Origin of the sequence: Streptomyces viridochromogenes, from assembly GCF_001270495.1 — a bacterium.
Lineage (GTDB): Bacteria > Actinomycetota > Actinomycetes > Streptomycetales > Streptomycetaceae > Streptomyces > Streptomyces viridochromogenes_A.
Genome location: NZ_LGUR01000219.1, coordinates 112,087 through 169,301 on the forward strand (window position 1 = coordinate 112,087; position 57,215 = coordinate 169,301).

The window sequence follows — 57,215 nt, forward strand, 5'->3', positions numbered from 1 at the left end:
CACGGCCTGCGCCTGCGTCCCTGGGACCCGGACTCCGAGGCCGACGCCGAGAGCTGGTTCCGGGGCCGCATCGACCCGGAGTTCCAGCGCTGGAACACCCCGCTGAGAATCACCACGGACCGCGACAGCGCCCTGCAGTCACTCCGCGACACCGCACGGAAGACCTGCGAGGGCGCCTCGGCGGCGTACTGCGTCACCGACGCGGCGACCGGCACACCCCTCGGACACATCGGCGTCAACGTCATCGACCGGGTCATGAGCTCCGCCCGCGTCGGCTACTGGGTGCTCCCCGAGGCCCGCGGCCGCCGCGTGGCCACGCGCGCGCTCGCCCTCGTCGCCCGCTGGGCCGTCGCCGAGCCCGGTCTGGGCCTGCACCGGCTCGAACTCGGCCATGCCGTCGGCCACGATTCCTCCTGCCGTGTCGCCGAGCGCTGCGGTTTCCGCCACGAGGGGACCCTGCGGGGCGCGATGTGGGAGGCGGGGCGGTACGACGCGTACCGGGACGTGCATCTGCACGCGCGGCTGGCGACGGACCCGGACGTCGAGGTGTAGGGCGACGGATGCGGACGTCAACCTGTGGACCCGCGCCGCCGTGAACCCGTATACCCCCAACCCCCGCCTGAGGATGGGTTCTTGTGTCGGCTTCGTGTCCGCGGCGGAAAAGGGTGCACAGCCGCACCCGGGGCGCGAGATCATGAGGTATGCGCCCGGACGACTGGTACTGCACCCAGGATCTCAGCGGCTTCCTCTCCCATGCCGGTGGCTTCCTGCGCTCACGCCCCGATCTGCACACCGTCGCCCTGACGGTGACCGAGACGCTGCGCACCGGCGGGTTGCGCGCGTACGGCGACGAGGCGCCGGTGTTCGGTGTGCTGGAGGTGGGCGGGCAGGTGCGCGCCGCCTACTTCCGCACCCCGCCCTTCCGTCTGAACGTCACGCCGCTCACCCCCGACGAGGCCGAGTCCCTCGCCGGCCACCTGGCCGCCCTCGGCCACTCGGTGCCCGGAGTCGTCGCGGCCCGTGAGACCGCCGAGGCCTTCGCCGCCGCCTGGCGCCGCCTCGCGGGCGGCCGGGCCACGGTAAGCCAGCGCCAACGCCTGTACCGGCTCGGCAACCTGACCATGCCGCAGCCCCTCCCGGCGGGCCGGGCGCGGGTCGCGGGCGAGGAGGACCGGGAGGAACTGGTCCGCTGGTACGACGAGTTCGTCGCGGCCGTCGGCGACCATGCCGCCCGTGACGCCGCCGCCTGGGCCGACTCGCGGATCTCCTACGGCGGCGTCACCTTCTGGGAGGGCGAGGACGGCACCCCGCTGTCCATGGCCGGCGTGACCCCGGTGGTCGCCGGACAGGTCCGGGTGGCCCCCGTCTACACCCCGGCCCAGCTGCGCGGACGCGGCTACGCGGGCGCGGTCACCGCCCAGGTCAGCCGGGCCGTGCTCGGCTCCGGGGTACGCGAGGTACTGCTCTTCACAAACCTCGCCAACCAGACCAGCAACGGCCTATACCAGCGCATCGGATATCGGGCGGTGGCCGACTTCACGGCGTACGACTTCCGGGGGACGCGGGGCTTCCCGGGCAGGGCTTAGGGCCTGTCGTCGAGCCCTGCGATCCGCTGCCGCGGCCGGGTGATCCGTACGCGCTATGGTGCATCTGCAATCTGTTCGAAGAGTGCTCGCGTGTACGGGGAAAAGTAGGTCTCAGGGTGTCCGATCTGGGGAGGCTCATAGCCAACCGGTACCGGCTGGTGGAGCGCGTGGGCCGTGGTGGCATGGGCACCGTGTGGCGGGCCGAGGACGAAGTGCTCAACCGGCACGTCGCCCTCAAGAAGCTGCACGTCCCGCCCCACCTGCACGAGGACGAGGTCCAGCGGCTTTACGAACGCACTCGCCGTGAGGCCCGCAGCGCGGCCAAGATCACCCACCCCCATGTGATCGTCGTGCACGACGTCGTCGACGACGAGGGCCTGCCGTGCATCGTCATGGAGTACGTCCCCTCGGTCACGCTCGGGGACGTACTGAAGCGCCAGGGCGCCCTGCCGCCGGGCGAGGCCGCTCGGATCGGCCGCGGTATGGCCGCCGCGCTGCGCGCCGCGCACGACGCGGGCGTGCTGCACCGGGACGTCAAGCCGGCCAACGTCCTGCTCGGGCACGACGGCCGTATCGTCCTCACCGACTTCGGGATCGCGGTGGAGTCCGGAACACCGTCCCTGACCCGGACCGGGGAACTGGTCGGCTCGATCCAGTACCTGGCGCCGGAACGCCTGCGCAGCGGGATCGCCGAGCCCGGTCCCGCCTGCGACCTGTGGTCGCTCGGGACGACGCTGTACGAGGCGGTCGAGGGGCGGCCGCCGTTCCGCCGGGACACGGCGATCGAGACGGCGTACGCCATCGCCGCCGACCCGCACGAGCCGCCGCGCCGCGCCGCGGACCTGGCCCCGGTGATCGAGGGCCTGCTGGTGAAGGAGCCTGGCCTGCGCATGGACGCCCGGGAGGCCGAGCACCTCCTGAGCCGGGTGGCCGGCGAGGCGACCGTCCCCCTCGATCCGCCCACGCGACCGGAGCGGGTGCACGCCACCTCCCCGGCCACCGCCACCGCGACTCCCACCCCCACCCCCACCGTTCCCGGCGTCGCCTCCGCCGCGCCGGGGCGTAAGCGCGGCCGCCGCACGGCCCTGTGGATCGCCTCGGCACTGGTGATCGCCGCCACGGCGACGGGCGCCGTACTGCTGCGGCCCGGGGGCGATGACACTCCGCCGGGCGACGGCGCCTCCTCCCCGACCTCCTCCCGGTCCGGGTCCGGAACCTCGGGCAGCTCCGACGGCTCCGGCACCTCTTCGGAGGCGGGCGCCTCTCCGTCGCCGCTTCCCGCCGGATACCACCTCGTGAAGGCCGGCCAGGGGTTCTCCGTTCCCGTGCCGGACGGCTGGAAGGCCCAGAAGGTGCCCAAAACCGGTGAGGTCGCCTACATCGACCCGACCGGGCTGGTGGGCCTGAGGGTCGAGGAGGTCGAGTTCGCGGGGACCGATCCGCTCCAGCACTGGCGTGACACCGAGGAGGCCCAGACGCGCCGCGACAACGCGGGCTACGAGCGCGTCAGGATGAGCCGCACGACGTTCCGCGGACGGACCGCCGGGTACTGGGAGTTCACCTTCCAGGGCAGGGTGCGGGGGTACCGGGGGGTCGAGCTGGCCATCAACGGTGCCGACAACACCCAGTACGCCATCTACCTCTCCGCACCGGCCGCGCAGTGGGACAAGTACCGCCCGGTCTTCGACACCGCCGTCAACGGTATCCATCTGCGTGACTAGGGGGCCTTTCAGGACCCCCCTAAGGCCAGAGCAGCTCCTGGACCCAACCCTCCTTGGTACGGCGGTAGTTGAGCCGGACGTGCCGTCGCGCGGCGTCCCCCTGGAAGAACTCCACCCGGTCGGGGCGCAGTTGGTACAGGGTCCAGGTCGGCACCGGGGCGTCGGGTTCGTGCCGGGCCCGCTCCCACGCCGACCCGGAGGCCCGCGCCAGTTCCTCCGCCGAGCCCAGGACCTGGCTCTGGCGCCCGGTCAGCGCGGCCGCCAGCGCGCCGGTCGAGCGGGCGTGCAGGTCTGCCTGGCCCTCCTGGGCCGGGGCCGCCGTCACCGGGCCCCGCACCCGCACCTGGCGGCCCTGGGCCGGCCAGTAGAAGCCGAGGGCCGCGTACGGGCGGGCCGTGAGCTGGCGGCCCTTGGCGCTGTCGACGTGCGTCGCGAAGGACCAGCCGGACGCGTCGGCGCCGTGCAGCATCACGGTCCGTACGTCCGGCAGCCCCTCCTCGTCGGCCGTGGCGAGGGACATGGCGTGTGGTTCCACCTGCCCCGCCGCCACCGCCTGCGCGAACCAGGCCGTGAACAGGGCGAGCGGGTCGGCGGGCGCGGTGGCCGGGTCGAAGTCCGGCAACGCGGTGACCGCCGGGTCCCACACCCGCAGCGACCTCAGCAGCTCATGCAGTTCATTTCCCATGCCGCGATTGTCACGTGCGGGCGCCGCCCCGGCTCACACCTGGCCGAGGTCCGACGACACCCACCGTTCGGGCCGCATGTGGATGACGACCTGCTCGCCGTGGTTCTTCCAGGCGAAGTCGACATAGCCGTCGACCTTCTCGGCCGGGAGGTAGCGGGCCGAGATCTCGCGGAGCTGTTCGAGGGTGGCCGGGGTCGTCTTGACGACCGGTCCCTCGACGGACACGTACCGGATGGTGGGTTCGAGCCGGTCGATCATCAGGGAGATGCGGCCGGCCGCCTGGATCAGCTGGTTCTTGCGGGTGTCCAGGCCGGTCATGACCCAGATGTCGCCGCCGGGCTCGTACTGGTACCAGATCGGCAGGGTCAGCGGAGCGCGCCCCGGGCCCGCGTCGACCGACAGCGCGGCGATATGGGGTTCGGCAAGGAACTGTTCACGCTCTTCCCGGGTCAGGGCCATGCCTGTTTCCTCTCGGTCGTCGTCAATCCCTGCCCAGTACCAACGTCCCGGACGAGCAGAACCATCCCCCGGTCGCCGACGCCACCCCCAGCCGGGGCAAACCCCCGTCGCGCCGCGCCCGAACCTGCCGCTCCCCGCCCTCGCCCCGCAGCTGCCGCACCGCCTCCACCAGCAGGAACAGCCCCCGCATCCCGGGGTGTTGGGCCGACAGCCCGCCCCCGTCCGTGTTGACCGGCAGTTCCCCGCCCCGCACCAGCAGCCGCCCCTTCTCCACGAACGCCCCGCCCTCGCCCTTCCCGCAGAAGCCGAGGTCCTCCAGCGTCACCAGGGTCATGTAGGTGAAGGCGTCGTAGATCTCGGCGAAGTCGATCTCCTGCGGCCGCACCCCGGCCCGTTCGAAGGCGAGCCGCCCGCTGACCGCCGCCGGGCCCACCGTGAAGTCGGGCCACTCGGACATCGCGGCGTGCGAGACGTGCTCCCCGGTGCCGAGCACCCACACCGGGGCCGTACGGCAGTTCCGTACGTACTCCTCGGCGGCCAGCAGCACCGCCGCGCCGCCGTCGGAGCGGATGCAGCAGTGCAGCTTGGTGAAGGGGTCGGCGATCATCGGCCCGTCGAGCACGTCGTCGACCGTGATCGGGTCGCGGAACATCGCCTCCGGGTTCAGGGCCGCGTTCGCCCGCGCCTGGACCGCGACCTCCGCCAACTGCTCGACCGTCGTGCCGTGTTCGATCATGTGACGCCGGGCGGCCATGGCGTACTTGGCGATGAGCGTGTGGCCGTACGGGACCTCGAACTGAAGGGGGCCCCGGGATCCGAAGGACAGGTTTCCGGTCCGCCGGCCCGCCTTGATGTCGGCGCGGGCGGTGGAGCCGTAGACGAGGAGTACGGCGTTCGCGTGCCCCCGCGCTATCGCGTCCGCCGCGTGGGCCGCCATCACCTCCCAGGTCGCGCCGCCGACGGAGGTGGAGTCGACCCAGGTGGGGCGCAGGCCCAGGTACTCGGCCACCTCGACGGGGGCGAGGGTGCCGAGTCCGGCGGAGGCGAAGCCGTCCACCACCTGCCGGCCCAGCCCGGCGTCGGCCAGCGCGCGGCGGGCCGCCTGGGCGTGCAGGGCGTACGGGGTGGCGTCGTCCACCCGGCCGCAGTCGGAGAGGGCAACGCCGACCACGGCGACTTTCCGGCTCGCGGACGTCATGAGAGGAGCCTCCAACCTCTGGGCATCTCGTTCCGGCCCTCCTAATATGACGCTCCGTCAGATCTGGAGGGAAGAGCCTCTGGAGGGGAAGAGCCGGAGGGAAGAGCTCATGGACGCCAGCTTCACCCCAGAGCAGGACGAGATCCGCCGCACCCTGAGCGAGCTGCTCCACAGCCGCTGCGGCCCCCACGAGCTGCGTGCGGCCGTCGACGCCCCGGCCGGGCACGACCCCGCCCTCTGGACCGCCCTCGCCGAACAGCTCGGCCTGCCCGGACTCGCCCTCCCCGAGGTGTACGGCGGCGTCGGCTGCTCGGCGACCGAACTCGCCCTCGCCTGTGAGGAGACGGGGCGCTTCCTGGCCCCCTCCCCGCTGCTCGCCACCGCCGTCCTCGCCGCCCCGCTGATCGCCGCCCTCGGCACCGAGGTCCAGCGCACCGCCCTGCTGCCCCGCCTCGCCTCCGGCACGCTCACCGCCACCCTCGCCGTCCCCGGCCCCGCCCTCGCCACCGCCCTCGCCCTGACCGGCGACAACGGCGGCGACTGGGCCGGCGGCGGCCGGGCCGGGGGCGTGCAGGCCCGGCGGGCGGAGGGCGGCTGGCGGCTCTACGGGCAGGTCGACCAGGTACTCGACGGGCACAGCGCGGGACTGCTGCTGGTCGCCGCGCACGCCGGGGGGTTCGCCCGGTCGCGGACGCTGTTGTTCCTGGTGGAGGGGGACGCGGCGGGCGTCGCACGCGTACGGCAGACCGCCCTGGACGCGACCCGGCCACAGGGGCGAGTTCAACTCCGGGACGTGGAAGCGGCATTGCTGGGGGAGGAGGGCGCGGACGTGCTGGACGCGCTGGCGGGTGTCGGGGCCCTCGCAGCCGCCGTACTGGCCTGCGAGGCCGTGGGTGCAGCCGACCGCGCACTGGACCGGACCGTGGAGTACGTCAAGCAGCGAGAGCAGTTCGGAAGACCGATCGGCTCTTTCCAGGCGGTGAAGCACCGGTTGGCAGACGTATACGTGCAGGTCCAGGCAGCAAGATCAGCGGCCTATTACGCAGCCTGGGCCGCAACACCCTCCAGGGGCGCGGGCGGTGTCGATGTGCGGCTCCGCCGCGTGGGCGCGACCAGCCACAACGAACCCGCAGCCGCCCACCGGCACAACCCGGCACCCCACGCGGAGCGCCTCGCGCTCGCGCAGTCCCTGGAAGCACTCCGAACCGCGTCCGCCGAAGGCATCCAGTTCCACGGCGGCATCGGTTTCACCTGGGAACACGAGGCTCACCTGTACTTCAAGCGGGCCGCCGGTGACGAGCTGCTGTTCGGGCCGGTGCACCACCTGCGGGCGCACGCCGCCGACGCCGCCCGGCTCTTCGACGCCCAGGAGGTGGCGGTGTGATCGGCGTACGGGTCGTGCAGAAGGTGTCCTCGACGCGGGGCTTCGCCAAAGTCGCCCCGCACGTCATCCCGGTGCTCGACCGTGCCGTGCACCGGCTCACCCGCGGAAAGGTGCTGCTCAGCGCCCAGATGCTGCCCGGCGTGATCCTGACCTCCACCGGGGCCCGCAGCGGCCAGGCCCGCCGTACGCCGCTCGCCTGTATGCCCGAGGACGACGGGCGCTCCTGGATCCTCGTCGGCTCGAACTTCGGCCGCACCGGTCACCCCGCCTGGACCCACAATCTCCTCGTCCACCCCGATGCCGAGGTCAGCTGGAAGGGCAGGGACATCCCGGTCACCGCCCGGTTGCTGGAGGGCGAGGAGCGGGCGGCCGTCTGGAAGACCGCGCTCGCGTTCTGGCCGCCGTACGCGACGTACCAGGCCCGGGTGGAGCGGGAGATCCGGCTCTTCAGGATCGTCCGCAGGTCCCAGGGGTCGTAGGTCAGAGCGTGGCCAGTCGCTGTACGAGCAGGAACGCGCCGATGCCCAGCATGGCCGCCCCGGACGTGCGCGCGACGGCGCGGGCCGCTGCCGGGCGGGCGCCGAGGACGGCGCGGGCCGCGAGGCCCACCGTGAGGTAGACGGCCGCGCAGCACGCCATGTGGAGCAGGCCGAGTACGGCGGTCTGGGCGGGGACCGGCAGGTGGTCGCCCTTCGTCAGCAGGAACTGCGGCAGCACGGACAGGTAGAGCAGCAGGCCCTTGGGGTTCAGCCCGCTGATCGTGGCCCCGCGCAGAAAGGCACGGCCCCGGCTCGTGGCCACGGCCTCCTCGGCCGCCCCCGGTGTGCCCGGCCGGCGTAGTACCCCCCACCCCAGCCACACCAGATACGCGGCGCCCGCGGCCGTCAGCGCGGTGAGCAGCGCCGGCTCGCTCGCCACCAGCACCGCCAGACCGGCCACCGCGAGGACCGTGTGCAGCGCGTACCCGGTGACCAGACCCGTCACCGCCATCAGCGGGGAGCGGTCGCGCAGCCCGGCGGAGATCGCGTACGCCCAGTCGGCGCCCGGCACGCAGACGAGGAGCAGGTCGATGGCGAGGAAGGAAATGAGCAGTCCGGAGTCCATGGTGGCGAGATTAGGTCGGAATGGCCCGAAAGTGTTGTCGAAGTTTGCCCATGATCGGCGGTTGTGAGGGAAGATCTTCCTCATGGACGACGTGGACAGAAAGATCCTTGCCGAGCTTCAGCAGGACGGGCGGCTGACCGTGACCGAGCTGGCCGCGCGGGTGCGGCTCAGCGTCTCGCCGTGCCACCGGCGGCTGCGGGAGCTGGAGCGGGGCGGCGCCATCAGCGGGTACCGGGCCGTCGTGGACCCGGCCGCGGTCGGGCTGAACTTCGAGGCGCTGGTCTTCGTCTCCATGCGCCAGGAGGACCGGGACACGGTCGCCGAGTTCGAAACCGCCCTGGCCGGCATCCCGCATGTGGTGGAGGCGCAGCGGCTGTTCGGGGAACCGGACTATCTCCTGCGGGTCGTCGCCGCCGACCTCACCGCCTACCAGCAGCTGTACGACGACCGCCTGGCCACGCTGCCGGGGGTGCAGCGGCTGACGTCGACGCTGGTGATGAAGCATGTCGTGCGGGACCGGCCGCTGCCCGCCTAGTCGTGCGGGACCGGCCTCTGCCTTCCCGGGTGAGCGGCGCATGCCGCGGTGTGCGGCCCAAGTGTCGTGTCCTGGCGCTTAGTTCACGCTATGAACCGCGAGTCGCTGTGGTACACCGGAAAGTGGATCGACGGATCGGCGGACGGGGGAGCGACATGACCGGCGAGTACATAGCGGTGGTGGTGGGCGGCACGGAGATCCTGGTGGAGGCTACGCCGGTGCGCGTGTCGGGCTCGGAGCCGACGGCCGCGGATCCCGGGCGTCTCGCCGGACGCGTACGAGACGCCTTCGAGGAGGCGCAGTCGACGATCGTGGGCATCGCGCAGTCCACGGTGACGGCGATGCAGGGGGCAGGCCGGGCGGTGCAACCGGACGCGATGGAGGTGGAGTTCGCGCTCAAGTTCTCCGCCAAGGGGGACGTCATCCTGGCCGGGGCCGCCGGTGAGGCGGCGCTCAAGGTGAAGCTCGTCTGGGACGGGAGGGACGCGAGGCAGCGGAACGGCGAGGAGCCCGACGGCGAGGCGCCGTGACGCCTGTGCCGGCCGGTCTGCCCCGTTATCTGGGCCGCATCCTGCACCCGTCCGCCGACATCTCCGCGGGGACCTGCTTCCAACTCGCCCCGGGTGTTCTCGCCACCGCCTTCCACGTACTCCAGGCGTACGGCCCCACCCCGGGCACCGTGGTGCGCTTCGCGCCGCTGGCGGGCGGGCCGCCGGCCACGGCCACGGTAGAGCGGGTCGATCAGCGGCACGACCTGGCCGTGCTGCGCACCGACAGCCCGCTTCCCGCATCCGTGCGGCGGGTGGTGCCGACGAAGACGGAACGGCCCGGCACGGAGGTGATCGTCGAGGGCTTCGGGGACGTCCCCGAGCCCGACGGGCGCAGCTACCGGCACATGCTCGCGATCGGGGAGTGGCAGGGCACCACCGAGCGGGACGACGGAGTCCGGCAGGGAGTCAGGTGCGGCCGGTTCAACTCCCGGGACGGGCTGCTCGGCATGAGCGGCGCCCCGGTGCGCCGACGCTCCGACGACGCGGTCGTCGGTGTGGTCAGCGCCCGGTACAACAGTGCGGACGGTCGGTTACGGGACACGGTGTGGACGGCCTGGACCGAGGATCTCGCCGCGCTCGCGCCCCGGGAGCTGTCCTGGTTCTCCCCGCATCTGCGCACCCATGAGCAGGTGCTGCGGGACCTGCACGGCAAGGAGCAGTACCTCACCACGCTGGACTACGTCAGCCCCGACTCGCGCAGCCCGGCTTCCCCGACCCGGCTGATGGACCTGCTCGACGCCCAGTACCTGCCAGGCGGTCACGGCGAGCCGCGGCGCGGGGTGCTGCTGGAGGGCGCCGCCGGAGCCGGCAAGACCCGTACCTGCCATGAGGTCGCGGAGCGGGCCCTGCGGCAGCAGCCGGAGGGCTCCTGGCTGGTCCTGCACGCGGAGTCCGGGTCGGCCGTGACGGCCGGGCATCTGGTGCAGGCGGCGCTGGCACACGCCCGGATCGCCGACGCCGAACGCGTCCTGCTCGTCCTCGACTACCTCGACAGCTACTCCAAGCTCTCGCTGCCGATCCTGGAAGAGGAACTCCAGACCCAGGACCAGGAAGGACGTGTGGCCTGCCTGGCCTCGGCCCGGCCCGGGGCGCTCCCGCGGTCGGTGGAGCAGGTCTTCACCCCGGTGTCCCTGGAGGACGGCGAGGAGTACCGCACCCGGGTGGCATCCGCGATCTTCCAGAAGGTCGCCCCGAGGGCATGGAACCGGTGGGGACAGGACCACCTGGTGGCGCTGTGCAGCGACCGGCCGGTCTTCGCCCTGCTGATCGGGCGGGCTCTGGAGGAGCAGGCGAAGATCCGACGGGACGCACCCGACCTCTCCGGGCTGCGGCGCGGCGAACTCTTCGGCTGGCTCTGGCGGCAGCTGGAGCGCGACTTCCATGCCCCGACCGGCGCGGACCGTCAGGCGGGCCAGTCCCGGCCGGCCGTCCGGCTGCTGGCTTCCAGCGTGGCCGTGCTGGCCTGCCCGCAGGACGAGTCCGCCGTCGTGGCGTCGGCGGTGGGCCGGGCGCTGGTCCACCGTGCCGACGCGGAGTTCGCGCACAGTGCCCGTGACGTGGTCGTCACGCTGCGCCGGCAGTCCTGGCTGGTCGGCAGCGGTGACCGGCTCGAACTGGTCCACGACATCGTCGCGGACGGCCTGCTCGACGCGACGCTGACCCCGCGGGACGTCTTCCAGAGCCGGACCGCGGAGGAACTGCTCGACGCGCTGTGCGACGACGGGCCGGTGTTCGCGCAGGCCGTGCGGCATCTCGCCCGCTGGACCACCGGCCAGCCGGAGCACCGGCGGGCCGACACCGAGGCCGCCTGTGCCGCATGGCTGGAGAAGCGGGCCGGCCGGGTCCGCGACCTGCTCACCTCCGACGCCGTCGGCGTGACCGCGTTCGACCTGATGGCCCACAGCCCCTGGCAGGCGGGCGTGATCCAGCACTGGGACGAGCTGGTCGAGCCGTGGCTGGGCCAGATCCGCAGCGAGCGGCCCGCCACCCTGCCCGAGATCCTCGCCCCGGCTGTCGACAAGGTCGACGGGCCCGTGCCGCGCCGCCTCCTCGACACCGCCCTGGCCTGCCTGGAATCCCAGCCGCAGGCCGAGGAGACGGGCCTCCTGCTCCAGGCGCTGCTGCACGCGGAGGGCCTGGAACGGGACCAGCTGGACCTCGTCGCCTCCCATGTGCGGGCCTGGGCGGGCCACCACAAGGGTCATCGGCGGTCCCTCCATCTGCTGGGCGCCGCGCTGTCCCGCCAGGACCTGACGCCCCAAGCCGCCGGACCGCTGGTGAAGGCCGCACGGCAGTGGATACGCCGCAACCCGGCGCACCCGGCCGGCTCGGTCGTGCTGGCCCCGCTGCTCATCCGCGAGGAGCCCGGCAGTGCCGGCGGCAAGACCGTGATCGACGCCGGGCTCACCTGGGTGGTACGCCAGGCCGGCAACCCCGGCATCTCGTTCGTGCTGAAGCATGTCCTGCGACGTACGGATCTGGGCAGGCACCGGGACCGGGCCGTCGGCCTCGCCCTGGCGTGGTTGCGCGCTCACCAGGCGCGGTGGAGCGGTCAGCAGGCGCGGCGGCGCGCTCACCACTCGCTCGCGAGCGCGTCCTTCGTCCTGCGCCCCCTGCTGCGCATGGAGCTCACCCCCGACGAGGCACGGGACACGGTCAGGTACACGAAGAAGTGGCTGGAAGCGAGCGAACCGGAACGGCACGTGTTCGTCCTCGGCGCCCTCGTGCGCTGGGACAAGGCGGCGGTCGGACCGGTCACCGACCTGCTCGCGGCACAGCTACTGCCCGATGACCGGAGTTTCCTGCTGCAGGACCTCCTGCGCGAGGACCTGCCGCAGCCGCTCGACCGGCAGGTCGTCGACGCGACGCTCGACTGGCTGCGCGACCACGGCACGGGCCCCGATTCCCTCCTGCACCATCTGCTGCTGTGCCGCATCGAACCGGACGACGACGCCTGGGCCGCCGCGTCCCGTATGGCCCTGCGGTGGCTGAAGCTGCCGCACGGGACCGGCGCGAACGCCAGCTTCCTGCTGGACGACCTGCTCACCAAGGACTTCGGCCCCGCGGACACCACCCGGCTGGCCCTGGACTGGCTTGAGCTGCCCGGCGCCGACCCGCGCGCCAGCTATGTCCTGCGGCCCCTGCTGTGGAACCACGGGCGGCTCGGCGAGGACAACGCCGAACGGCTGGTGGACCTCGCTCTGAGCTGGCTTCGGACACACGCGGGGGACCATGAGGCGGGGTTCGTCCTGGAGCCGCTGCTCGCCCTGCGAACCCTCGACGAGAGCCAGGCCGCCCACGCCGTGCAGGCCGCCGACACCTGGCTGCGGGCCCATGCGACGAACCCCAGCGCCGGCCGGGTACGGGGCCCGCTGCGGGAGTTGCTGGAAAAACTGCTCGCCAAACCAGGGCCCGGTCCCCACTGCGCCGTCGCCATCACCCCCGCTGCCTTGCGTCACGCGCCGCAGGGCCGTAGAGCGGTGCCCCTCCTCATCGGTCTGCTGTACGCGGTGCCGAGCGGAACGCGGGAGCGGACGGAGGTGATCGACGGTGCGCTCGACTGGCTGGCCCGGCAGAATTCGCTGGCGAAGGGCTCCAGCAGGATCTTCAAGCACCTGCTGGCGCAGCGCGACCTCGACGAGCAGCGACTGGCCCGCGGCGCCACACTGTTCCTGGAGCGGCTGAGCCACCAGCCGACGTCCACCTACGCGGCGCTGCCGCTGGGCGCGCTGCTCCGCCACACCGCTCCCGCGCCCTGGCGTGCCACGGCCGTCACCCTGGCCCTGGCCTGGCTGTCCGAGAACACCCGCCGGCTCCCCACGGGCGAGGTGCTGGCCACCTTGCTGCTCGATCCGGATCCGTCCGGCGCCCGCCGGGCCGAGGTACGTGACTTCGCGGCGGCGTGGCTGGAAGCGACCGACCCCGGGGAGTGGCGGCGGGCGCTCGTCATCGAGGCGCTGGCCGCGCAGCCGACGCCCGAAGCGGAAGCGGGCGGTGGTCCACTGGTGTGAACCACCGCCCGCGAGACAGGACTTGGGTGCCGACAAGCCGAGGGGCGACCGCCGGGTGCTACTTCGTCGGCTTCTTGCCGGTCACGCCCAGGTGTACCAACAGGGCGAGGTTCGGCTTGAGTTCGGCCTGTTTGACGCCCCAGGTCTGGAAGCCCTTCTGGTGCGAGGCCACCGCCGCGAGCATCGCGACGATCGAGCCCGCGACCGCGGCCGGGTTGACGTCCTTGTCGACCTTGCCCTTGGCCTGCAACTGAGTGACCGCTTCGGCCAGGGAGTTGTTGACCGTGTTCAGGATCTTCATACGGATCTTGTAGAACCGTTTGTCGCCTTCGGACGCGCCGAGGTCGACGACCCGCAGGATCGCGTCGTTCTTCCGCCAGAACTCCAGGAATCCGTCGACGAGTTCCTGCGCGGTCTGCCAGCCCGCCTTGCCGACCCAGCTGCGGCCCTCGACGAGCTCGGTCAACCCGGCTCCCTCGGCGGCCATTTGGTCGGCGATCTCCAGGACGGCGCCCTCGACGTCCGGGAAGTACTGGTAGAAGGTCGCGGGTGAAGTTCCCGCCTTCCGGGCCACATCGATGACTTTGACGTCCCGGTAGGGGGAGGAGCTGAGCATCTCGCTGAGGCAGTCGAGCAGCTTCTGCCGGGTCGCCTGCCCACGCCGACCGGCCACGCGGCCGTCGACGGTACGCACTTGTCCTGTCATGTCGTCAGCTTACCGAGGCGTGATCGGGGCGCGATTCGGCCGACTGCAAATGGGGTGCATGTGCATGCGGAGGCGGGTGTGCCTGGTCTGCGCGCCGCGTAGGACGCCGTTACTTTTGCCGCATGGCCGAAAACAGGGCATCCACAGACGGAACGGGATACGGGGAGGGCGTCCCGTGCTGGGTGGACGCCCAGCTTGCCGACGTGGAGGCGGGCAAGCGGTTCTACGGCGAGCTCTTCGGGTGGGACTTCGAGGAGGCGTACGACTCCACCGTCTGGGCCCGGCTGGACGGCGATCCGGTCGCCGCGCTCGCCCGCAAGCCGGACGGGCGGCTGCCCACCGTGTGGACGGTCTACTTCGCCACCCCGGACGCCCGGGCGCTGGGGGAGCGGATCCGCGCGGCGGGCGGACAGGTGGTCATCCCGCCCGTGCGGCTGGGGGCCGGGCTGGGCGCCGCCGCGCTGGTCACCGACCCCGAGGGCGCCGTCTTCGCGCTCTGGCAGGCGGGCAGCCACCAGGGCTTCGGCCGACGGCACGAGACCGGCACCTTCGCCTGGGTGCAGCTGTACGCCCGGGACACCGAGGCCGCCAACCAGTTCTACGGCACGCTCTTCCAGGAGGCCCTGTTCGGGCCGGACGCCAAGCCCGACTTCGGCCGCGCGGCCGTCTCCGAGGTCTTCCCGGAGATGATGCCGCCCCATTTCCTCGTCCACTTCCGGGTGGCTTCCTGCGAGGAGACCCTCGGCACGGTGAACCGGCTCGGCGGGCGCGTGCAGGTGCCGCCCTTCGAAACGTCGTACGGCACGGTCGCCGTGGTCACCGACGACCAGGGGGCGTCCTTCGCGGTCCTGGAACGCTGACCGCACTCCTGCCTTCGGCGTCCCACTATGCGAACCGGCGCTTTCGCCGGGCGGCGGGCTGTGGTTTTGTCCCAAGACACCCCGTTCCGCCCTCGGGTTCGCAACCACGCCCCCGGACAGGAAGAATCAGGGTGCGTGCCGCCAAGGCGGTGCGGTGGTGAGACGCTGCACGGGGTCGCGTACATATCTGGGTGACGGGGCCCGTACGGGGAGGTGGCAGGCAGAGTGGTGGATCAGCTGACGCAGCACGATCCGCGCAGGATCGGGCCGTTCGAGGTGCTCGGACGGCTGGGCGCCGGCGGCATGGGGCTGGTCTATCTCGCGCGCTCGGCTTCGGGCCGGCGCGTGGCGATCAAGACGGTCCGTACGGAGCTCGCCGAGGACCAGCTGTTCCGCGTCCGCTTCACCCGTGAGGTGGAGGCGGCCCGGGCGGTCTCCGGCTTCTACACGGCCGCGGTCGTCGACGCCGACCCGCGGGCCGCCGTGCCGTGGCTGGCCACCGCGTACGTCCCCGCGCCCTCCCTCGAAGAGATAGTGAACGAGTGCGGGCCGCTCCCGGCCCAGGCGGTGCGTTGGCTGGCGGCGGGTGTGGCCGAGGCCCTCCAGTCCATCCACGGCGCCGGTCTCGTCCACCGCGACCTGAAGCCGTCCAACGTGCTCGTGGTCGAGGACGGGCCCCGCGTCATCGACTTCGGTATCGCGTCCGGCGTATCGAACACCCGTTTGACGATGACCAACGTCGCCGTCGGTACGCCCGCCTACATGTCGCCCGAGCAGGCCAAGGACTCCCGCAGCGTGACCGGCGCGAGCGACGTCTTCTCGCTCGGGTCGATGCTGGTGTTCGCCGCCACCGGACACCCCCCGTTCCACGGCGCCAACCCGGTCGAGACGGTCTTCATGCTGCTGCGCGAGGGCCCCGACCTCGAAGGGCTCCCGGACGAGCTGCGCCCGCTCATCGAGTCCTGTATGCAGATGGAGGCCACGGCCCGCCCCAACCCGGCCGACCTCCAGGCCCAGCTGGCCCCCCACCTCTTCGGCTCCGGCTCCGACGACAGCGGTACGGCGTCGGCGTGGCTGCCCGAGCGGGCGGTCGGCCTGATCGAGTCACGCAGAGGCGGCCGCCCGGCGGTCAAGCCCTCGCCGTCCTCCGGCCGCAGCGGCGGCGGACGCGTCGCCCCCGGGCCGGTCCCCCCGCCGCCCTCGCACGACCCGGTGGTCCCGGGCGCGCAGCCCGCGCCCGTCCCGGCCGGCGGCCCCGACACCGGCCCGGTCCGGCTGGCCGGCGCCGCCGTCCCCATCGGCCCCGGCCCCCGCGTCGCCGACGCCCGGGCCGCCGCCATGCAGGCACCCCCGCCGGAGGCGGGCCTCGTCGCCTCCTGGTCCAAACCCCGCCCCGGCGTCAACGGCACCGACCCCGCCGTAGGCCCCGCCGTACCCGCCCTGCCGCCCACGCCCCCGGAGCCGGCGGCCGGCTGGCGGCCCTGGCGTTTCCGCATGTCGAACGACGTCTGGGGTACCCCCTCCGTCGCCGACGACCTCGTCTACGTCACCTCCTTCGAGGTGCACGCCCTGGACGTGGCGACCGGCCGCCGCCGCTTCAAGACGCGGGACGTCGCCTGGTCGATGGCGGTCGCCGACGGCCGTATCCACGCCTCCGACGGCCCGACCCTGTTCGCCCTGGACTGCCGCGAGGGCGCGGACCTCTGGCGCCTGCAGACGGACGCCTGGGTGTACTCCCTCAAGGCCGAGCGGGGCACGGTCATCACCGGCACGCGCGGCGGCGGCGTCCAGGCATGGGAGGCATCCAACGGCCAGAAGCTGTGGGAACTCACCGGGGCCCAGTCCGACTTCGAGTCCCCGGAGGCCGGACCGGCGCTGTACGACGGCACGGTGTACGTCTGGCAGGACGCCCGGCTGAAGGCCCTGGACGCCCGGACGGGCGACGAGCGCTGGTCGTACCCCATCGGTGACGCCGCCTCCTGCGGCGGGGTGCCGGTGCGGGTGGCGCAGGCGCACGACGGCTATGTGTACGTCTCCGCAGGGACACGGGTGCTCGCGCTCGACGTGGTGAGCGGCCTGGTCCGCTGGCACTTCGAGGCCCCGGCGGTCTTCCTGTGCCCGCCGGCCTTCGTGCCGGGCCCGGCGGTGACCGGCGGCGGGGTGTACCTCGCCGACTACCTCGGCACGGTCTACGCCCTGGACGCCACCGACGGCCGCGACCGCTGGCGCATCGCCACCGAGTCCCGGTCCTCGATCGAGCCGGTGCTGGTGGCCGGGGGACACGTCCACGTCGGCAGCGGCAAGGGCCTGTACACGCTGGACGCCGTCACGGGGACGCCGAAGTGGCGCTTCCAGGCGGGCGGCGACATCGTGGGCGCCCCGGCGGTGGCGGAGGGCCGGATCCACTTCGGCTCCACCGACCACCTCCTCTACACCCTGAAGGCCGACGACGGCCGCCTGCGCTGGAAGCTCGCCACCGGCGGTGAGATCACCGGGTCGCCGGTGGTGCGGGACGGGGTCGTGTACGCCTGCAGCAAGGACCGCTGCGTCTACGCGCTGGACGCGGAGAAGGGCACAGGAACGGCACGCTCCGCGTAGGCGGGACACGCGGATTCGGCTTAGTGACGGCCGTCGCACCGGCGCACGGAAGGGGTCCGGACGGCGGCCGTCCCGTTAAGAGTGGTCATCTTCACCGCTCTTACACGTGACGCTACGCCCGGTGAGCGCTTGCCGCCATGCGGCCGCTGCTAACGTGACGTGCTCACGATCAACGCAACGGGGTTGCAAGACATTCGGGGGTCGCACCACATGAAGCTTCGCCATGTCCGCGCTGTCGCCGTCGTTGTCGGCGTGGTGGTCGTGCTGACGGGGGCCAAGCGCTCCCACGGCGGCGGCTGTGACGACAGTTCGAGCTCCAGCAGCTCGTCGAGCAGTACGGGCGGCACCCACTACGACGACGATGACGACGAATACTCGTCCTCGGGCGGTGTCTCGGGCGGCGGCAGCGCGACCGCGAGCGCCGAGGCCACCCGGGACGTGCGGATCCGGAGCTGTGTGTACGACGCGACCCGGGGCATCGTCGCCACGGTCGAGGCCACCAACACCAGCAGCATCACGACGTACAGCTACGAGTTCGGCGTCACCTTCAAGGACCCGAGCGGCACGCCCCTGCGCACCAGCGCGTCCACCATCCCGTACGTCTCGGCCGACAGCACGGAGACGCTGGACGTGGCGGCCTCGTACGTCCCGGACGCCGACGAGAGCATGACCGGCATCACCTGCGAACTGCGTGAAGTGACCCGTACGGCGGAGTAGCTCAGCGGAGCCGGTGGTCGCGGCGCCGCGCCCGGAACAGCTCCGCCTGCCGCTCGCCCGGCAGGTTTCCGAGGGCGATCAGGTGCGGCGCCTGCGCGAACGCCCGGTCCAGGGCGGCCTCCCTGGCCGCCCACAGCGCCCGTACCGTCCCCTGCACCCCCGCCGCCGGATACCCGGCGATGACGGCAGCGCAGTCCCCCGCGGCCGCCAACGCCCCACCGGGCTCGGTGAGTTCGGAGACGAGCCCCACCTCGTACGCCCGTCGCGCCGACATCCGCTCCGCGCTCCCCATGAGCGCCATGCGCGCGGCCTCCCCGTACGGCATCCGCAGCGCCATCAGCATCGACTCGTACGCGCTGACCATCCCGTAGGTGGTGTGCGGGTCGAAGAAGGCGGCGGTCGGGTCGGCGACGACGAAGTCCGCCTCCCCGAGCAGGTAGAAGGCGCCACCGCAGGCCATGCCCCGCACGGCGGCGACGACCGGTTTCCATAGGTCGTTGCTCTTGGGTCCGACTCGTAGCAGCGGATCGTCGGTCATGTACGGCGAGTTGGGCTGCGGGACGACGGCTTCCCGGTCCAGTCCCGTGCAGAAGGCCCGCTCCCCGGCGCCGGTCAGTACGACGGCCCGTACGGTGTCGTCGAACCGTAACTCCCGCCAGACCGCGACGAGTTCGTCCCGCATGGCGAGGTCGATGGCGTTGAGCCGCTCCGGCCGGTCGAGGGTGACGACGGCGACGCCCGTGTCCTTGTCGGTGGTGAGGCCGAGGCTCATGGGCGCTCCAGGACCCACTGGGGCAGCCCGGTGCCGCTGAAGACGGCCTGGACCCTGGCGCCGATGCGGATCCGGTCGGGGGAGAGGGAGTTGAGGGGCGCGTCGGGGGCGGTGACGAGGTTGCCGACCAGGCGGATGCGGGGGGCGTCGGTCAGCTCGACGACGACGACGTTGTACGGCGCCTGCTCGGCGTAGTCGGGGAGGAGGGGCGGGTGGGGGACGACGTACGACCAGATGCGGCCGTGCCCGCCGAGCTGCCGCCACTCGCACGCGAAGGACTGGCAGTGCGGGCAGCAGGGGCGGGGCGGGAAGCGCGGCTCGCCGCAGTCGGCGCAGGACTGCACGCGGAGCTCGCCCTGGGCGGCGTAGTGCCAGAAGGGGGCGCCGTCGGGGTCGGTGACAGGGGAGAGCATCCTTCGGTCAACTCCTCAGAAGCAGCGCGGAGGTGGGGACGCCTTCGCCGGCGGTGACGAGACAGGTGGCGGCTCCGGGGACCTGGGCGGTGCTGGTGCCGCGGAGCTGCTTGACGCCCTCGTTGATGAGGTTGAAGCCGTGGACGTAGGCCTCGCTGAGCCCGCCGCCACCGGTGTTGAGGGGCAGTGCCCCGCCGATCTCCAGAGCGCCCCCTTCCGTGAAGGCGCCGCCCTCGCCCCGCCCGCAGAACCCGTATCCCTCCAGCGAGAGCGGTATGAGGGCCGTGAATGCGTCGTAGATCTGGGCGACGTCCACATCCTGCGGGGTGAAGTCGGCGTGCTTCCAGAGGTGCCGCGCGGCGGTCCAGGCGGGTCCCGTGAGCGGGTCGTCGTTCCAGTAGTTGACCATGCCGTGGTGCTGGGCGGGCAGGCCCTGGGCGGCGGAGTGGACGTAGACGGGGGTGTGCCGGCAGTCGCGGGCGCGCTCGCGACTGACGATCACGCAGGCCAGGGCGCCGTCCGTCTCCAGGCAGTTGTCGAAGAGGCAGAGGGGCTCGCTGATCCACCGGGAGGTCATGTACATCTCGCGGGTCAGGGGCCGCTCGTACATCACCGCGGCGGGGTTCTGGTTGGCCCGGTTCCGGCAGGCGAGGGCGACGTTGAAGAGGTGGTCGCGGGTCGCGCCGTACTCGTGCATGTAGCGGCGGGCGAGCATGGCGATCTCGTCGACGGGGCGCAGGAGGCCGTACGGCCGGGTCCACTGGGCGGGGGTGGGCAGCTGGGCGGTGGTGTCGCGCCAGGGCCGGGGCCCGCTGCCGCGCTTGCGGGACCGCCAGGCGACGCCGACGGTCGCCTGCCCGGTGGCTATCGCGGCGGCGAGATGCGCGACCGTGGCACACGAACCGCCGCCGCCGTAGCCGACCTTGCTGAAGAAGGTCAGGTCACCGAGGCCGACGGCCTTCGCGAGCTCGACCTCGTCCGTCTCCTCCATGGTGTAGCTGGCGAGGGCGTCGACCTCACCCGGGGCTATCCCGGCGTCGTCGAGGGCGGCGAGAACGGCACGGCAGGCGAGGGTCTTCTCGTCCTCGGGGAGGTGTTTGGCGAACGCTGTCTGGCCTATGCCGACGACGGCGGTCGCGTCCTTGAGTCCGGCCATGTGCACACCTCCGCGTCGCGGGCAGGCTGCTGACAGGGCGTCAGGCTACAGCTAATCTGACGGACAGTCAGCTAATGCGACTCGGCTGACGCAGTCAGCCAATACGTCCTGGGTTCGGGGAGGCCGATCGTGGAATGGCAGAGCATCCCGGAGCTGGTCCGCCGGGCGGCCGAGCGGTACGCGGACACCGAGGCGGTGGTGGAAGGCCGGACCCGGATCTCGTACGGCGAACTCGGCGCCCGCGTCGAACGCTCGGCGGCGGCCTGTATCGCGTACGGCATCGCACCGGGCGACCGGGTCGCCGTCTGGGCCCCGAACACGCTGGACTGGATCGTCTCGGCGCTGGGCGCGGTGTCGGCCGGGGCGGTGCTGGTGCCGCTGAACACGCGCTTCAAGGGCACGGAGGCCGCGGACGTGCTGCGCCGCAGCGGGGCCCGACTGCTCTTCGTGACCGGCACCTTCCTGGGCACCTCGTACGTGGCGTCGCTGCGCAGGGCGGTCGCGGAGGGGCCGGGGCTGCCGCAGCTGGAGCAGGTGGTCGTGCTGTCGGACGACGCCGCCCCCGCGGACTTCCGCACCTGGAAGGACTTCCTCGCGGGCGGGGACGGGGTGAGCGCGGCGGAGGTGCGGGCGCGCGCGGGGGCGGTGGAGGGCTCCTGGCCCTCGGACATCGTCTACACCTCCGGTACGACGGGCCGCCCGAAGGGCGCGGTGATCACGCATGCGCAGACGCTGCGGGCGTACGAGGTGTGGAGCGACCTCGCGGGGCTGCGCCGCGGGGACCGCTATCTGATCGTGAACCCCTTCTTCCACACCTTCGGCTACAAGGCCGGGGTGATCGCCTGTCTGATGCGGGGCGCGACGATGATCCCCCAGTCGGTCTTCAACGTCGGCACGGCCCTGGCGAACATCGCGGCGGAACGGGTGTCCGTACTGCCCGGTCCGCCGACCCTGCACCAGTCGCTCCTGGACCACCCCGCGCGTGACTCCCACGACCTCTCCGCGCTGCGGCTGGTGGTGACCGGTGCCGCGGTGGTGCCGTTGCGGCTGGTGGAACGCCTGCGCGGGGAGCTGGGTGTGGAGACGGTCCTGACGGCCTACGGCCTCTCGGAGGCCAGCGGCATCGTGACGATGTGCCGGCGCGGCGACGACCCGTCGGTGATCGCGTCGACGTCCGGGCGTGCGATACCGGGGACCGAGGTGCGGGTCGAGGCGCCGGTCGGTGAGCCTGGTGAGGTCCTGGTGCGGGGCTTCAACGTCATGCGGGGCTACTACGAGGACGAGGCGGCGACGGCGGAGGTCCTTACGGAGGACGGCTGGCTGCGGACGGGCGACGTGGGCGTACTGGACCGGTCGGGCTGCCTCCGGATCACCGACCGCATCAAGGACATGTTCATCGTCGGCGGCTTCAACGCCTACCCGGCGGAGATAGAGCAGACGCTCGGCCTGCATCCCGATGTGGCCGACGTGGCGGTGATCGGCGTACCCGACGCACGGCTGGGAGAGGTCGGCAAGGCATACGTGGTGCGGCGTCCGGGAGCGGTCCTGACCGGGGACGACCTGATCGCCTGGGCACGGCGGGAGATGGCCAACTACAAGGTGCCGCGGGTGGTGGAGTTCGTGGGGGAGCTGCCGCGGAACGCGAGTGGGAAGGTGGTCAAGGGGGAGCTGCGGGGCAGGGTCTAGGCCCGTGCGTCGACACACCTCGGCCGCGGCGGCTCCCCTCCGCGCCGCCGCGGCCGATCCCCGTGTGGAGAAAGGTCAGGCCGGTTCGTCCGTGGCATGAGTGTTGTCGGTGGTGGCCCCGCCGGTGTCCTTCTCGGCGGCCAGGGTGCTCGTGTTGAGAGGCTCGCCGGTGGCGTGCGTGTTCAGCGTGGTGACCTCGGTTGCGTCGGTGCCCGGCGCAGTGACCTGAGTGGTCTTCTTGTCGTCGCTCATAAGTGGCTCCCCTGGCGATAGCGATGCGTGGATCGGAGAAGCCACGCCCGGCAACTCCCCCGTGGGCCGCCGGGCGTGGCACTCCTGGGCCGCTACACCTTAAGGTGCGGCCGCCGGCCGACCCGTCTGCCCCCCGACGCGACGGATCGACACGACGAGAGTGGCGTGCGGCGATAAACGAACGATGAACGTGCAGGCTTGCCGTCTCAGGCGACCGCGAGAGGGTTGAGGAGAGCTCGCACTTCCTCGGCTTCCGGCGCACCCAGCGTCTCGAAGACGTCAAGGGCCTCCTGCCAGCAGACCTGGGCTCGGCCCGTCTGTCCAAGGCCGCTCAGAGCACGCCCAAGTGCCGTGAGCACGTTTCCGCGCCGCCATTCACCACCGATTCCGCGGAGAACGGTCAGTGCCAGTTCCGCGTTGGCCGCCGCCTGCGCCGGACGTCGAGCGACGAGGTCGACCTCGGCGAGGCGGAAGAGGGTCATACCCTCCCAGAGTCGCTGTCGGCGGTCCCGGAAGACATCGAGGGCCTCCTTGAGGCGATCGGTGGCCCGCTGGACCTGGCCAGTCTGGGTGAGTGCGAGGCCCAGCGCGTACCGTCCGTTGGCCCCCCTCAGCGCGTGCCTCATGTCGTCGTACATCCTGGTTCCCTGCTCGGCCAGGGAAACCGCGCTCGCGGTGTGCCCCATCGCCAGGTGGATCCGCGAGAGGTTGCACAGGGCACTTGCCTCGCCCGGACGGTCCTGGCACGAGCGGAATCCCTCGATGGCTCGGGTCAGGTGCGCCTCGCCGTCCTCGTGTCGGCTCTGATAGAGCGCGATCACACCCAGCATGTTGGAAGCCCAGCAACCGGCGAGGGAATCACCAACCGCCTCCGCCAACTCCAGGGCATCAGCGGCCTCTTGATCGGCAAGCTCGAAGCGGCCCGAGTAGTAGTGGCCGTTGGCCAGGGTGATCAGGGCCCGGGATTCGGCTTGTCGATCGTCGACGGCACGCGCCGCGGCGCGCGTGGAGGCCCCGGTCGCCTGGTATTCCTTCGAGTTGGCGCCGGACTCGGTCAGATCGATCGCCGCCCACAGCAAGTCGACGGCACGCCTCAGTTTCTGAGGTGCCGTCGACTGCCGCACGCATGCGAGCAGGCAGACCGCCTCCGCGTACAACCAGTCCTGAGCCTCACGTCGATCGTCGAAACGCAGCCCTGGATACTCCGTCACCGTCAGATGGTCCACCAGCCGGTCCCCCGGCCGCTCGATCGCGTACACCCCCGCCGCCGTCGCCAGATAGAAGTCCAGCAACCGCGACAGCGCCGCGTCCCTCCCCCACTGCCCGAAAGGCGTGGGAGGTGCCCCCACGCTCGGCGGCCACTCGTCGCGTTCCGCGCACGCACGCGCGTAGAGCCGGACCAGGTCGTGGTACCGGTAGCGGCCGGGCGCCGCCGACTCCAGCAACGACGTGTCGACGAGGGACTCCAGGAGGTCCTCCGTCTCCTCCGCCGGCAGATCCAGTACGGCCGCGGCGGCGGCCAGCGAGATGTCCGGGCCGTCCGCCAGGCCCAGCAGGCGGAACGCGCGTGCCTGGGCGGGCTCCAGGGCGCCGTAGCCCAGCTCGAAGGTCGCCTTCACCGCCAGGTCACCGGCCTGCAACTCGTCGAGCCGGCGCCGCTCGTCGGCCAGCTTGGCGGCGAGGACGGACACGGTCCACGTGCGGCGCGCCGCCAGCCGTGACGCCGCGATGCGGATCGCCAGCGGCAGGAAACCGCACGCCGCCACCACGTCCAGCGCGGCCTTCCGCTCGGACGCCACCCGCTCCTCGCCCACGATCTTCGTGAAGAGGGACAGCGCCTCGTCCGGGGACATCACGTCCAGGTCGACCAGATGGGCACCGGCCAGATCCACCATGCGGACCCGGGACGTCACGAGGGCCGCGCAGCCCTCCATGCCCGGCAGCAGCGGACGTACCTGGGCGGCGTCCTTCGCGTTGTCCAGCAGGACCAGGACCCGGCGGCCGTCCAGCACCGAGCGGTACAGCGCCGCCCGCTCCTCCAGGGAGTCCGGGATCGCCGAGTCGGCGGTGCCCAGCGCGCGCAGGAACGAGCCCAGCACCGTCTCCGGCTCCGCCGCCCGCGGGCCGGCGCCCTGGAGATCGACGTAGAGCTGCCCGTCGGGGAAGGCCGCCCGTGCCTGGTGGGCCACATGCACCGCCAGCGTCGTCTTGCCGACGCCCCCGATGCCCGCCAGCGCCGACACCGCCATCACCCGGCCCTCGGCCGAGGCGAGGACGTCGCTCAGCTCCGAGACGAAGGCGGAACGGCCCGTGAAGTCCGGGACCGTGGCCGGGAGCTGGGCCGGGCGCACCAGGACCGCGGCCGGTTCGGCGACCGGCGCCGACGGCTGCGCGAGGCCGGGGTCGGCCTGGAGAATGCGCTGCTGCAGTTCCTGCAGGCCAGGGCGCGGGTCCACGCCGAGTTCGTCCGCCAGCAGGCGCCGCGTGTCCGCGTACACCGCCAGCGCCTCCGCCTGGCGCCCGCTGCGGTACAGCGCCAGCATCAGCAGCTCACGCAGCCGCTCCCGCAGGGGATGCGCGGCCGTCAGCGCCGTCAGCTCCGACACCACCTCGGCGTGGCAGCCCTGCTCCAGGTCCATGTCCAGGCGGGATTCGAGGAGCTGGAGGCGCCACTCCTCCAGGCGGACCCGCTGGGCCTCCGCGTACGGGCCGGGGACGCCCGCCAGCACCTCCCCGTCCCATCGGGCCAGCGCCCGCCCCAGCAGGTCCCGCGCCTGGCAGAGATCCCCGGCGCCGCGCGCCTTCTCCCCCTCCGCCGCGAGCTCCTGGGCGGCCGCCAGGTCCAGCGCGCCCTCGGCCAGCCCCCGCACGGCGTAGCCGCCCGACTCGCTCACCAGGACCCCGGGGTCCAGCACCTTCCGCAGCCGGGAGGCGTACGTCCGCAGCGCCGCGAGCGCCTGCGAGGGCGGCTCCTCACCCCACAGGGCGTCGATCAGTTCCGGCGCGGTCGCCGTACGGCCCTCGCGCAGCAGCAGGGCGGCGAGCAGGGCGCGTTGCTGGGGGGAACCGGTGGGGAGCTGCTCCTCGCCGCGCCAGGCGCGTACGGGGCCGAGCACACTGAAGCGCAGCGCCGCTGTCTGCTCCGCCACATCTGCCGAGAAGCCGGGACGCCTCTGCTCCGGCACTCGCGGTACCCCGCCCATCGCAGTCCCCCTAAGGCCCTGTCGTTTGGATCACCCCGGCGTCGCGGGCCCTGGCACGCGCATCTGCGGCGTTGTCGTCGGTCGCCGACGCTCCGCGTCGACTCCCTCCTCCGCCTTGCAACTGCACGCGCCATGCCCCGCTCGGGTCGACCGAGAGAAACCGCACCTCACAGCCGAGCTGATCCAAACGACAGGCTTAGGACCCGTTTACATCCCCGCCAGTCTGCCTTGTTCCGGCAGATGCGTCAGCTGTGGATGGCCTGATCACAGGCAGGCGCGCGGGATATCACAAGGCCCTCACCCGGTCTCCGCACAGCGGTGGTCACGACCGCATCACAGACGGCGTAGCTGACGGATCGTCAGATCAGCGCTACCGTGACGGACATGGACACCGAGACCGCGTTTCCGCTGATCATCTCCGTCGACGACCACACGGTCGAGCCGCCCACCGTCTGGCAGGACCGGCTGCCGAAGAAGTACCTCGACACCGGGCCGCGCATCGTCCGCGCGCCACTGAAGGAAATGACCTTCCTCGGCGGCCGGTTCAAGCCGGTCATGGGCAGGCCCGGCGACGACGGGCCGGTCGGCGACTGGTGGGTGTACGAGGACCTGCACCGGCCGATCACCCGCCTCGACACCGCCGTCGGGTACAGCAGGGACGAGATCAAGCTGGAGGTCATCACCTACGAGCAGATGCGCCCGGGGTCGTACGACGTCCCCGCCCGCCTCGCCGACATGGACGTCAACCACGTCCAGTCCGCCCTCTGCTTCCCGACCTTCCCCCGCTTCTGCGGCCAGACCTTCACCGAGGCCGCCGACCACGAGCTGGGCCTGCTGTGCGTTCGGGCCTACAACGACTGGATGGTGGAGGAGTGGTGCGGGCCGGACGCGCGGGGGCGGCTCATCCCCCTCACCCTCATCCCGCTCTGGGACGCCGAACTGGCGGCAGCGGAAGTCCGCCGCAACGCCGCCCGCGGCGTCCGCGCCGTCGCCTTCTCCGAGATACCCCCGCACCTCGGGCTCCCGTCCGTCCACACCGACGCCTGGGACCCCTTCTTCGCCGCGTGCGACGAGACCGGCACGGTCGTCGCCATGCACATCGGCTCCAGCAGCCGTATGCCCTCCACCTCCGCCGACGCCCCGCCCGCCGTCGGCTCCACGATCACCTTCGCCAACTGCTGCTTTTCGATGGTCGACTGGCTGATGAGCGGCAAGTTCGAGCGCTTCCCGAACCTCAGGGTCATGTACGCGGAGGGCCAGATCGGCTGGATCCCGTACATCCTGGAGCGCGCGGACGTGGCGTGGGAGGAGAACCGGGGCTGGGGCGGGGTCGCCGACAAGGTGCACCGGCCGCCGTCCGAGCTGTTCGCCGACCACGTCTACGGCTGCTTCTTCGACGACGCCTTCGGGCTCAGGAACCTGGACGCGATCGGCGTCGGGAACGTCCTGTACGAGACCGACTACCCCCACTCCGACTCCACCTGGCCGAAGTCCCGCGAGGTCGGCGAGGCGCAGATGGGCCACCTGGAGCCGGACGTCGTGGAGCGGATCGTGCGCGGGAACGCCATCGAGCTGCTGGGGCTCACGGACGACGGGCTGTGGCCGGGCGGTGGTGCGAGGTGAGTCTCGAGTACGGCATCCAGCTCCCGGTCCAGTCGCAGAGCACGATCTACGCCGAGCCCTGGGAGGCCGCCGCCGGCCCCGACGACCTGCGCGACATCGCCCGCGCCGCCGACCGCGCGGGCTTCGCGTACCTCGCGAGCTGCGACCACGTCGCCATCCCGCGCCGGCTCGCGCCCGCGATGAGCACGGTCTGGTACGACCCCGTCGCCACCCTCGCCCACCTCGCCGCGGTCACCGAGCGCGTACGGCTGCTCAGTCACGTCGCCGTCGTGGGGCTGCGGCACCCGCTCGTCACGGCCAAGCAGTACGCCACCCTCGATCACCTCAGTGGCGGCCGGCTGATCCTCGGGGTCGGGGCGGGACACGTGCCGGAGGAGTTCGAGGCGCTGGGGGTCGACTTCGAGCGGCGCGGGCCGGTGCTGGACGAGTCCATCGACGCGCTGCGCGCCTGCCTCGGGCCCGACGAGTTCCCCGAACACCATGGCAAGTTCTACGACTTCGAGGGACTCGGCCAGCTCCCGCGGCCCGCCCAGCAACGCGTCCCGGTCTGGGTCGGCGGCTCCTCCCCGGCCGCCGTGCGCAGGGCCGCGCTCAAGGGGGACGGGTGGCTGCCGCAGGGGGACCCGCGGGACCGGCTGCCCGCGCAGATCGCCCGGATACGGCGGCTGCGCGAAGAGTCCGGCGGCGAGGGGCCGTTCACCGTCGGCGCCATCGTCGAGCCGCTCTACGTCGGCAGGCCCGCGTGGGAGGTCGGACGGCGGACCCTGGCCGGCGAGCCCGAGGAACTGGCCGAGTCGCTGCGCGCCTACCGCGCCATGGGCGTGCACCAGATCCAGGTCCGGTTCCGGTGCCGGAGCCGGACCGAACTCACGGACCAGATGGAGGCGTTCGGGGCGAGGGTGGCACCGCTGCTGTAGCGGGCCCGGCACACAGCGCTTCTTGAAAGCTTGAACAGGTCCCCGCCGGTCGCCGTATGTATGGACGTACTGACGTAGCGGTACGCCCGTACGGCTTCGGCGGAAGGACACAACGACGTGCGCACTTCCCGGAAACTCACCGTCGCCCTCGCCTGCCCCGAGGACGCCTGGCCGCACCCCGACTGGCCGGCCCCGGACGACCCGTACGTCGGGCGGGTGACCCCCCTGACCACGCCGCTGGGGGCGGGCGAGGCGGCGGACGTGGTGATCCTCTGCCGCGAGGACCCCTCGGCGGCCGTCCGGGAACTGCGGACCGCCGACGTCCCCGTGATCGTGATCAGCCCGTGCCGGGACACCGAGGCCATCGTCGAGGTGTTCCGCGGCGGCGCCGGCTATCTCGTCGAGGGCGACTACTGCACCTGCATGCTCTCCTCCGCCGTCGTGGGCGCCACCGTCGGGCACACCTACCTTTCCCCGGCGGCCTGCGCCGCCCTCCGGGATGGGGCCCGGCGGCTGCCCACCGGCGGGGAGGCGATGGAGCGGCTGCGGGCGGCGCTCTCGCCGCGCGAGCGGCAGATCATGGAGCTGCTGTCCACCGGCCTGGGCGCACAGGAGATCGGGCTGCGATTACGGCTGAGCGAGAAGACCGTCCGCAACAACCTCAGCAACATCTACGCCAAGCTCGACGCGCGCGGAAGCACGGACGCGGTCCTGCGGTGGCTGGGAGCCGCGCCAGTGCTTCGCACATGAGAAGGGGTACGCCCACCAGCTGCGTCTGCCGGGGCCGTTCTTCTAGGCCTTGTTGAGGAGCCTGTCGGCCTCCGGAGTGCCGCACTTCACGTTGCGCATCCAGAGGCGGCCGTCCGGAGTTCCGTTCTTCAGGAGCTGCGGATAGAAGACATGGATGTCGGTGGCTCCCTCGCGGGGTGAGAAGAACACCTTCTGGCCGTCCTGCTCGTCCTTGTACGTGGCCTTGAGGTATCCGCTCACATCGGTGCGCTTCTCGGACCACATGAAGACGCCGACGTGGTCGGGCTTCACCTCGTCATCGATGCTGTAGGAGAAGCCGGTCTTGGTGTCGTCACGCTTGACGTTGAATTCGGTCGTGGAGAACTTGATGCCGATCTCGAAGAACGAGTTGGCGAGTTTCGAGTCGCCACCGGCCGAGAATCCCGAATCGGTCTGAACGGTCCTGGTCACCGACCCGGTCACGGAGAAGCCGGTCCCCTTCGGTGTGTCTTTTCCGCAGTTGTCCGTCACGTCGGAGACCACCTTGTTGGGGCCGAGGCTGTTGTGTCTGACACCGACGGGGACGAACTCGCAGTTCTCCAGTTTGTCCGAGTCGGCGCGGCAGTCGGCGGCCACCTCGTCGGGGGTGGCGGCGCCCGCGCTGTTCATCAGCGGGACGGCCACCGCGAGCGCGGCGACGGGGGCCAGGGCGAGCGTGATGCGCTTCTTCTTGCTGCGGTGGGTTCCCTTGCGGGGCGTGCGTGCCATGGGAGTCTTTCTCCTCGTGAAAGCGGGCGGGGGAGGTTCAGCAGTCGGCCGTTTCGGAGCCACGGACGCCGGTCGCTTTCCCCGGCGCACCTGCGGCACCGGCCAGGACGACGGGCCCCTCGACGACTTCGGGCGCCTCGAAGATCTGCTCCGGCACGGCGTTGGTGGTGGTCGTCGCCGGACGGGCCTCGATCTTCACCCGCCAGACGCCGGTCATGCGCTGCATCTTCGGCTCGAAAGTCATGTACAGCACCTTGCCGACCGGGACCTCGTCCTTGTCCGTCAGAGTGGTGCCGGCCGCCTTCACGGTCATGTCCAGCGTCCCTTCGTGCTGCACCCAGGAGGCGTTGAGGGCGCCGAAGATCCCCGCTGCGAAGCCCTGTTGTATCAGGGTGTACTTACCCCGGCCCTGAGCGATCTCGGCCGACCCCTGGAGCTGGACCTGCGTCGGTTCGGTGGAGTTCGGCTCGCAGTTCGCGTAGTCGATGCTGGCCTTCTCCTTGGGCCCGTTGTAGAACTCGATGGGTTTCGTCTGGACGAACTCGCAACTGTCGGACCCGAAACCCGGGCCTCCTACCCCGCCACCACCGAAATCGTGGACGGACTGCTGTTTGCCGTTGAGCACCTTCGCTCGTTGGCACATCCTCATGATCTCTTCGGGCGTCTTCTCGGCGGCGGCGTTCGCCGACGGAGGCAGCGCGACGACGACGGCCCCGCTGGTCATCAAGGCGGATACGGCCGCCACGATCCTGATCTTCTTGTTCTTCAGTTTCCGCTTGGGCATGGCGAAAATTTTGGATGCCCTTGACGGACGCCGACAGAGTCAAACATCCCTACTGGCGGGTCATGTGAGATTCGCCTCAGCAACGCCGGCGAACCTGCATCTGACGCATCGTCAGGTATGCCGTTACGATACTGAGTCCACCGTGTCCACCATGTGCAGGGGGCCGTAATGGGCAAGCTCGACGGACGGGTCGTCATCGTCACCGGGGCGGCGCGCGGGCAGGGCGAGCAGGAGGCGCGTCTCTTCGTCGCGGAGGGGGCGAAGGTCGTCGTGGCGGATGTGCTCGACGACCGGGGCGAAGCCCTCGCCAAGGAGATCGGTGCGCTGTACGTCCACCTCGATGTGAGTCAGGAGGCCGACTGGCACGCCGCCGTCGCCGCCGCGCGCGAGACCTACGGCCGGGTGGACGGCCTCGTCAACAACGCCGGCATCCTGCGCTTCAACTCCCTCACCGACACGCCCCTCGACGAGTTCATGCAGGTCGTACGGGTCAACCAGGTCGGTTGCTTCCTCGGCGTCAAGACGGTGGCGGCCGAGATGGCGGACGGCGGCACGATCGTGAACACCGCCTCGTACACCGCCGTGACCGGCATGGCGGCCGTCGGGGCGTACGCCGCCACCAAGCACGCCATCCTCGGCCTGACCCGCGTCGCCGCCCTGGAGCTGGCCTCCCGGCGCATACGCGTCAACGCCATGTGCCCCGGCGCCATCGACACCGCGATGTCCAACCCGGCCCGGCTGGACCCGGCCGCCGACGCGGAGGAGACGTCGCGGGCCCTCGACGGGCTGTACCGCAAGCTCGTACCGCTCGGCCGGATCGGGAAGCCGGAGGAGGTGGCGCGCCTCGCGCTGTTTCTGACGTCGGAGGACTCCTCGTACATCACCGGGCAGCCGTTCGTGATCGACGGGGGCTGGCTGGCCGGCGTCTCAGTTATCTGACTGGCCGTCAACTATTGACCATCCGTGCGCCCGGTGCCACAGTCGGCGGCAGATCGCCAATCTGACGAAGCGTCAGAAACTACTGGGGACGGTGAACCTCCTTGGAATTCGGGCTCTTTGTACAGGGATACGTGGGCAAGCGCGCCGAGACCGACCCGCTCGCCGAGCACAAGGCGCTGATGGAGGAGACCGAGTACGTCATCCAGGCGGACAAGTCGGGCTTCAAGTACGCCTGGGCGTCGGAGCACCACTTCCTGGAGGAGTACTCGCACCTCTCCGCCAACGACGTGTACCTGGGCTATCTGGCCCACGCGACGGAGCGGATCCACCTGGGATCCGGCATCTTCAACCCGCTCGCCCAGGTCAACCACCCCGTGAAGGTCGCCGAGAAGGTGGCCATGCTCGACCATCTCTCGCAGAACCGCTTCGAGTTCGGGTCGGGTCGCGGTGCCGGCTCGCACGAGATCCTCGGCTTCCTCCCCGGGATCACCGACATGAACTTCACCAAGGAGATCTGGGAAGAGACCATCGCCGAGTTCCCCAAGATGTGGCTCCAGGACGAGTACGTGGGCTTCCAGGGCAAGCACTGGTCGCTGCCGCCGCGCAAGGTGCTGCCCAAGCCGTACGGGAAGTCGCACCCCGCGATGTGGTACGCCGCAGGGTCGCCGCCGTCGTACGCGATGGCCGCGAAGAAGGGGCTCGGGGTGCTCGGGTTCAGCGTGCAGAAGGTCGCTGACATGGAGTGGGTGCTGGAGCAGTACAAGACGGCGGTCGTGAACGCCGAGCCGATCGGGGACTTCGTCAACGACAACGTGATGGTGACGACGACGGCGATCTGCGCGCCTACGCACGCCGAGGCGATCGAGACCGCGGTGCGGGGTGGGCTGCACTATCTGCCGTCGCTGGTGTTCCGGTACCACGACACGTTTCCCCGTCCCGAGGGGTTCCCGGTGTGGCCGGAGACGTTGCCCCCGTACACGCCGGAGTTCGTGGAGCTGCTGATCGAGGAGGAGTTGCTGATCTGCGGGGATCCGGACGAGGTGCTCACGCAGTGCAAGCGGTGGGAGCAGGCCGGGGCGGATCAGTTGAGTTTCGGGTTGCCGGTGGGGGTCCCGAAGGAGGAGACGTTGCGGACGATTCGGTTGATCGGGGAGCACGTGATTCCGAAGATCGATACGGATCCTGTGCATCGGACTTCGCGGTTCCGGGGTGCCGCTTGATCGCCGTTGCGGGGTGCGGGATGCGTTGTGGCTGGTCGCGCAGTTCCCCGCGCCCCTAGGTAGGCAGGTCGGGCCGGAGTTCATGGAGGCAGCGTTCATGCTCGATCACGTCATCAAAGGCGCGTCCGTTGTCGATGGGACGGGTGCGCCGGCGTACACCGCCGACGTCGGGATACGGGACGGTCGGATAGCCGTGCTCGGCACCATCACCGAGCAGAGCCGGTCCAGCGAGGACGCCACCGGACTCGTCCTCGCCCCCGGATTCGTCGACCCGCACACCCACTACGACGCCCAGCTCTTCTGGGACCCGTACGCCACCCCCTCCCTCAATCACGGCGTGACCACCGTCGCCGCCGGGAACTGCGGGTTCACGCTCGCGCCGCTCAATCCCGCCCGTCCCGAGGACGCCGACTACACCCGCCGCATGATGTCCAAGGTCGAGGGGATGTCGCTGGTGGCGTTGGAGGAGGGGGCGCCTTGGTCGTGGCGGTCCTTCGGGGAGTATCTCGATGCCCTTGAGGGGCGGATCGCCGTCAACGCGGGGTTCATGGTGGGGCACTGTGCGTTGCGGCGGCATGTGATGGGGCCGGAGGCGATCGGCGGGCAGCCGAGTGCTGAGCAACTCGCCGAGATCGTACGGCTGTTGCACGATGCCATGGACGCCGGTGCCTGGGGGTTCTCCACCACGCAGTCGTCCAGTCACTCCGACGGGGACGGGAAGCCGGTGGCCTCCCGGCACGCCGAGCCGGGCGAGCTGCTGGCGATGGCGCGGGCGGTCGGGGAGCACGAGGGGACGCAGATCGAGGCGATCGTCGCGGGGTGTCTGGACCAGTTCAGCGATGCCGAGATCGAGCTGTTCGTGGAGATGAGCGCCGCTGCGGGGCGGCCGCTCAACTGGAACGTGCTCACCATCGACTCGGCCGTTCCGGAGCGGGTGCCGCGGCAGCTGCTCGCGAGTGAGCAGGCCCGGAAGGCGGGCGGCCGGGTGGTGGCCCTCACCATGCCGATCCTCACCCCGATGAACATGTCCCTGGGCACCTTCTGCGCCCTGAACCTCATCCCCGGGTGGGGGCCCGTCCTCGGGCTGCCCGTGCCCGAGCGGATCGCCAGGCTGCGCGAACCGGACGTACAGGCCGAGCTGCTCAGGCACGCCACCGCCAAGGAGGCGGGCGTCTTCCGGCGGCTGACGAACTTCGGGCGGTACGTCATCGGGGACACGTACAGCGAGGCGAACCGGGGTCTGAGCGGGCGGGTCGTGGAGGACATCGCCCGCGAGCGCGGTCAGGAACCCTTCCAGTGCCTGGTCGAGATCTGCGCCGCCGACGAGCTGCGGACCGTCCTGTGGCCCATGCCCACCGACAACGACCCCGCGTCCTGGACCCTGCGCGCCGAGACCTGGCAGCACGAGGACGTGCTGCTCGGTGGATCCGACGCCGGGGCGCATCTGGACCGGATGTGCGGGGCGCCGTACACGACCCGGTTCCTCGGGGACTGTCTGCGCGGCCGGAAGCTGGTCGGGCTCGAGCAGGCCGTGAAGATGCTGACCGACGACCCGGCGCGGCTGTTCGGGCTGCGTGAGCGGGGGAGGGTGGCCGAGGGCTTCCATGCCGACCTGGTGCTCTTCGACCCGGAGCGGATCGACGCCGGCACGGCCACCCTGGTGCACGACCTGCCGGGTGACAGTCCGCGGCTGGACTCCAGGGCGATCGGGGTGCGGGCGGTCTGGGTCAACGGCGTCGAGGCGATCCGGGACGACGTGGTGACCGGGGCCGTGCCGGGGCGGGTGCTGCGGTCCGGGCGGGACACCAGGACGGTGGCCACCAGGTGAGCTCGAAAGGGCCTGATCGGCAGCGGTTGTTCGTCGGTGGTGCGTGGGTCGAGCCGGACGGCGGCCATTACGCCGTGATCGACCCGGCCTCCGAGGAGACCGTCGGGTGGGCTCCGGAGGCCTCGCGGGATCAGGTGCACGCGGCCTGCGCCGCGGCCCGCGAGGCCTTCGGGCCGTGGTCGCGTACGACGCCGGAGGCGCGGGCGGCCGTGCTGGCGCGGGCCGCGGACATCATCCACGGCCACCTCGTGCCGTACGCCGAGCTGGCCCAGGCCGAGACCGGTGCGACCACGGGGACGGCGCGGGGCATGCAGGTCGGTGTCGGGGCGGCCCGGTTCCGGCGGTACGCGCGCGTGGAGCCCGCCGAGTGGGCGATCCCGCCGCAGATCAACGAGGCCGGGCCGATGGGGAAGGCGGGGGTGATGGGGGCCTTGGCCGTCCGTCAGGCCGTCGGGGTCGTCACCTGCGTCACCTCGTACAACAACCCCTGGGCCAACCCGGCGGGCAAGATCGCCCCCGCGCTGGCCATGGGCAACACGGTCGTCGTGAAACCGGCGCCGCAGGACCCGCTGTCGGTCTACCGGATGGCGGAGGCACTGGAGGCGGCCGGGGCCCCGGCGGGGGTCGTGAACGTGGTCTCCGGGCGGGCGGTGGAGGTCGGCGAGGCGGCCGTTTCCTCACCGGACGTCGACATGGTGAGCTTCACCGGCTCCACGGCCGTCGGACAGCGCATCGCCGAGGTGTGCGGGCGGGACATGAAACGCCAGTTGATGGAGTTGGGAGGGAAGGGCGCGGCGGTCGTCCTCGACGACGCGGACCTCGGGTCGGCGGTGGCCGGGATCGGGACGACGTTCTCCTTCTACAGCGGGCAGATCTGCACGGCGCCGACGCGGGTGCTGGCCCAGCGGGGCGTGTACGACCGGCTGGTCGAGCAACTGGCCGCGTACGCCGGGCGGTTGAAGGTCGGGGATCCGCGTGCGGCGTCCACGATCGTCGGGCCGGTGATCTCGGCGGAGCACCGGGACCGGGTCGAGGCGTATGTGGAGACGGGCCGGAAGGAAGGCGCGGTGGTGGTGGCGGGTGGTGAACGGCCGCCGTACGAGAAGGGCTTCTACGTCGCCCCCACCCTCCTCGCGGACTGCACCAACGACATGCGGGTCGCCCGGGAGGAGATCTTCGGGCCGGTCGTCGCCGTCATCCCCTTCGAGGAGGAGGAAGAGGGCATCGCCCTCGCCAACGACACGGACTACGGCCTGATCGACTACGTCTGGTCCGGCGACGTGGCCCGCGCCTTCCGGGTGGCGCGGCGGCTGCGGGCCGGCGGCGTCGGCGTCAACACCGTCGGCCGCAACATGGAGGCGCCGTTCGGAGGGTTCAAGAAGAGCGGGGTGGGGCGGGACGTCGGCTCGTACGCGCTGCACGCGTACAGCGAGGTGCAGGCGATCGTGTGGCCGGGGTGAGCCGCGGGGATTGACCGACCGGTGGCTGTCGGTGGGAGGGCGAGGCGGGCACAGTGCCCGTATGGGACACACGGTGCAGGTCAAGGGCGGCGAGCTCTGGGCGGACGACACGGGGACGGACGGGTTGGCGGGGGAGGCCGCTGCCGGGCTGCCCTTGGTGTTGCTGCACGCGGGTGTCGGGGACTCCCGCATGTGGGACCCGGTACTGCCCGGCCTGACCGCACGCCACCGGGTGATCCGGTACGACGCCCGGGGTTTCGGGCGTTCACCGAAGCCCACCGTCTCCTACACCCAGGCCGACGACCTCAGGAGCGTCCTGGACCACTTCGAGCTGGATCGGGTCGTCCTGGTCGGCTCCAGCATGGGCGGCAGGACGGTCGTCGACCTGGCGCTGAACGACCCCGCCCGGGTGGCCGCCCTTGGCCTGCTGGTTCCCGGCGTCAACGGCTATGACGGCCTGGAGTCGGCGGAGGTGATGGAGGAGATCGGGCAGCTGGCCACGGCCGGTGACATGGACGGCCTGGTCGCGCTGGCGCTGCGCCTGTGGGGCGGGGCGGGCCCGCATCCCGACACCGAGGCCGAGGCACTGGTCCGAGCCGCGATCCCCGCCTGGTTCACGACATACGGCCACGAGGTCCCGGGCGCCCCGGCCTTCGACCGGCTGGGCGAGCTCGACCTCCCCTGCGCGCTCCTCCTCGGGGAGAAGGACCAGCCCGAGGTGATTCGCTGCAACGAGGAGATGGCGGCCCGGATCCCCGGTTGCCGGCTGGTCCGTCACCCCGACTGCGACCACTTCCCGACGCTGCGGGCGCCGGAGGATGTCGCACGGTTGCTGACGGAGCTGGGCGAGCGGGCGGCGGCCGTCTGATCCGCGCCGTACGCGTCAGTCGGTGAGGTCCACCCGGATCGTCAGCAGGCGCGTGCCGAAGGCCCGCACCCCGGCGCTGTTGAGGCGGGGCAGGCCGCGCAGGCGGGCGATCGGGTCGTCGTCCGGGAGCAGGTGTGCCGTGCCGGTGTGCCAGCGCCCCCTGATCCGTACCCGTACCCGCGGATCGGCCCTGATGTTGCGGACGTACTGGGACTTGTCCCCGAACTCCGAGACCAGCCAGAACGAGCCACCCACCCGGCGACCGCCCACCGGCGTCTGCCGGGGCTGCCCCGAGACGCGGCCCGTGGTCTCCAGAACCGTCTGGAGGGGGAGGCGGCGGAGTACGGGATTGCCGACATGGCGCTGGAACGTGGTGGCGGCGCGGAACCTGAAGTCGGCGAGGCGGGACATGTCTGCGGGGCTCCTGTCTCGGATACCTCGGATACCTCGGATACCCCGGGTATCTCGGGTATCTCGTGAGTCTCGTGGATCTCATGCGGGTGTCACGGCGCGACGGTCGAACTGTTGCTTCAATGGTCCCCCACGCGGCATGACGAGAGCGGGTGGCTGCCGATGCGGGTCGTGGCCAGGTCTTCTTCGACGCCTGGCAGTACGCCGACCCGAACGCCCCCTCCGTCACCTGGGACCGAGCGAACCCCTACGTCGCGGCCGGCCTGGAACCGGGCGTGCGGATCGACTACATCCACGTCGGGCCGCCCGGGACGGGTGGGCTGGGGCATGTGCGGGGCGTCCGGCGGGCGGGGTACGGGCCGGTCGACGGGGTGTGGCCGTCGGATCACGCGGCGGTGGTCGCGGACCTGGCGGACGGGACCAACCCCTGACGGCCGCTGTCGGCGACCCTACGAACGCCCCAGGAAGATCGGATTGGTGAACGCCGCCAACGCCCCCGGCAGCGGCCCCACCGCCGCCTCGTGCCGCAACTCCGCCCGGACGTAGGCCGCGTACGAGGGCGTCGTGCGCCACTCCACGACCCCCGACCCGGCCACCGGCAGCGGCGGGCTGGTGAACAGGACGCCCTGGTCGGTCACGAAGCGGACCGTGCAGCGGGGGGCACCCGAGGCTTCCAGGCGGACCGTCACCGGCGTGTTCCGGTCGACCTTCAGGCGCTCGCCGATGCCGGCGTGTTCGCCCTTGCCGCCGGACACGCCGAAGGTCAGGGAGACGTTCTTCGACTCGGCGACGTACGACCGGCCCGCCCTGATGCCTTCCTGGATGGCCTCCCGCGTCAGGTCGTCCGCCAGGACCACCGTCTGCGGGCTGCCGACCGGGTCGGGGTCGCGGTGGGCGTCGCTGTTGCCCATGGCCGGGATCCAGTCACGGCCTTCGCGCACCGAGGCCACCAGCATGCTGTCCCAGTCCGCCAGGGTCACTTCGTCGTCCGGCGTGTAGGGCCCGTTCCACACCTCGACCGCGTCCGCCTCGCCGAAGCCGAACTTCCAGTTGCAGCCGACGCACGTGGAGTGCGGGTGGGCGGGGACGACGAGGCCGCCGGACCTGCGGATCTGGCGGGCGAAACGGCCGAAGCGGTTGTCCCGGGCACGGTAGCGCCAGTCGACGAAGGTGCCGGGGTCGGTGCCGAGCGCCACCACGTGGCCGTTCCGTGTCGTGACCTCCTCGCCCAGCATGATCAGGAGGTCGTCGCCCGCCTCGGACGCCCAGTGCGCGTGCGCCGAGTGGGTGTTGTGCTCCGAGCTGTTGATGAAGTCCAGGCCCGCCGCCCGCGCCAGCGCCGCGATCTCGGCGAGCGTTCGGCGGCCGTCGGAGTGCCAGGAGTGGAGGTGACAGTCGCCCCGGTACCAGGCACGGCCCCGGCCCTTCGCCCGGTCCGGGGGGTACGTCGGCTCGACGGCCTCGCCGGGCTCGCCGTAGGTCAGCGTGATGGTGATCTCGTACGGCAGGCCCTGCGGTGCCACCGTATAGGGGCCCAGCGCGATGTGCCACGTGCCCTCGCGCACCGGGCCCGGGACGTAGCCCGGCGTCGCTTCGTCCGCCCGGAGGAAGAACTCGGTGCGCGCCCCGCCCGACCAGCCCCGGAAGCCACGGCCGCCGAGCTCGGTGCCGCGCCAGTCGAAGATGCCGATGTCGAGGGCGTTGCCCGCGGTGCCGGCCGGGACGGACGGCTTCTCGTAGGTGTAGGAGACCTTGATCTCCCGTACCCCGGACGGCACTTCGACCGGCACGTACACGAAGTCGGGGGACCCGGGCGGCAGGGTGCCCCGCACCGTGCGGGTCTCCGCGTCCCGGTTGCCGTCGGCGCCTGAAGCGAAGGTCACGCTTCCCAACGTAAGCGCGGCGGCGGCGCCCGTCACGAACAGCGCGCGTCTTCCCAGGCCCGCGTTGTGTTCCTCGCACATGCTGCTGCTCCCCAGGTCGTCGTGAAGGACAGGGCGTGGGTGGTGCAGTGGTGGTGCGTGCAACTCTCGTATTCAGCCGTGAACTGCCGTACAAGGGAAGGGAATCGGCAGACAATCGGCAGTCGAGCGGTGGCCGACCCGGCACCCGGTGGCCGACGGAACTGTGCCGACTGGTCGGTATGGACATCGGGGTGGTCGCGCGGTACAGATGCACTCATGCGCATCTCCGTCACGATCTTCCTCACCGACGAGACCATCACCCCGATCCGGCTCGCCCGTGAGCTGGAGCAGCGAGGGTTCGCCGGGCTGTATCTGCCCGAGCACACCCACATCCCCGTCGAGCGGACCACCCCGTACCCGGCCGGCGGCGACCTCCCTCCCGAGTACGGCCGTACCCTCGACCCCTTCGTCACCCTCGGCCAGGCCGCCGCCGTCACCGAACGGCTCGGTCTCGGCACCGGCATCACGCTGGTCGCCCAGCACGACCCGATCGACCTGGCCAAGCAGATCGCGACGCTGGACCACCTGTCGGGCGGGCGCTTCACCCTCGGCCTCGGCTTCGGCTGGAACGTCGAGGAGGCCGCGGACCACGGGGTGGACTGGCGGACGCGGCGTGAGCTGGTCCGGGACCGGATGAGCCTGATGCGGGCACTGTGGACGGACGAACCCACCGCCTACGAGGGCGAGTTCGGGTCGGTACGGGCCAGCTTCGCCTTCCCCAAGCCGGTGCAGAAGCCGCGCGGGCCGAAGGTCAACGGCCCGCGCACCCTCATCGGCGGCGCCGCCGGACCGAAGCTGTTCACGCACATCAGCGAGTACGCCGACGGGTGGCTGCCGATCGGCGGGCGCGGGTTGTCCGAAAGTCTTCCTCGTCTGCGGGCGGTTTGGGCCGACGCGGGGCGGGATCCCGACGCGCTTCAGGTCGTGCCGTATGCGGTGTACCCCAGCGGCGGCAAGCTCGCGCACTACGCGGACCTGGGCATCGAGGAGGTCGTGGTGCAGCTGCCTCCGGCGGGGGAGGCGGAGGTCTTGCGGGTACTGGACGACTACGCCGAGTACTTGTAGGCCACGGGCAGTCCAGCCGACGTTCAGGGGCGCGGGGCCGTATCGATATGCGGCTCCGCCGCGTGGGCGCGACCAGCCACAACGCACCCGCACCCGGCAACGAATCGCACCACCCAGGACCGCCCCCGACCCCCCGGACCTCGAACGTATGCTCAAAGAATGACGACTCCCGCGACCCCCGGAACCGGCTCGACACCTGGCCCGACCGAGAACTCCATGCGTCGCGCCCTCAAACGCGCCCGGGACGGCGTCGCCCTCGACGTCTCCGAGGCGGCCGTCCTGCTCCAGGCCCGCGGCGAGGCGCTCGACGACCTCGTCGCGTCGGCGGCCCGGGTGCGGGACGCCGGCCTGGCGGCGGCGGGCCGGACCGGCGTCATCACGTACTCGAAGAGCGTCTTCATCCCCCTCACCCGGCTGTGCCGGGACAAGTGCCACTACTGCACCTTCGTCACCGTCCCGGGCAAGCTGCGCCGCGCCGGGCACGGGATGTTCATGTCGCCGGACGAGGTCCTCGACGTCGCCCGCAAGGGCGCCGCCCTCGGCTGCAAGGAAGCCCTCATCACCCTCGGCGACAAGCCGGAGGAGCGGTGGCCGGAGGCCAGGGAGTGGCTCGACGCGCACGGCTACGACGACACCATCGCCTACGTCCGCGCCATCTCCGTCCGCATCCTGGAGGAGACGGGGCTTCTCCCGCACCTCAACCCCGGCGTCATGTCCTGGACCGACTTCCAGCGGCTCAAGCCCGTCGCCCCGTCCATGGGCATGATGCTGGAGACGACCGCCACCCGCCTGTGGTCCGAGCCCGGCGGCCCGCACCACGGCTCCCCGGACAAGGAGCCCGCCGTACGGCTGCGGGTGCTGGAGGACGCGGGGCGTTCCTCCGTCCCCTTCACCTCCGGGATCCTCATCGGCATCGGCGAGACGTACGAGGAGCGGGCCGAGTCCCTCTTCGCGCTCCGGAAGGTGTCCCGGGCCTACCACGGCATCCAGGAACTGATCATCCAGAACTTCCGCGCCAAGCCGGACACCGCGATGCGCGGCATGCCGGACGCGGAGCTCGACGAGCTGGTCGCCACGGTCGCCGTCGCCCGGCACATCATGGGTCCGAGCGCCTGCCTCCAGGCCCCGCCCAACCTGGTCGACAGCGAGTACGAGCGGCTGATCCGGGCCGGTATCGACGACTGGGGCGGGGTCTCCCCGCTGACCATCGACCATGTGAACCCCGAGCGGCCCTGGCCGCAGATCGAGGAGCTGGCCGAGCGGTCCAAGGCGGCGGGCTTCGAGCTGCGCGAACGGCTGTGCGTCTACCCGGAGTTCGTGCGGCGCGGTGAGCCCTGGCTCGATCCGCGGCTGCTCCCGCACGTACGGGCGCTCGCCGACCCGGAGACGGGCCTCGCGCGTCCGGACGCCGTCGTCGAGGGGCATCCGTGGCAGGAGCCCGAGGAGGCGTTCGTCGCCTCCGGCCGTACGGATCTGCACTCCGCCATCGACACCGAGGGCCGTACGTCCGACCGGCGCGACGACTTCGACGAGGTGTACGGCGACTGGGGCGCCCTGCGTGAGGCCGCCGCGCCCGGCATGGCGCCGGAGCGCATCGACACGGACGTCCGCCAGGCGCTGCGGGCCGCCGCCGACGACCCGACCCGGCTGACCGACGAGGAAGCGCTGGCGCTGCTGCACGCGGACGGCCCGGCGCTGGACGCGCTCACCCGTATCGCCGACGACGTCCGCAAGTCGGTGGTCGGCGACGACGTCACGTACATCGTCACGCGGAACATCAACTTCACCAACGTCTGCTACACCGGCTGCCGCTTCTGTGCCTTCGCGCAGCGCAGGACGGATGCGGACGCCTACACCCTCTCCCTGGACCAGGTCGCCGACCGCGCCCAACAGGCCTGGGACGTGGGCGCGGTGGAGGTCTGCATGCAGGGCGGCATCCACCCGGACCTGCCGGGAACGGCGTACTTCGACATCGCACGGGCCGTGAAGTCCCGCGTCCCCGGCATGCACGTCCACGCCTTCTCCCCGATGGAGGTCGTCAACGGCGCCACCCGCACCGGCATGTCGATCAGGGAATGGCTCACGGCGGCCAAGGAGGCCGGCCTGGACTCCATCCCCGGTACCGCCGCCGAGATCCTCGACGACGAGGTCCGCTGGGTCCTGACCAAGGGCAAGCTGCCGACGGCGACGTGGATCGAGGTGGTGACGACCGCGCACGAGCTCGGCATCCGGTCCTCGTCGACGATGATGTACGGCCACGTCGACCAGCCCCGCCACTGGCTCGGCCATCTGCGCACCCTGGCCGGCATCCAGCAACGCACCGGTGGCTTCACGGAGTTCGTCACGCTGCCGTTCATCCACACCAACGCCCCGGTGTACCTGGCGGGCATCGCGCGGCCCGGCCCGACGATCCGCGACAACAGGGCGGTGACGGCGATGGCCCGTCTCCTGCTGCACCCGCACATCCCCAACATCCAGACCAGCTGGGTCAAGCTGGGCACGGAGGGCGCGGCGGAGATGCTCCGCTCCGGGGCCAACGACCTCGGCGGCACGCTGATGGAGGAGACGATCTCGCGGATGGCGGGTTCGTCGTACGGCTCCTACAAGTCGGTACGCGACCTGGTGGCTGTCGCCGAGGTGGCCGGCCGTCCGGCGAAGCCCCGGACGACGCTGTACGGCGAGGTGCCGCAGGAGCGGCAGCGGGCGGCGGCGGCCTCGGACGGGCATCTGCCGGAGTTGTTGCCGGTGCTGGACTGAGAAGGACTCCGCCGCGGGGGTCGGTACGATGATCCGACCCCCGCCGGAGGGGTTCCGTAGCTGAGGAGATGCGTGCCCGTGCCTGCTCCCAAGGTCTGGGTGACCGGTCTGACGGTGGGCGCGATAGCCGCCGTCACCCTTCTCGCCGTGCAGGCCGACAAGGGGCCGCACCCGACAGCGACGGCGGCCCGCCCGAGCGCGTCGGCGGGGGCGAGCCCCGCCCCGTCGAAGTCCACCGCACCCGCCGCCGTGCCGGAGGGCTCGGGCACGGGACGCCGGGTCGTCTACTCCCTCGGCCAGAAGCGGGTCTGGCTGGTCGACGCGAGCGACGCGGCCCGCCGTACCTTCACCGTCTGGCCGGGCACGGTGAGCCCGGACCCCGGCACCTACGCGGTGTCGTCGCGCAACATGGCCACCACGGGCTCGGACGGCGTGCAGATCGAGAACATCATCTACTTCGCCGCGAAGTCCGGTGTCTCCATCGCCTTCTCCAACGCCGTGGACGGCTCCTCGCCCCCGCCCGCCGAGGGCAAGCAGACCGGCGGGGTCCGGATGCGCGCGGCCGACGGGGAGGCGTTGTGGACGTTCGGGGAGACAGGTACGACTGTGGTCGTGGTCGGGTAGCGGTCCGCTGCATCCTTCGATGTAGGGCAGGTTCGACTTCGCTCACGACGATTCGGGCCGTTGCCGCCGTGACGATGAATCCATGACGCACACGGACGCGCGAGTCCCGCAGGCACTGGATCCCCCGCCCACCGGACGACGGCTCCCCCTCCTCGACGTACTGCGCGGGGCGGCCATCCTGGGCACCCTGATGACGAACGTATGGATCTTCACCGGTCCCGGCGCCGAGTGGGGAGCCCTGGCGTCCGGATCGTCCACGGGAGCCGTCGAAGTCACCTTCAGTGTGCTGGCGAACGGCAAGTTCCTGTCGCTGCTGACGATCCTGTTCGGCGTCGGCCTGGCCATCCAGTACGCCTCGGCGGCGCGGCGCGGGCAGCCCTGGCCGGGGCGCTACCGGTGGCGGGCGCTGTTCCTGTTCGGCGAGGGCACGGTGCACTTCGTGCTGGTCTTCGCCTGGGACGTACTGATGGGGTACGCGGTCACCGCGCTCCTCGTCGCCTGGCTGCTGACCCGCTCGGAACGGGCCCAGCGACGGGTGATGTGGTGGGCGGCGGGCCTGCACCTGACGCTGCTCGGACTGCTGACTGCGGCCCTGCTGACCTCACCGGACACCGACGACGGCGGCACCGTCTCCCCGGAGGTCGTCGACCTGTACGCGCACGGCGGCTACCTGGACCAGATCGCCTTCCGCCTGGAGAACGCGGTCGCGCTCCGCATGGAGCCGGTACTGACCTTCTTCCTCCTGGTCTTCCTCTTCCTGCTGGGCGTACGGCTGTTCCGGGCCGGAGCGTTCGGCGCGGACGAGACGGGGCGCCGGCTGCGCTCCCGTCTGCTGGCGTGGGGGCTGGGCCTGGGGCTGCCGCTCAACGTGGCGGCAACCCTGGGCGGCCCCGACCTGTTCGTCCTGGCCAGGTACGGCACCGCCCCGCTGCTGGCCGTCGGGTACATCGGCCTGATCGGTGTCGTGGTGGACCGGGTACGGCGGCCGGGCCCGCTGATGACGGGCCTGACCTCCGTCGGACGCACCGCCCTGTCCGGCTACGTCCTCCAGAACGTGCTGTGCGTGCTCGTCTGCTACGGCATCGGGCTGGGCCTGGCCGAACGGTTCGGCGACACCGGCCCCTGGTGGGTTGTGGGACTGTGGGCCGCGATCTGCGCGGTCCTGATGGCGGGCTCCACGCTGTGGCTGCGGCGCTTCCCGACGGGCCCGCTGGAGGCGGTCCAGAAGTGGGCCCTGCGCCACTGACACGGGTACGGGTCAGGCGGCGTCGGTCTGCCGTGCCTGCCCGGACGGCAGGTGGTTGACGATCAGTACGACGCCGCTGAACAGGAACACCCGGGTCGCCGCGTCGAGTCCGTTCCAGTCCCCCGACTGCCACATGGCGAACCACTCCCCGCCGATCGCGATGAACCCGGCGCCGAACAGGAGCATCAGCATCAGCAGGCCGTAGGTCGAGAAGCGGCGCGCGCGCAGGTCGTCGCGGCGGAACCACAACCAGGTGCCGAGTATGAGGACGAGGGCGGCGACGGTCTCCCAGACGATGATCGCGACGTACGCCGCGTCCTGAAGTCCCTTGCTGGTGATGGCTCTCCACATCAGGTCGTCGTCCTTGAACGTCGTGTCCATGGCCAGGACGTGCCGTACGAACTGCTGGTTGGTGCCGAAGTCGGTGATGTTGCCGAAGGCGACGAGGGCGATGTAGAGGGCCACGGTCCCGGTGAGGAGGGTGGTGGCGAGATGGAGTGCGGTGCGTGGGGGTCTCGTAGGCATGATGGTCATCTTCCCTGTGCGGCCGCCGTGTTCGGAACTCATTGAGCCAGTCAGAATGAGGCGAGCCGGTCGGCGGAGGAGAGGGGATCCGGGATGGCGCAGGCGCGGCCGTCGATGCAGGAGCTGATCCGGCAGCGCAGGCGGGCCGGGTTCGTGGGCCGGGGAGCCGAACGGGCCGCGTTCCGGGAGAACTTCGAGGTGCCCCCGGAGGACGAGCGGCACCGGTTCCTGTTCCACGTGCACGGCAACGCCGGGGTCGGGAAGACCTTCCTGGTGCGGGAGCTGGAGCAGCTGGCCCGGGAGAAGGGGGCGCTGACCGCCTACGTCGACGAGACCGTCGGCAGCGTGCCCGAGGCGATGGCGGCGATCAGCCGTCAGTTCGCCGCGCAGGGACACAGGTTCAAGGAACTCGACCGGCTGCTCGCCGCCCATCGGGAACGACGGCATGAGGCGGAGGCCGCCGTCGCCGCGCTGGAGCCGGAGCCGCAGGCCCCGTCGGCCGGCAGTACGGCGGTGATGCGTGCCGGACTGGTGGGGCTGGGCATGGTGCCGGGGGTCGGCGCCTTCGCCGGGGCGCTGGACGCGGCCCAACTCGCGCAGGGCGCCGAGCGGCTGCGGGCGGGGCTCAGCTCCCGCTTCCGCAACCAGGACGACGTACAGCTGGTGCTGTCACCGGAGCGCGTGCTCACCCCGGCGCTGCTCACCGAGCTGTCCGACGCGGCATCGGCGGCGCCCTGGGTCGTCCTGTTCTTCGACACGTACGAACGCACCGGCCCGTTCCTGGACGCCTGGCTGCACGAGGTGATGACCACGGACCGGCACGGCACGCTGCCGGCCACGGTCGTCGTGGTCACCGCCGGCCAGCACCCCTTCGACACCGCCCGCTGGGGCGGCTTCGTCGACTTCATGACCGATGCTCCGCTCGGCCCGTTCACGGAGGCGGAGGCGCGCGGGCTGCTCGCGGACCGGGGGGTGGTGGCCGAGCCGGTCGTGGAGGAGGTGCTCCGCCTCACCGGCGGACTGCCCGTGCTGGTCTCGACCCTGGCCGAGCAGCGGCCCACCGGCCCGGACGACGTGGGCGACCCCAGCGCCACGGCCGTCGAACGCTTCCTGAAGTGGGAGCAGGACCCGGTACGCAAGGCGGTGGCCCTCGCGTGCGCGCTGCCCCGCCGCCTTGACGTCGACGTCTTCCGGGCGGCCGTGGAATGCCCGGACGACGACGTGGACACCCTCTTCGGCTGGCTGCGGAGCCTCGCGTTCGTGGACGACCGCGGAGACCGGCTGCGGTATCACGACCTGGTGCGTGAGCCGATGCTCCGGTTGCAGCGGCGGCGCTCTCCGCGAGGCTGGACCGAGCGCCACGAGCGGCTCGCGGATGTCTTCGGCCGCTGGCGCGAGGAAGCGGCGAACGGCCTGGGCGCCTATCTGGAATGGATGGACGAGCCGTGGCGGGAGCTGCGGCTGGAGGAGACGTACCACCTGCTGTGCGCCCGCCCGCGCGCGGCGCTCGGCGGGGCGCTGCGGGATCTGGTGTGGGTCTGCGGCGCCGACGAGGCGGCCGGCCGCCGCTGGGCGCGGATGCTGGCGGAGGCGGGCGACGCGACGGGCGACCGCGCCCTGCGCGACTGGGGCCGACTGCTGCGCGAGGCGCTCGCGGACGACGCGACGGCGATGACCAAGGTGGCGGACCTGGTGCTGTCCCGCCCCGGGCCCGACCCGGACGGGCGGGCGGTCGCGTACTCCTTCCGGGCCAGGGAGCTGCGCGACGAGGGAAAGTACGAGCTGTCCCTGGCTGATTCCGACCGGGCGATCGCGCTCGATCCGGAGCTGGCCCCGGCCTACGTCGGCCGCGGTCTCGCCCACCGGTCCCTCGGTGACTTCCCGGCGGCGCTGGCCGCCTTCGACCGTGCGGACGAGCTGACCGACGACGACGAGTGGATCATCGCCGAGCGGGCGCAGACCCTTCGGATGGCGGGCCGCTTCGAGGAAGCCGTCGCCGACTTCGACCGGGCCATCGCCCTCGACCCGACCGATCCCGCGTTTCTGACCGCCAGAGCGGTGTGCCGGCAGGAACTCGGGCAGTACGACGCGGCGCTCGCCGACCTCGACCAGGCGGTGCGCCTCGACGGGGACCGCCTGTGGCCGCTCGTGCGCCGGGCTCGGCTGCACCGCGTCATGCGGGAGTGGGACAAGGCGTTCGCGGACCTCGACCGTGCGGCCCTTCTCGCGCCCGACAGTCCATGGGTGGCGTCGGAACGCGGTGACGCCCATCGTCTCGCGGGCCGGTACGACGAGGCCGTCACCGAACTCGGCCGCGCCATCGCCCTCCAGCCCGACTACAGCTCGGCACTCGCGAGCCGGGGCTGGTGCCGGCATCAGCTGGGCCGGCCCGAGGAGGCCCTGGCCGATCTGGACCGTGCCATCGAGCTGACCCCGGACTACGCCTGGGCCCTGGTGATGCGGGCCCGGGTGCGCGACGGACTGGGGGACCAGGAGGGCAGGTTCGAGGACCTTCGGCGCGCCGCCGAGGTGGACGCGACGGACGGTTGGGCCGCGGGGGAGCTGGGCGATGCCTACCGGCTCGCCGGCCGCTACGACGAGGCGCTCGCCGCCTTCCACCGGGCACTGGAACAGGATCCGGACTACGACCACGCGTGGGCCTCTCTCGGGGCGGCCCACAGGGCCATGAAGAACCACGAGGAGGCCCTGCGGAACCTGGACCGCGCGGTGGCGCTGTCCCCGGACCACGGGTGGGCCTACGGCCAGCGGGCGCGCGTCCTGCTGGCGATCGGGCGCGGCGAGCAGGCTCTCGCCGACCTCGACCGGTGTGTCGCTCTGGAGTCGGAGACGGACTGGGCCCGCAGCACGGCCATCGAGGTGCTGGTGCTGTGCGGCCGCTGGGAGGAGGCGTCGGCCCGACTGGCCGATGCGGAACGGTCCGGGGCACCCGACGCCGAACTGGACGATCTGCGTATCGATGTGCACTGTCACGGCGGCCACTGGGCCGAGGCGCGACGGATCGCCGAACGGCTGCGCGAGGCGGAGCCGCTCTCCGGCACCTTCCAACTGGCCCTGACCGTGAGCCGATCCGAGGGACTGCGGGCCGCGCAACCCCTCTGGCGGGAGCTGGCCAGGCTGGTGCGCGAGGACGATGAGCTGGGGGAGCCGGAACGCGCTCAGGCGCGGTGCTTCGTCGCCTGCGCCCTCGCCGAGTGGGCCGAAGCCGATCAAGGGCTGGCCGGCTTCCTGGCCATGGAGCCCGGCTGGGGCGAGCTGGCGCATGTCGCCGCCTACCTCACCGCCATCCTGGAGAGCCCCGACGCGGACCGGACCCGCCTCGCCCCTCGCCTGACGGCGGTCACCGAGGCCCGCGAGGCGGTACGGGCGCGTTACGCGGAGTGACCGGCGCGGCCTCGACGCAATCGGGACAACTGGCCATCCCTGGTCACTTCGGTCACACCTCGCATACCGATCCGCCCCCTGAACCGACCGTCTCCGGTCGATTACAGTGACGAACTGTCGTGCGACGGACGCTGTCACGGGGAGGTCTTGGTGGTTGCGACACTCGGCGCCGTCTGGGGCCGTACCGAACAGCAGGACTTCCGCAGCCGGGTGCGCGGCACCCTGCTCGGCGCGGCCGTCGGGGACGCCCTCGGCGCGCCGGTCGACGGGCTCGCGCTGGAGGAGATCCAGGAGCAGTACGGCGCGGAGGGCCTCGTCGACCTGGGGTTCGGCCACGGGCGGCGCGGCGCCGTGAGTCATCTCACGCAGCTGACCCTCTTCTCCGTGGACGGGTTGATAAGAGCCCAGGTCAGACGGGACACCGGCGCCTGGCACCCGCCCACCGACCTGCACCGGGCGTATCTGCGCTGGGCCACCACGCAGCGGGACTGGGGACCCGACGAGCGCCGCAAGGACGACGGATGGCTGGCGCGCGAGGAGTGGCTGTACGCCCGCCGCGACCCGACCCGCGCCCTCCTGATCGGCCTCGGCGACGACACCATGGGCACGCTGGAGTCGCCCAAGAACGCGGCCGAGCTCGGGCCCGAGGCCGTCGCCCGTTCCGCGCCCTTCGGGCTGCTCGTCGGCTGGGAGCCACAGCTCGTCGTACAGCTCGCCGTGGAGTGCGCGACGCAGACCCACGGCCACCCGATCGCCTACCTGTCGGCGGGCGCGTACGCCGTCATCGTGCACGGGCTGGCCTGCGGGGAGAGCCTCGACGGGGCCGTCCAGCGGGCGCTCGCCCTGCTCGCCCTGCGGCCCGGGCACGAGCCCGTCTCGGACGCCTTGCAGCACGCCCTGGGCGCCGTACGGCAGGGCATGCCCACCCCCGCGCGGGTCGAGGAACTCGCGGCCGACGGCTCCGCGGACGGGCTGCTCGCGGCCGCCGTGTACTGCGCCCTGGTCGGCGAGGACGTCCGCCACGGACTGTGCCTCGCCGTGAACCAGGACGGCCCCTCCGCCGCCGCTGCCGCCCTCACCGGCGGCCTGCTCGGCGCCCTGCACGGCGAGACGGCCCTGCCCCCGGACTGGCTGGCCGAGCTGGAGGGCCGCCCCACGATCCTGGAACTCGCCGACGACTTCGCCATGGAGATGACCCAGGGACCGGCCCTGCACAGCCCGGCGGGCGCCTCACCGGCATGGCTGGCGCGCTATCCGCGGGGATGATCCCCACCGTCCCGGCCCCCGTCCCCTGGAGGACCTGGCGGCAGCGGGACCGGCTCGGACCCGAGTCCCCCGCCCCGCCCGTCGGCGCGGCGCCGCCCTCGCCCGCGTCCCGGACCGGCGTACGACCGCGGGACCGTCCCCGGATCACGTCGGCACGGAGCCCCCGTCCCGTGGAGGACCTGGCGGCTGCGGGACCGGCTCGGACCCGGGTCCCCCGCCCCGCCCGTCGGCGCGGCGCCGCCCTCGCCCGCGTCCCGGACCGGCGTACCGACCGCGGGACCGTCCCCGGACCACTCGGCACGGAGCAGGCGGCCCTGCCCGGGGTCGGTGTCGTCGACGAGGCCGGTGAGGCGGCGCGGGGCTGACGGCAAGTCAGCGCGGGACCGGTCCCGAAGGCCGGCGTCTAGCGTCTCCCTCCACCGGATGCGAGGAGGACGGGGAATGGCGAGTTCGGTGCGCAAGGTCAGTCTGCTTCCGCGGGACATCGGCAGCCTCAGCCGGACCGTGCCGCCGGGCCTGCCGGGCACGCTCCATGTGCTCGGTGCGAACGGCGGCATGAGCGTGGCACCGGACGCGGACTTCACGCTGCTGTTCGGGCGCAACGAACCCGACGTACACGTCAGTGTCGGCGCGGGCGACACGCGCGTCAGCCGACGGCAGGGCCTGATCGTCCGGGAGTCCTCCCGCTGGGTGCTCTACAACACCGGCGGGCCGCCCATCCGCTTCCCGGGGTCGCGACTGGTGCTCGGCGGGGACCATGCCCGTCTGAACGCCGGGTTCACGCCGCTGTTCGTCGTCTCCTCCCGGCAGGAACACCTCCTGGAGGTCAGGATCACCGCCTCGACGCAGGGCCGCCCGGCGAACGCGCCGGGCGCGTACGAGGAGGAGACGCGCAACGAGGCAAGGGAGCTGACGCCGGAGGAGAGGCTGGTGCTCGTCTGCCTCGCGCAACGCTATCTGCGGCTCGAACCCGGCCCCCAGCCACTGGCCTGGGCCCAGGTCGCCTTCGAACTGGCCGAGTTGCAGCCGCAGCGGCAGTGGAGCCCGAAGGCCGCCGCCCACGTCGTGGCCAAGGTACGCAAGCGCCTCAGCAAGGAGTACGGCGTCGCCGGGCTGCTGGAGGAAGAGGTCCCGCAGCCGGTCGGGAACGCCCTGAACCACAACCTCATCACCGACCTGCTGATCACCACGACGATCGTCAGGTCGGACCTGCGCCTGCTCGGCGAGTGACGTTCCCCGGGAGGGATCCCGAAGTGATCATTCCGCCCCAGCCCGCCCACGCCCCGAATTCCCCGCCCTCCCGACCCGCCCATCTGACCTGGTCGGCCACCCACGACCGCCTCCAGGCCCTCACCGTCTGGACGGAACGCCGGCCCGGTCACGGCGAGGACGCCGAACCCCTCGCGGCCTACCACCGCCCCACCGGAAACGGGCTGCTGGCCGTGTTCGACGGCGCGGGCGGCTCCGGAGCGGCCCCCGCCTGGCGCACGCCCGACGGGGCGACGCACACCGGTGCCTGGGTGGGCGCCCGGGTCGCCCGGCTGGCCGCGGAATGCTGGTTCCAGGGTGTCGTCGACGCCGAGGAGCCGGACACTCCGGAGCGGTTGACGTGCTGCCTGCGTGCCGTCCTGGCCGCGGCGCCCCGGACGGCGCGGAGCAAGGTCACCGGGTCCATGCGCCGGCTGCTGCCCACCACCATGGCCGCGGTCCGCTACCGGCTCGGCGACCACGGCGTCCGCTGGCAGGCCGTCTGGGCCGGCGACTCCCGGTCGTACGCCCTGCTGCCGGGGAGCGGCCTGCACGCCCTCACCCGGGACCACACCCACGAGGACGACACACTCGCCCAGCTGCGGCAGGACCCGCCGATGACAAACGTGATCTGCGCCGACCGCCCCTTCGAACTCTCCGCCCACCAAGGAGAGTTCCGCCGGCCCTGCGTACTGCTGTCGGCGACCGACGGCTTCTTCGGCTATGCGCACACGCCCGCACAGTTCGAGTGCCTGCTCCTCGAAACGCTCGGGCAGGCGCGGACCGCGGGCGAATGGGCCGGACTGCTGCGCCGGGCGATCCAGCCGATCACCGGTGACGACGCGTCACTGTCCCTCGTGGCCCTGGGCTTCGACGACTTCGCGCAGCTGCGCGGGGCCTTCGCCGAGCGGTACGACAGCGTCGTACGGAGCGGGTACCGGGACGTTCCGACGGCCGACGGCCCCGACGTGTTGCGCGACTGGCAGGACCGTACCTGGGAGTCCTACCGACCCACATACGAGCAGCTCATGCCGGGGGTGCGGGAGTGAAGCGGGGCGATGTGATCGGCGGGTACCGGGTCGTCACCGACCCGACCAACGCGGGCGGCGGCAAATGCGTGTGGTCCTTCGCCGAGAAGGACGGCCGGGAGTACTTCCTCAAACGCTTCCTCGAACCCAAGCGGCCCCGCGAGGGCTCCGGCGGCAGCGCCGCGAGCCGGCGTATCCGGCTGGAGACCTGCCGTGAGTTCGAGGAGCGGCACCGGAGCATCATGAAGCGGCTGCGCCCCGACGCCAGCGGCGCGGGCAACCTGGTCCTGGCCACGGACTTCTTCCACGCGGGCAGCACCTACTACAAGGTGACCGAACGCATCGACACCGCAAGCCTGGACAAGCCGCAGTCACTCGGCCCGAAGCAGAAGGCGGTGCTGCTGCGGACGCTGGCGACCAGCCTGCGGCTGCTGCACGACATCGAGGTGGTGCACGGCGATCTGAAACCGGCCAACGTCCTTGTCCAGAAGCGCGAAGGGGCCGCGTTCCACACGGCGAAACTCATCGACTTCGACGACTCGTATCTCTCCGGCCGCCCGCCGGACCGGGCGGACATCGCGGGCGACTCGCTGTACGGCGCGCCGGAGTGGCGGCGTTATGTGCAGGGTCACGAGTCCGTCGGGGGCGAGGACCTGACGACGGCCGTGGACGTGTTCGCGCTGGGCCTGATGACCCACGTCTATCTCACCGGTTCCCTGCCCGCGTACGACGGCCGTTTCGGGTCGCCGGCGGACGCGGTGAACGCGGCCGAGCCACTGGTCGCCGACGAGCGGCTCGGCACGTCGACGCAGGCGCTGATCGCGGCCATGACGGCGGCCGATCCCCAGCACCGCCCCACCGTCGCCGACTTCCTGGCGGCGCTCAAGGACCCGGAGGTCTGCACCCTCCACGGCACTCCGCAGCCCCGCCCGGCCGTCCCCGGGACCGGGGTGGGTGACGGACCGCGCGGGAGCCGGGTCCAGTTCAACCCGCCCGACCGCTCCGGACACCGGCCGCCCCCGGCCGCTGCCACCGACGACGGGCCGGCCAGGTCCAGGGTCCGTATCAATCTCGGTCACCGCCGAGACGGCCTGCCCGGCAACCCTTCCACCTCCTGACCGAGAGGACGCCCATGAGCGCGGAGATCGAGAAGTACCAGGGGAACCTTCAGTACGCCGTCGACATCGTGATGTGCATCGACGCCACGGGCAGCATGCATCCGGTGCTGGACGTCGTGAAGAAGAGCTCGCTCCAGTTCCATCTGCGGCTGGCCGAGGTGATGGCGAGGAAGAGCAAGGAGATTAGCCAGCTGCGTCTGAAGGTCATCGCCTTCCGGGACTTCGGCGACGACCCCTCGGACGCGATCGAGCAGACGGACTTCCTGCGGCTGCCCCAGCAGGTGGCGGAGTTCGAGAAGTTCGTACGCGGCCTCAGGGCGACCGGCGGCGGTGACATCCCCGAGTCCGGCCTGGAGGCGCTGGCCCTGGCGATCAACTCCCCCTGGGAGACCGGTCTCGACCGGCGGCGCCACGTCATCGTCATGTTCACCGACGCGCCCGCGCATCCGCTCGGCACGGTGGGTGCCACCGCGCAGACGTATCCGCGCGACATTCCGCGCAGCATGGACGGCCTCTTCGAGCAGTGGGGATACGCCCGCAGCCAGACGGCGGTGATGGAGCAGTCGGCGAAGCGGCTCGTCCTCTTCGCGCCGGAGGAGGAGCCCTGGAAGGAGGGCATCGGGGAGGAGTGGGACCTCACGCTGCACTTCCCCTCCAGGGCCGGCGAAGGTCTGGAGGAGTTCGAGATGGACGAGATCATCGAGACGATCGCGAACAGCCTGTGATGTTCCGGCTGTACGGCGCGGGCGTCCGGCTCGACCTCGACGAGCGGTGGCTGGTCTTCTCCTGGGGCCGCCGCGAGGACCGTGCGGTCAACGGCGGCGGTCAACTGGCCGTGCCGCCCGAGTGCTGTGTGTCGATCGCCGGTCGCCCGGCCGGACTTGACGGCACCGGACTTGACGGCACCGGGCCCGACGGCAGCCTGTGCCTGGCGTTCCGGTTCAGGCTGCCCGCCGGGGCGAGCGGCGGCGGCGATGTGGTCGGGGCGGAGATCGTCGTGGGCGCGAACCGCGCGGAGCAGGCCTGGCAGTTCGCGCGCTGGTTCGCCCGCGAGTACGGCGTGGAGGACCTCTCCGCCTCCTGGTGGGACGCCGGCCCGTCCGACGCGGAGCGGGACGGCAGCCGGGACTGGCTCAGCGCGCCCGTCTCACCGACGACACGCCTGCTGTTCCGCTCGGTCCTGACCCGCCTGACCGTCGCGGACTCGTGATCCCAGGGGGCGATGATGACCGGGCCGACGTGGCGGTGCTCGGACTGTGACACGTACAACGACGCCGGGCTGCGGGTGTGCCACCTCTGTGAGATGCCGCGCGGCGCGGCGGCTTCCCGCCCGGTGGCCGAGCCGCCCGCGAAGAAGCCGCCCGTCACAAGCGGCACAGGTGGGCCGGCCCGCACGCGCACCGGCGTCGCCGCATCCGGCCCGACCGCATCGGCACTGGACTGGGAGTGCCCCGCCTGCGCGCACTATGTGGTCGGGCGGGTCAGCTGCGACGCCTGCGGCATGGTCTGGACGCCGGACGCGAGGACGACCGTCCGCGGGAGGCCACGGTCCGGCAGCACCCTCCGTACGCCGCCCGCCCGGAGCGACGCACTGCGCTTCGCGGATCCGGTCCACCCGAGGCCGACGCCCAGGGAGCCGACCCGCGGCGAGGTGGTGGCCGGATGCGGCTGCGTCCTGTTCCTCGCGGCCGCCGTCGTCACCCTGATCGCGCTGCTGATCCTCAACTGGTCGACCGTGACCTCGTTCCTGACCGGCTCCGACACCTCGAAGAGCTCCGCGACACCGTCCCCGACGGTTTCCGCGAGCGGCCCCTGCCCCAAGGAGCTGGCCGCGATGCTGCCGAAGGGATCGGCGGCCGGCGCGCGTCTCGTCGCGGCCTACAGCAGGGAGAACGTCAAGGACCGGTACGCCTTCTGCCGGACGGCGGAGGGAAAGGTCTACTACTTCTTCGCGAAGAAGGCCGGTGCGTCGTACGGCAGGCCCACGGCGGCGGAGAAGTCCGGAACCGGATACCTGGTGCGTTTCCCCGACAGCGCTTTTCGGTTCCGGGACCTGGAGGTGACGGCCTACGACGAGGACGACAAGGAGCTCTGGAAGGAGAAGCTGACCCCCGAGGCCGCCATCGGCTGACGGCCCGGGGGACAGTCCGGCTGACAGCCCGGGGGACGGGCCCAGCCCCTCAGTCCTTCGCGCGCGTACCCACCGCGTCCTCCACCGTCCCCGCCGGTGCCGGCACCGCGGCCGCCGCGGCCCCGTCCCCGTCGGTGTTGATCTTCTCGACGATCGCGAGCCGCTCCGGGGTGTCCTCCGGCTTCACGAAGCCGATGAGGATGTACAGGACCAGCGACACCGCCAGCGGGATGGAGACCTGGTACTGGAGCGGCACCCCGCCCTCGATCTGCCAGCTGATCGGGTAGTTGACCAGCCAGAAGGCGAGCAGGCCCATCGACCAGCTGGTGAGCGCGGCCGTGGGTCCGGAGCGGCGGAACGGCCGCAGCAGGCCCAGCATCATCGGGATCGCCATCGGGCCCATCAGACCGGCGACCCACTTGATGACGACCGTGATGATGTCCTTGAAGGTGGGGGAGTTGACCTGGGTCGCCGCGGCCATGGACAGACCGAGGAAGACGACGGTCGCGATCCGGGCGACCCGCAGCCCCTGCCCCTCGCTCCACGTCCGTGCCCGGCGCCAGATCACCGGCGCGCAGTCCCGGGTGAAGACGGCGGCGATGGCGTTGGCGTCGGAGGAGCACATGGCCATGGTGTGCGAGAAGAAGCCGACGATGACCAGGCCCAACAGGCCGTGCGGGAGCAGCTGTTCGGTCATCAGGCCGTACGAGTCCGAGCCGTCCGGCTTCTGCGACTCGACCAGCAGCGGCGACATCCACATCGGGAAGAACAGGACGACGGGCCAGACCAGCCACAGGATCGCCGACAGCCGCGCCGAGCGCTCGGCCTCGTACGGGGTGGCCGTGGCCATGTACCGCTGGGCCTGGTTGAGCATGCCGCCGTTGTACTCGAAGAGCTTGATGAACAGGAACGCGAGCAGGAAGACGGTGCCGTACGGCCCGACCAGCGGCTCACCGTGGCCCTGCAGCTCCGGCCGGTCCCAGGCGTCGAGGAAGCCGATGCCCTTGTCGTTCAGCTCCATGATGACCGCGATGAACATCGCGACGCCGGCCAGCAACTGGATGACGAACTGGCCGAGTTCGGTCAGCGCGTCCGCCCACAGCCCGCCGATGGTGCAGTAGACGGCGGTGATGCCACCGGTGATGAGGATGCCCTGGTTCAGCGACACCCCCGTGAACACGGACAACAGCGTCGCGATCGCCGCCCACTTCGCGCCCACGTCCACGATCTTCAGCAGCATGCCGGACCAGGCCAGCGCCTGCTGGGTCTTCAGGTCGTAGCGGTTCTTCAGGTACTCCAGCGGAGAGGCCACGTGCAGCCGTGAGCGCAGCCGGTTGATACGGGGCGCGAACAGCTTCGACCCGATGGCGATACCGAGCGCGATGGGGAAGGACCACGTCACGAAGGACGTGACGCCGTAGGTGTAGGCGATGCCCGCGTAGCCGGTGAACATCACCGCGCTGTATCCGGACATGTGATGCGAGATCCCGGACAGCCACCACGGCATCTTGCCGCCCGCGGTGAAGAAGTCGCTGACGTTGTCCACCCGTTTGTGGGACCAGACGCCGATCGCCACCATCACGCCGAAGTAGCCGATGAGCACGGCCCAGTCGAGACCGTTCATGTGCGCCCTCCCAGGGTTCAGCCCGGCGCTCATCCTGGGCGCTGTCGCGTGAACACGACAAGTGAGCGTAAGGT

General features: G+C 71.7%; 49 protein-coding genes and 2 pseudogenes (1 of these 51 running past the window's edge). 35 read left to right on the forward strand and 16 right to left on the reverse strand.

Annotated elements, in window-relative coordinates; translation table 11 throughout:
* From ADK36_RS30240 to ADK36_RS30250, 3 genes are all read left to right on the forward strand, one after another.
* Positions 1-552, forward strand: the 3' portion of a protein-coding gene (locus ADK36_RS30240) for a GNAT family N-acetyltransferase (RefSeq protein WP_048581286.1). Its footprint begins 54 nt before the window's first position; only the last 552 of its 606 coding nucleotides appear in the window; its start codon lies beyond the left edge, outside the window; its stop codon occupies positions 550-552.
* A 149-nt stretch (positions 553-701) separates the two neighbouring features.
* A complete protein-coding gene (locus ADK36_RS30245; protein WP_048581287.1) occupies positions 702-1,586 on the forward strand; it encodes a GNAT family N-acetyltransferase in 885 nt (294 codons plus the stop codon).
* 116 nt (positions 1,587-1,702) lie between these two features.
* Positions 1,703-3,307, forward strand: a complete 1,605-nt coding sequence (locus tag ADK36_RS30250; RefSeq protein WP_048581288.1) for a serine/threonine-protein kinase — start codon at positions 1,703-1,705, stop codon at positions 3,305-3,307.
* A 19-nt stretch (positions 3,308-3,326) separates the two neighbouring features.
* On the opposite strand, the gene ADK36_RS30255 is transcribed toward ADK36_RS30250, so the two are convergent.
* Genes ADK36_RS30255 through ADK36_RS30265 form a run of 3 tightly spaced genes read right to left on the reverse strand, consistent with a single transcriptional unit; the run spans position 3,327 to position 5,649 of the window.
* Positions 3,327-3,992, reverse strand: coding sequence for a pyridoxine/pyridoxamine 5'-phosphate oxidase (locus ADK36_RS30255; RefSeq protein ID WP_048581289.1), 666 nt, complete (start codon positions 3,990-3,992; stop codon positions 3,327-3,329).
* Positions 3,993-4,025: 33 nt separating this feature from the next.
* Positions 4,026-4,451 carry a pyridoxamine 5'-phosphate oxidase family protein gene (locus ADK36_RS30260; RefSeq protein WP_048581290.1) on the reverse strand — a complete coding sequence of 142 codons (426 nt, stop codon included), beginning with the start codon at positions 4,449-4,451 and terminating at the stop codon, positions 4,026-4,028.
* Positions 4,452-4,473: 22 nt separating this feature from the next.
* Positions 4,474-5,649, reverse strand: coding sequence for a thiolase C-terminal domain-containing protein (locus tag ADK36_RS30265; protein ID WP_048581291.1), 1,176 nt, complete (start codon positions 5,647-5,649; stop codon positions 4,474-4,476).
* 109 nt (positions 5,650-5,758) lie between these two features.
* Here ADK36_RS30265 and ADK36_RS30270 point away from each other — a divergent pair, with 109 nt between their 5' ends.
* Together ADK36_RS30270 and ADK36_RS30275 are read left to right on the forward strand one after the other, a co-directional pair.
* A complete protein-coding gene (locus ADK36_RS30270; protein WP_048581292.1) occupies positions 5,759-7,033 on the forward strand; it encodes an acyl-CoA dehydrogenase family protein in 1,275 nt (424 codons plus the stop codon).
* On the forward strand, positions 7,030-7,512 hold the full coding sequence (locus ADK36_RS30275) for a nitroreductase/quinone reductase family protein (protein WP_048581293.1): 483 nt from the start codon (positions 7,030-7,032) through the stop codon (positions 7,510-7,512). Before ADK36_RS30270 ends, ADK36_RS30275 begins: the two co-directional genes overlap by 4 nt.
* A gap of 1 nt (position 7,513) precedes the next feature.
* On the opposite strand, the gene ADK36_RS30280 is transcribed toward ADK36_RS30275, so the two are convergent.
* Complete coding sequence (locus tag ADK36_RS30280; RefSeq protein WP_048581294.1) at positions 7,514-8,137, reverse strand: LysE family translocator; 624 nt, start codon at positions 8,135-8,137, stop codon at positions 7,514-7,516.
* 82 nt (positions 8,138-8,219) lie between these two features.
* Here ADK36_RS30280 and ADK36_RS30285 point away from each other — a divergent pair, with 82 nt between their 5' ends.
* The 3 genes from ADK36_RS30285 to ADK36_RS30295 all read left to right on the forward strand — a co-directional run bounded on the left by ADK36_RS30285 (position 8,220) and on the right by ADK36_RS30295 (position 13,233).
* Positions 8,220-8,672: an Lrp/AsnC family transcriptional regulator gene (locus ADK36_RS30285; RefSeq protein ID WP_048581295.1), complete on the forward strand. Its 453-nt coding sequence runs from the start codon at positions 8,220-8,222 to the stop codon at positions 8,670-8,672.
* Positions 8,673-8,827: 155 nt separating this feature from the next.
* Positions 8,828-9,202: a CU044_2847 family protein gene (locus ADK36_RS30290; protein WP_048581296.1), complete on the forward strand. Its 375-nt coding sequence runs from the start codon at positions 8,828-8,830 to the stop codon at positions 9,200-9,202.
* Positions 9,199-13,233: a S1 family peptidase gene (locus ADK36_RS30295; protein ID WP_078916187.1), complete on the forward strand. Its 4,035-nt coding sequence runs from the start codon at positions 9,199-9,201 to the stop codon at positions 13,231-13,233. The genes ADK36_RS30290 and ADK36_RS30295 overlap by 4 nt, the downstream gene beginning before the upstream one ends.
* A gap of 58 nt (positions 13,234-13,291) precedes the next feature.
* Here the strand turns inward: ADK36_RS30295 and ADK36_RS30300 are convergent, their stop codons facing one another.
* On the reverse strand, positions 13,292-13,939 hold the full coding sequence (locus tag ADK36_RS30300; protein WP_078916188.1) for a TetR family transcriptional regulator: 648 nt from the start codon (positions 13,937-13,939) through the stop codon (positions 13,292-13,294).
* 122 nt (positions 13,940-14,061) lie between these two features.
* Here ADK36_RS30300 and ADK36_RS30305 point away from each other — a divergent pair, with 122 nt between their 5' ends.
* The 3 genes from ADK36_RS30305 to ADK36_RS30315 all read left to right on the forward strand — a co-directional run bounded on the left by ADK36_RS30305 (position 14,062) and on the right by ADK36_RS30315 (position 18,114).
* Entirely contained in the window at positions 14,062-14,799 is a 738-nt protein-coding gene (locus ADK36_RS30305; RefSeq protein ID WP_048581299.1) for a VOC family protein, read from the forward strand.
* A 225-nt stretch (positions 14,800-15,024) separates the two neighbouring features.
* Positions 15,025-17,397, forward strand: a complete 2,373-nt coding sequence (locus ADK36_RS30310) for a PQQ-binding-like beta-propeller repeat protein (protein ID WP_048581300.1) — start codon at positions 15,025-15,027, stop codon at positions 17,395-17,397.
* Between the two features lie 210 nt (positions 17,398-17,607).
* Positions 17,608-18,114 (forward strand): hypothetical protein, encoded by a 507-nt coding sequence (locus tag ADK36_RS30315; RefSeq protein WP_053199672.1) that lies wholly within the window; start codon positions 17,608-17,610, stop codon positions 18,112-18,114.
* 1 nt (position 18,115) lies between these two features.
* Here ADK36_RS30315 and ADK36_RS30320 read toward each other — a convergent pair whose 3' ends face one another.
* The 3 genes from ADK36_RS30320 to ADK36_RS30330 are packed head-to-tail and all read right to left on the reverse strand — an operon-like array spanning position 18,116 to position 20,455.
* Positions 18,116-18,886 carry an enoyl-CoA hydratase/isomerase family protein gene (locus tag ADK36_RS30320; protein WP_053199673.1) on the reverse strand — a complete coding sequence of 257 codons (771 nt, stop codon included), beginning with the start codon at positions 18,884-18,886 and terminating at the stop codon, positions 18,116-18,118.
* Positions 18,883-19,299: a Zn-ribbon domain-containing OB-fold protein gene (locus ADK36_RS30325; RefSeq protein ID WP_048581303.1), complete on the reverse strand. Its 417-nt coding sequence runs from the start codon at positions 19,297-19,299 to the stop codon at positions 18,883-18,885. The genes ADK36_RS30320 and ADK36_RS30325 overlap by 4 nt, the downstream gene beginning before the upstream one ends.
* Before the next feature lie 7 nt (positions 19,300-19,306).
* Positions 19,307-20,455 (reverse strand): lipid-transfer protein, encoded by a 1,149-nt coding sequence (locus ADK36_RS30330; RefSeq protein WP_048581304.1) that lies wholly within the window; start codon positions 20,453-20,455, stop codon positions 19,307-19,309.
* Positions 20,456-20,584: 129 nt separating this feature from the next.
* Between ADK36_RS30330 and ADK36_RS30335 the strand changes: the two genes are divergently transcribed.
* Entirely contained in the window at positions 20,585-22,141 is a 1,557-nt protein-coding gene (locus tag ADK36_RS30335; protein ID WP_053199675.1) for a FadD3 family acyl-CoA ligase, read from the forward strand.
* A gap of 75 nt (positions 22,142-22,216) precedes the next feature.
* Here the strand turns inward: ADK36_RS30335 and ADK36_RS49655 are convergent, their stop codons facing one another.
* Both ADK36_RS49655 and ADK36_RS30340 read right to left on the reverse strand, forming a co-directional pair.
* Positions 22,217-22,393 (reverse strand): hypothetical protein, encoded by a 177-nt coding sequence (locus ADK36_RS49655; protein ID WP_199830278.1) that lies wholly within the window; start codon positions 22,391-22,393, stop codon positions 22,217-22,219.
* Positions 22,394-22,599: 206 nt separating this feature from the next.
* Positions 22,600-25,596: an AfsR/SARP family transcriptional regulator gene (locus tag ADK36_RS30340; protein WP_048581306.1), complete on the reverse strand. Its 2,997-nt coding sequence runs from the start codon at positions 25,594-25,596 to the stop codon at positions 22,600-22,602.
* 384 nt (positions 25,597-25,980) lie between these two features.
* Here ADK36_RS30340 and ADK36_RS30345 point away from each other — a divergent pair, with 384 nt between their 5' ends.
* The 3 genes from ADK36_RS30345 to ADK36_RS30355 all read left to right on the forward strand — a co-directional run bounded on the left by ADK36_RS30345 (position 25,981) and on the right by ADK36_RS30355 (position 28,886).
* Positions 25,981-27,219, forward strand: a complete 1,239-nt coding sequence (locus tag ADK36_RS30345) for an amidohydrolase family protein (RefSeq protein ID WP_053199677.1) — start codon at positions 25,981-25,983, stop codon at positions 27,217-27,219.
* Positions 27,216-28,136, forward strand: coding sequence for an LLM class F420-dependent oxidoreductase (locus ADK36_RS30350; protein ID WP_048581345.1), 921 nt, complete (start codon positions 27,216-27,218; stop codon positions 28,134-28,136). The genes ADK36_RS30345 and ADK36_RS30350 overlap by 4 nt, the downstream gene beginning before the upstream one ends.
* A 117-nt stretch (positions 28,137-28,253) precedes the next feature.
* Positions 28,254-28,886, forward strand: a complete 633-nt coding sequence (locus tag ADK36_RS30355; protein WP_048581308.1) for a response regulator transcription factor — start codon at positions 28,254-28,256, stop codon at positions 28,884-28,886.
* 42 nt (positions 28,887-28,928) lie between these two features.
* Here the strand turns inward: ADK36_RS30355 and ADK36_RS30360 are convergent, their stop codons facing one another.
* Together ADK36_RS30360 and ADK36_RS30365 are read right to left on the reverse strand one after the other, a co-directional pair.
* Complete coding sequence (locus ADK36_RS30360) at positions 28,929-29,633, reverse strand: hypothetical protein (protein ID WP_199830279.1); 705 nt, start codon at positions 29,631-29,633, stop codon at positions 28,929-28,931.
* 37 nt (positions 29,634-29,670) lie between these two features.
* A complete protein-coding gene (locus tag ADK36_RS30365; protein WP_048581309.1) occupies positions 29,671-30,417 on the reverse strand; it encodes a hypothetical protein in 747 nt (248 codons plus the stop codon).
* A gap of 168 nt (positions 30,418-30,585) precedes the next feature.
* Here ADK36_RS30365 and ADK36_RS30370 point away from each other — a divergent pair, with 168 nt between their 5' ends.
* From ADK36_RS30370 to ADK36_RS30390, 5 genes are all read left to right on the forward strand, one after another.
* Positions 30,586-31,356 carry an SDR family NAD(P)-dependent oxidoreductase gene (locus ADK36_RS30370; protein WP_048581310.1) on the forward strand — a complete coding sequence of 257 codons (771 nt, stop codon included), beginning with the start codon at positions 30,586-30,588 and terminating at the stop codon, positions 31,354-31,356.
* Between the two features lie 101 nt (positions 31,357-31,457).
* Entirely contained in the window at positions 31,458-32,576 is a 1,119-nt protein-coding gene (locus ADK36_RS30375) for an LLM class flavin-dependent oxidoreductase (protein ID WP_078916189.1), read from the forward strand.
* A gap of 97 nt (positions 32,577-32,673) precedes the next feature.
* Positions 32,674-34,404, forward strand: coding sequence for an N-acyl-D-amino-acid deacylase family protein (locus ADK36_RS30380; protein WP_053199725.1), 1,731 nt, complete (start codon positions 32,674-32,676; stop codon positions 34,402-34,404).
* The gene (locus ADK36_RS30385) at positions 34,401-35,864 is read left to right on the forward strand and encodes an aldehyde dehydrogenase family protein (RefSeq protein WP_053199679.1); all 1,464 of its coding nucleotides are present in this window, start codon (positions 34,401-34,403) and stop codon (positions 35,862-35,864) included. Before ADK36_RS30380 ends, ADK36_RS30385 begins: the two co-directional genes overlap by 4 nt.
* Positions 35,865-35,925: 61 nt before the next feature.
* Positions 35,926-36,732: an alpha/beta fold hydrolase gene (locus tag ADK36_RS30390; protein WP_048581314.1), complete on the forward strand. Its 807-nt coding sequence runs from the start codon at positions 35,926-35,928 to the stop codon at positions 36,730-36,732.
* Between the two features lie 15 nt (positions 36,733-36,747).
* On the opposite strand, the gene ADK36_RS30395 is transcribed toward ADK36_RS30390, so the two are convergent.
* The gene (locus ADK36_RS30395; RefSeq protein ID WP_048581315.1) at positions 36,748-37,143 is read right to left on the reverse strand and encodes a nitroreductase family deazaflavin-dependent oxidoreductase; all 396 of its coding nucleotides are present in this window, start codon (positions 37,141-37,143) and stop codon (positions 36,748-36,750) included.
* Between the two features lie 164 nt (positions 37,144-37,307).
* Between ADK36_RS30395 and ADK36_RS30400 the strand changes: the two are divergent.
* Positions 37,308-37,574: pseudogene (locus ADK36_RS30400) on the forward strand (endonuclease/exonuclease/phosphatase family protein); the annotation flags it as partial.
* 18 nt (positions 37,575-37,592) lie between these two features.
* Here the strand turns inward: ADK36_RS30400 and ADK36_RS30405 are convergent.
* The gene (locus tag ADK36_RS30405; RefSeq protein WP_053199682.1) at positions 37,593-39,107 is read right to left on the reverse strand and encodes a CehA/McbA family metallohydrolase; all 1,515 of its coding nucleotides are present in this window, start codon (positions 39,105-39,107) and stop codon (positions 37,593-37,595) included.
* 216 nt (positions 39,108-39,323) lie between these two features.
* On the opposite strand from ADK36_RS30405, the gene ADK36_RS30410 reads away from it, so the two are divergent.
* The 4 genes from ADK36_RS30410 (at position 39,324) to ADK36_RS30425 (ending at position 44,799) form a co-directional block, all read left to right on the forward strand.
* Positions 39,324-40,172 carry an LLM class F420-dependent oxidoreductase gene (locus ADK36_RS30410; RefSeq protein WP_048581318.1) on the forward strand — a complete coding sequence of 283 codons (849 nt, stop codon included), beginning with the start codon at positions 39,324-39,326 and terminating at the stop codon, positions 40,170-40,172.
* A 159-nt stretch (positions 40,173-40,331) separates the two neighbouring features.
* Complete coding sequence (locus ADK36_RS30415; RefSeq protein ID WP_048581319.1) at positions 40,332-42,929, forward strand: bifunctional FO biosynthesis protein CofGH; 2,598 nt, start codon at positions 40,332-40,334, stop codon at positions 42,927-42,929.
* 78 nt (positions 42,930-43,007) lie between these two features.
* The gene (locus ADK36_RS30420; RefSeq protein WP_053199684.1) at positions 43,008-43,553 is read left to right on the forward strand and encodes a L,D-transpeptidase; all 546 of its coding nucleotides are present in this window, start codon (positions 43,008-43,010) and stop codon (positions 43,551-43,553) included.
* A gap of 82 nt (positions 43,554-43,635) precedes the next feature.
* Positions 43,636-44,799, forward strand: a complete 1,164-nt coding sequence (locus tag ADK36_RS30425) for a DUF418 domain-containing protein (RefSeq protein ID WP_053199686.1) — start codon at positions 43,636-43,638, stop codon at positions 44,797-44,799.
* A 12-nt stretch (positions 44,800-44,811) separates the two neighbouring features.
* Here ADK36_RS30425 and ADK36_RS30430 read toward each other — a convergent pair whose 3' ends face one another.
* Entirely contained in the window at positions 44,812-45,324 is a 513-nt protein-coding gene (locus ADK36_RS30430) for a DUF2165 domain-containing protein (RefSeq protein ID WP_107083690.1), read from the reverse strand.
* A gap of 114 nt (positions 45,325-45,438) precedes the next feature.
* On the opposite strand from ADK36_RS30430, the pseudogene ADK36_RS51595 reads away from it, so the two are divergent.
* The 10 genes and pseudogenes from ADK36_RS51595 to ADK36_RS30475 form a co-directional block, all read left to right on the forward strand.
* Positions 45,439-45,819, forward strand: a pseudogene (locus ADK36_RS51595) (ATP-binding protein); the annotation flags it as partial.
* 1,176 nt (positions 45,820-46,995) lie between these two features.
* A complete protein-coding gene (locus ADK36_RS51600) occupies positions 46,996-48,726 on the forward strand; it encodes a tetratricopeptide repeat protein (RefSeq protein WP_425315482.1) in 1,731 nt (576 codons plus the stop codon).
* 150 nt (positions 48,727-48,876) lie between these two features.
* Positions 48,877-49,992 (forward strand): ADP-ribosylglycohydrolase family protein, encoded by a 1,116-nt coding sequence (locus ADK36_RS30440; RefSeq protein WP_048581324.1) that lies wholly within the window; start codon positions 48,877-48,879, stop codon positions 49,990-49,992.
* Complete coding sequence (locus ADK36_RS49105) at positions 49,989-50,357, forward strand: hypothetical protein (protein ID WP_159391218.1); 369 nt, start codon at positions 49,989-49,991, stop codon at positions 50,355-50,357. The genes ADK36_RS30440 and ADK36_RS49105 overlap by 4 nt, the downstream gene beginning before the upstream one ends.
* A gap of 76 nt (positions 50,358-50,433) precedes the next feature.
* Positions 50,434-51,222, forward strand: coding sequence for a hypothetical protein (locus ADK36_RS30450; RefSeq protein ID WP_048581325.1), 789 nt, complete (start codon positions 50,434-50,436; stop codon positions 51,220-51,222).
* Positions 51,223-51,245: 23 nt separating this feature from the next.
* Entirely contained in the window at positions 51,246-52,289 is a 1,044-nt protein-coding gene (locus ADK36_RS30455) for a hypothetical protein (protein WP_053084666.1), read from the forward strand.
* Entirely contained in the window at positions 52,286-53,386 is a 1,101-nt protein-coding gene (locus tag ADK36_RS30460) for a protein kinase domain-containing protein (protein ID WP_234329928.1), read from the forward strand. Before ADK36_RS30455 ends, ADK36_RS30460 begins: the two co-directional genes overlap by 4 nt.
* A 14-nt stretch (positions 53,387-53,400) precedes the next feature.
* The gene (locus ADK36_RS30465; RefSeq protein ID WP_048581328.1) at positions 53,401-54,111 is read left to right on the forward strand and encodes a vWA domain-containing protein; all 711 of its coding nucleotides are present in this window, start codon (positions 53,401-53,403) and stop codon (positions 54,109-54,111) included.
* Positions 54,111-54,596: a hypothetical protein gene (locus ADK36_RS30470; protein ID WP_048581329.1), complete on the forward strand. Its 486-nt coding sequence runs from the start codon at positions 54,111-54,113 to the stop codon at positions 54,594-54,596. Before ADK36_RS30465 ends, ADK36_RS30470 begins: the two co-directional genes overlap by 1 nt.
* 15 nt (positions 54,597-54,611) lie before the next feature.
* Positions 54,612-55,517, forward strand: a complete 906-nt coding sequence (locus ADK36_RS30475) for a hypothetical protein (RefSeq protein WP_159029135.1) — start codon at positions 54,612-54,614, stop codon at positions 55,515-55,517.
* Between the two features lie 49 nt (positions 55,518-55,566).
* Here the strand turns inward: ADK36_RS30475 and ADK36_RS30480 are convergent, their stop codons facing one another.
* Positions 55,567-57,141 (reverse strand): sodium:solute symporter family protein, encoded by a 1,575-nt coding sequence (locus tag ADK36_RS30480; RefSeq protein WP_048581331.1) that lies wholly within the window; start codon positions 57,139-57,141, stop codon positions 55,567-55,569.
* Positions 57,142-57,215 lie beyond the last annotated feature (74 nt).

Coding starts and splice junctions, on each gene's coding strand:
- ADK36_RS30255 (WP_048581289.1), bottom strand. CDS start 3,992: ATGGGAAATGAACTGCATGAGCTGCTGAGGTCGCTGCGGGTGTGGGAC.
- ADK36_RS30320 (WP_053199673.1), bottom strand. CDS start 18,886: ATGAGCCTCGGCCTCACCACCGACAAGGACACGGGCGTCGCCGTCGTC.
- ADK36_RS30365 (WP_048581309.1), bottom strand. CDS start 30,417: ATGCCCAAGCGGAAACTGAAGAACAAGAAGATCAGGATCGTGGCGGCC.
- ADK36_RS30270 (WP_048581292.1), top strand. CDS start 5,759: ATGGACGCCAGCTTCACCCCAGAGCAGGACGAGATCCGCCGCACCCTG.
- ADK36_RS30305 (WP_048581299.1), top strand. CDS start 14,062: ATGGCCGAAAACAGGGCATCCACAGACGGAACGGGATACGGGGAGGGC.
- ADK36_RS30340 (WP_048581306.1), bottom strand. CDS start 25,596: ATGGGCGGGGTACCGCGAGTGCCGGAGCAGAGGCGTCCCGGCTTCTCG.
- ADK36_RS49105 (WP_159391218.1), top strand. CDS start 49,989: ATGATCCCCACCGTCCCGGCCCCCGTCCCCTGGAGGACCTGGCGGCAG.
- ADK36_RS30425 (WP_053199686.1), top strand. CDS start 43,636: ATGACGCACACGGACGCGCGAGTCCCGCAGGCACTGGATCCCCCGCCC.
- ADK36_RS49655 (WP_199830278.1), bottom strand. CDS start 22,393: ATGAGCGACGACAAGAAGACCACTCAGGTCACTGCGCCGGGCACCGAC.
- ADK36_RS30430 (WP_107083690.1), bottom strand. CDS start 45,324: ATGCCTACGAGACCCCCACGCACCGCACTCCATCTCGCCACCACCCTC.
- ADK36_RS30470 (WP_048581329.1), top strand. CDS start 54,111: ATGTTCCGGCTGTACGGCGCGGGCGTCCGGCTCGACCTCGACGAGCGG.
- ADK36_RS30410 (WP_048581318.1), top strand. CDS start 39,324: ATGCGCATCTCCGTCACGATCTTCCTCACCGACGAGACCATCACCCCG.
- ADK36_RS30315 (WP_053199672.1), top strand. CDS start 17,608: ATGAAGCTTCGCCATGTCCGCGCTGTCGCCGTCGTTGTCGGCGTGGTG.
- ADK36_RS30280 (WP_048581294.1), bottom strand. CDS start 8,137: ATGGACTCCGGACTGCTCATTTCCTTCCTCGCCATCGACCTGCTCCTC.
- ADK36_RS30265 (WP_048581291.1), bottom strand. CDS start 5,649: ATGACGTCCGCGAGCCGGAAAGTCGCCGTGGTCGGCGTTGCCCTCTCC.
- ADK36_RS30325 (WP_048581303.1), bottom strand. CDS start 19,299: ATGCTCTCCCCTGTCACCGACCCCGACGGCGCCCCCTTCTGGCACTAC.
- ADK36_RS30345 (WP_053199677.1), top strand. CDS start 25,981: ATGGACACCGAGACCGCGTTTCCGCTGATCATCTCCGTCGACGACCAC.
- ADK36_RS30370 (WP_048581310.1), top strand. CDS start 30,586: ATGGGCAAGCTCGACGGACGGGTCGTCATCGTCACCGGGGCGGCGCGC.
- ADK36_RS30300 (WP_078916188.1), bottom strand. CDS start 13,939: ATGACAGGACAAGTGCGTACCGTCGACGGCCGCGTGGCCGGTCGGCGT.
- ADK36_RS30285 (WP_048581295.1), top strand. CDS start 8,220: ATGGACGACGTGGACAGAAAGATCCTTGCCGAGCTTCAGCAGGACGGG.
- ADK36_RS30390 (WP_048581314.1), top strand. CDS start 35,926: ATGGGACACACGGTGCAGGTCAAGGGCGGCGAGCTCTGGGCGGACGAC.
- ADK36_RS30465 (WP_048581328.1), top strand. CDS start 53,401: ATGAGCGCGGAGATCGAGAAGTACCAGGGGAACCTTCAGTACGCCGTC.
- ADK36_RS30475 (WP_159029135.1), top strand. CDS start 54,612: ATGACCGGGCCGACGTGGCGGTGCTCGGACTGTGACACGTACAACGAC.
- ADK36_RS30380 (WP_053199725.1), top strand. CDS start 32,674: ATGCTCGATCACGTCATCAAAGGCGCGTCCGTTGTCGATGGGACGGGT.
- ADK36_RS30450 (WP_048581325.1), top strand. CDS start 50,434: ATGGCGAGTTCGGTGCGCAAGGTCAGTCTGCTTCCGCGGGACATCGGC.
- ADK36_RS30360 (WP_199830279.1), bottom strand. CDS start 29,633: ATGGCACGCACGCCCCGCAAGGGAACCCACCGCAGCAAGAAGAAGCGC.
- ADK36_RS30405 (WP_053199682.1), bottom strand. CDS start 39,107: ATGTGCGAGGAACACAACGCGGGCCTGGGAAGACGCGCGCTGTTCGTG.
- ADK36_RS30415 (WP_048581319.1), top strand. CDS start 40,332: ATGACGACTCCCGCGACCCCCGGAACCGGCTCGACACCTGGCCCGACC.
- ADK36_RS30245 (WP_048581287.1), top strand. CDS start 702: ATGCGCCCGGACGACTGGTACTGCACCCAGGATCTCAGCGGCTTCCTC.
- ADK36_RS30395 (WP_048581315.1), bottom strand. CDS start 37,143: ATGTCCCGCCTCGCCGACTTCAGGTTCCGCGCCGCCACCACGTTCCAG.
- ADK36_RS30260 (WP_048581290.1), bottom strand. CDS start 4,451: ATGGCCCTGACCCGGGAAGAGCGTGAACAGTTCCTTGCCGAACCCCAT.
- ADK36_RS51600 (WP_425315482.1), top strand. CDS start 46,996: ATGACCAAGGTGGCGGACCTGGTGCTGTCCCGCCCCGGGCCCGACCCG.
- ADK36_RS30480 (WP_048581331.1), bottom strand. CDS start 57,141: ATGAACGGTCTCGACTGGGCCGTGCTCATCGGCTACTTCGGCGTGATG.
- ADK36_RS30330 (WP_048581304.1), bottom strand. CDS start 20,455: ATGGCCGGACTCAAGGACGCGACCGCCGTCGTCGGCATAGGCCAGACA.
- ADK36_RS30290 (WP_048581296.1), top strand. CDS start 8,828: ATGACCGGCGAGTACATAGCGGTGGTGGTGGGCGGCACGGAGATCCTG.